Origin of the sequence: Streptomyces sp. NPDC096105 (assembly GCF_044763335.1) — a bacterium.
In the GTDB taxonomy this organism is placed as follows: Bacteria; Actinomycetota; Actinomycetes; order Streptomycetales; family Streptomycetaceae; genus Streptomyces.
The window spans coordinates 1-54925 of the sequence record NZ_JBIWGC010000025.1; the positions used below are offsets into that span (position 1 = coordinate 1).

Sequence of the window (54925 nt, forward strand, 5' to 3'; positions counted from 1 at the left end):
CTTGCTGAGCGAGACGTTGCCGCCCTTGGACAGGGAAACTCCCACTGCGTACTCCTTCTCGGCGGGTGAGGTCGAGGCCCGCGGCGCGGGCCCGGGTCAAGAATCTACAACACTGTAGAAGAACTGGGAGGAGGGTACGACCGCGTCCCAGGTCGGCGTGTCCTGATGAAGCTCCTGGTCAGTCCCGCGAGTTGCCGAAAAGCAGGCGATAGGCGATGAGCAGTACGAGGGCGCCCGCGATGGCCGAACCCCAGGTCGCGGCATCGAAGAATTCCCGCTGTACCGGTCGGTCGAGGAACTCCGCCGACAACCAGCCGCCCACGAAGGCGCCGGCCACGCCGATGAGCGTCGTGCCGATGCAGCCGCCCGGATCGCGTCCGGGCAGGACGGCCTTGGCGATCGCTCCGGCGAGAAGCCCCAGTACCAGCCATGCGATGACACCCATCTCTCCAGCACTCCTTCCAGTGGTCCCTCTTGTGTGCGGGCATGCCCTGAGGCAGCTTAACTTCTACAATTATGTAGAGGTCGTGGTGGTGGGCTGGAGGGATGCGCCGGGAGCATGAGGCACGTGGGGGCGTCTATACGATGTCCGCTCGGGAAACAGGCGGCGGCGGAAGGGAGGCGGGGTGTGACTGAGCAGCAGCGTCCCCGGCGGCGGGGGCAGGGCGAGCTGGAGGCGCTGGTCCTGGCGGCGCTGCGGGAGGCGGACGGCCCGGCGACGGCCGGCTGGGTGCAGGAGCGCCTGGGTGGCGGCCTCGCCTACACGACGGTCGTCACGATCCTGACCAGGCTGCTGGTCAAGGATGTGGTCACCCGGGAACGGGCGGGCCGGTCCTTCGTCTGGACTCCGGCCTCCAGCCATGCCGGTCTGGCCGCTCACAAGATGCGCCGGGTGCTGGACGCCGAGAGCGACCGGGAGGCGGTGCTGGCCAGCTTCGTCACCGGTCTCGGCCCGGATGACGAACGGCTGTTGCGTGAACTGCTGGGCCAGCCCCGGAGTGAAGGGGAAGACTGAGACCTCATGGGGGTGTTCGTCTTCCTGCCGCTGGTGCTGCCGCTGACGGCCTGGCCGATCGCACGCCTGGCCGAGCAGCATCTCCACCCGCGCACCGCGACCAGGTTGCTGACCGCGGTGGCGGCGACGATGGCGGTGTGCAGCACGGTGTGCCTGGGGCTGGTGATGGTGGTCGGCACCGCCCAGCTTCCCGGCAATCCGCTGCCCGACGGCTGGTCCGACCCGGAGGTGCGGGCGGCGGTCCCGTACGACGAGGTCGCCGGCAAGGCGGCGATCCCCGCCCTGTGCATGGTGCTCGTGGCGTGCGGGCGGACGCTGTGGCGGCACGGCCGGGTGCGCCGTCGTGCTCACCGGGCGCTGGCCGGGCTGCGGGAGACGGAGGCCGCGGTCCTGCCGGACGACGTGCCCTACGCCTACGCGCTGCCGGGCGGTCGGCGGGATCGCGTGGTGGTGACCACAGCCCTGCTGGACTGTCTCGAACCGGCCGAGCGCCGGGCGCTGTTCGCCCATGAACGGGCTCACTTGGCCGCCCGCCACCATCGTTTTCTGCTCGCCGTCCAGCTGGCCGCGCGGGCCAACCCCTTCCTGCGGCCGCTGCGCACGGCGGTGGCGTACACGGCGGAGCGGTGGGCGGACGAGGAGGCGGCTCGGGCGGTCGGCAGCCGCCGCACCGTGGCGTACGCGATCGGCAGGACGGCCCTGGTGTCCCGGGGCACTCCGGTGGCCACGCTGGCGGGCTTCGCCGCGGCCGGACCGGTGCCGCGCAGGGTGGCGGCCCTGCTCGGACCTGCTCCGGCGGTGCGCCGCTGGCCGTCGGTGTTCACCTCGGTGGGTCTGGCGGCGTGGGGCGCCGCCGTGGGGGCCGTCGTCTCCGCGATGTCGTCCGCGAACTCCGCCGTGACGATGGTCCTCATCCTCTACGCGGCCACCCCTCTCTGACCTGGGCCGGAGTGTCGGGCGATGCCGGTGGCGAAGTCCGTGAGGAACGCCACTCCGCCCGGTGCGAAGAACGCACTGATCCTCGCTGCCCGGTTTCGTCCCGCGAGCGCCCGCGGCGCCTTCCCGGCTGCCGCCCGCACACCGTCACTGCTGCTCACGCTGCCGTTCCGGCGGCGATGAGGCGGCCCCTCCTCTCCTTGTTTCTACATGCGTGTAGAGTTCACTCGTTCGGCGGCCATGGGGGTCGTAGGTCCGAGCGCAACGGACGGACACGATCGAGGCTGAGGAGTGAGCGCCAGTGAGCGGAACGGGAAGGCGGCGCGCGCCGGCCGGAACGGAAAGAGTCCGGCTGACGAGGCGGGGGAGGGTCCTGGCGTGGAGCGCGGGTGTGTGCTCGGTGCTCGTCCTCGGTGTCGCGGGTGCCGGCGCCTGGGTCTACAAGGGTCTGGACGACAACATCCAGGGTGCCGACGTCGACGACAAGCTCGGCGGCGACCGTCCGGTCAACCTCAGCCCCGGCTCGAAGAACATCCTGGTCGTCGGCTCCGACAGCCGCGACGGCGACAACGCGAAGTACGGCAAGGGCCTGACCACCATGCAGTCGGACACGCTGATGGTCGTGCACGTCCCCGCCGACCGGAAGTGGGCCACCGTCGTCTCGCTCCCCCGCGACTCGTGGGTGGGGATACCCGCCTGCGACAAGGGCGACGGCACCACGTCCGCCCCGCACCACGCCAAGATCAACGAGGCGTTCGCGATCGGCGGCGCCAGCGGCGAGGTCGCCGGGGCCGCCGCCTGCACCATCAAGACCGTCGAAGCCGGCACCGGCCTGCGCATCGACCACTTCGTGTCCGTCGACTTCCAGGGCTTCAAGGGCATGGTCAACGCCCTGGACGGCATAGAGGTCTGCCCGGAGCAGGCCATCCACGACGAGAAGGCCCACCTGGACCTGGAGGCGGGCTGCCAGACCGTCAGGGACGAGGCGGCGCTCGGCTACGTACGCGCCCGCTACAGCATCGGCGACGGCTCCGACACCGGGCGCATCGGCCGTCAGCAGGAATTCATGCAGGCACTGGTCGAGAAGGCGCAGTCCAAACTCACGAGCCCGAGCGCGCTGTACGGCTTCCTCGAGTCCGCCACCGAGTCCCTGACCACGGACGAGGACCTGGCCGGCATCAAGCCGCTGTACGGCCTCGCGTCCGAACTCAAGGGCATCCCCGCCGACCGCCTGACCTTCCTCACCGTGCCGAACTACCCGCGCGAGGCCGACGTGCCCACCGACAAGGCCAACGTCGTGTGGCAGTACCCCCAGGCCGCCGACCTGTTCACCGCCCTGGCCAAGGACCAGGAGGTCGACAAGAAGCGGCTCCGGGCGGATGCCAGGACCCCTGTGTACGCCTCCTCCGTGCGTGTCCAGGTCCTCAACGGCACCGGTGTTCCCGGTCGCGCCGCCGCTGTCGCCGAGAAGCTGCGCGAGGCCGGCTTCACGGTCGTCGGCACGGGCAACGCCCCGGCGACCACCCGCACCACCACAGTCGGTCATCCGCCGGGCCTGGACGAACGGGCCGAAGTGCTCGTCTCCCGGCTGCCCGGTGTGCGGGCCGGGCAGGACACGGGCGCTGCCGCCGGCACTGTGACCCTGGTCGTCGGAACCGACCTCGATCCCGAGAGCATCCGGTGAGGCGGCCGAGTCCGGGCCCGGGTCAGGCGTCCGCGGTGTTCCCCTCGGCGGCCGGCCGGGCGGTCTCGGTGGCGTCGAGGGCGCGGTCCCACAGGGCCATGAGAACTCCGTACGTGTCGGGAGGATGCCCGGACCCGGGTGCTCCGGGCAGCGGTTCTCCTGCAAGGGAGTAGAAGTCATCGGCGGGGGGCGGGGAGAGGTGCCTGCCCGCCCCCCGCTTGTGCGTCCTCTACCGCCTGCCGGGGCCTGTCGTCAGCCCTCGTCCTCCTCGTCGCCTTCGAAGAAGTCACCGACCTCGTCGACGACTTCGGCCGCGACCATGCCGCCGACAACGCCGACCGCCAGACCGGCGGCACCCGCGGCGACGACGGTCCCCATGCCGGGACCGGACCGGTGGTGGTCGTCGTGGTGATGGTCGCCGTGACCGTAGTGCCCGCCGTGCCCCCCGGCGTACGGGTCGCCGTGGCCGTAGGCGCCGTGTGAGGCCCTGTGCTCGACCAACTGGCGTACCCAGCCGTCGACGTCGGCGTTCCAGTCGCGGGAGTCGTGGTGGCCGACGGTGAACCTGGTCAGCGCGTCGTGGCCGCCGGAGAGGAAGCCGCCACGCTTGTCCGCCTCCAGCACGACCTCCATACCGCCCGGATGGGCGAGGAACGTCACCTCGATCTCGTTCACCTGGTGTGCGTACTGCGGCGAAGGAGTGATCTCGATCTCCTGGTAGAAGGGCAGTTGCTGCCCCGTGCCGCCGATGCGCCCGTACTCCAGGTCGGCCGACTTGAAACCGAAGCCGAGTTGGCCGAACGCTTCGAGGATCGCCTCCTGGGCGGGCAGCGGACCGACGGTCAGCGGATCGATGTCACCTTTGTCCTTGGCGCCCGCCACCGACAGTTCGGTGCGCACGCCGAGCACGATGCCCAGTGGCTGTCCGTACAGCTCGGTGATCGGGGTCTCCCACGGCAGCGTCAGGCTGAACGGCACGCTGCGCTGCTCGCCCTCGGCGAGCCGGAAGCCGCCGCCGACGGTGAACCGGTCGAAGGCGACGCCGCCCTCGCTCTCACCCTCCTCGTGCTCGACCTCGACGCGGGCGACGAGTTCCAGGGTGATGTGCTCGATGTCGAAGTCGGCGTTGCCGCCCTTGAGGTGGACCTGGCCGGTGAGCGTGCCACCGGGCCGGGCGGGGCCCGGGTCGAGGACCGTGTCGACGGTGGGGCCGCCGACGCCGAGTGAGCCGAGCAGTCGTTTGAACACCATGGTGGCGTCCACTCCTTAAACGTACGTGTGTTCCATGAGGGCGGCGCCGCCCGCCCGACGGCGCGCGGCATCGCGGCGGTGCGCGAGGGCCGGTTACCGGGCCGCGTCGAGGGCGGCCAGCGCCTGCGCCCAGCGGGCGTACTTCAGTTCCGCCAGGTCGGCCACGGTCTTGACCCCGAACGCCTCCTGCAGCAGTTCGCCGTCGCGGTCGGAGACCCCCTTCAGCGCGGCCACCGGAGCGGCCAGGATCTCGGGCAGACTCTTGTCCGCCCAGGTCTTGTCCAGCACCTTGTCCAGGTCGATCGAAGCCATCTGTGTCGTCTCCAAGAACGCGAGGCCCGGATTGCGCGAGCCTTCTACAGGCGAGTAGAAGCATAAGGTGATCGGAGGCGAGGGGGGACGCGGTCAGGGCGGGCGCGCCGGGAAAGACCGAAAACAGATTCTTGTGCCGGCCGGGCGCCGGTGTCCCGGAACGCGGCGCGTACTCCCGCCGGTGTACGCGTTCGCCTCGAAACGCTCTTGCGGTGAGGCTGTGAGCCGTTCTGTCCCCTGGCGCCGCCTTCGCATCCCCTGGCCGCCGTCCCCGCCGTTCGCGGATGTGGCGATCGCGGCGGTCGTCGCGGTGTTCACCGGTTCGGACGCGGCGGTCAACGATCCCGGCCACCGGCAGGCCGACGCGGTGACCTGGCTGCTGTTCGCGGTCTCGACCGGCGCGCTGCTGGTGCGCAGCCGGTGGCGGTTACCTGCCGGGCGGCGCCGTCCTCGACGGGTCGTACGCCCAAGGGGAGCCGCTGCCCGCGCTGTTCGGCATCGCGGCTCTGTTCTCCGTCGTCGGCGTGCTCGGCCTGGCGATCGGGACGTTCGTACGTCATACGGCCGGTGCGGTCGCCGCCGTGGTCTCCGTGCCGCTGCTGCCGTCCCTGTCCGGGCCGCTCCTCGGCGGCCTGCGGCGATGGGTCGCCGGAGCTGCTCCGACCGCTGCGCTGGAGAAGCTCACGCAGACGTCCGACGCGAGTCCGGAGGCGGTCGGCAGCCTGGGAGTCCGGCCGTCCCTGGCGCTGGTCACCGGGTGCACCGCCCTCGCCCTGGCCGGAGCGGCGCTGGTCCTGCGGAGGCGTGGTGTCTGACCGTCGGCGCTTCACCCTGACCGCGCGCCCGCCTCGGGCGCGACGCCCGGGTCCGGCCCCTGACCCCGGACGGCCGGGAACGGCGCGGCCGTCACGACTGCTGGCCGGTGCTGTACCCGTCCGCCGGCGAGGGCGACCACGAGACCCGGGCGCGGGAGCACGAAGTCCACAGGAAGCCGTCGCTGCGCCGCACCCGGGACCCTTCCGGGCCGTGGCCTCCTGCAGCGGCTTCGCGTGTCCGCTCCAGCACCCGCACGCGGTACGGGCGGGCATGGCCTGTCAGGGTCTCGACCGGCAGACGTCGTGGGCGACCCGGTCGCCCGGTGTGCGAGCCGGCAGGCGCACGCCCCTACTGCCTGGCCGGACGTCTGCGGGGCGCCCGCGTGCACCTGTCCAGCGGCGCCGGGGCCACGGGAGACGCGATGCCCCGGCGCCTGCTGCGAGGGAGGCGGCCGGTCACAGGGACCAGCCCAGGACCGGGCCGGCCTCCGCGCCGCCCCGCGCGCCCACGCTCTCGACGTCGCGTTCCGCGAGGTCCAGCAGTTGCCGGCCCAGGTCGCGCAGGGCGCGGCCCGCCGCCAGTTCGTCGCCGATCTCCGGGACGTCCGGGTCCGCCGGGTTCCGGTGGGCGGTGCCGTGACCGGTGAGGGTCGTCGTCCCGGTCTCGAGGGTGGCGCGTGCCTTCGTCGTTCCCTCCTCCTCGAAGAGGTGGAGGCGGGTCTTCCATTCCAGCGTGTGCGACATGACTGCCTCCTCAGCCGGGGTGGCCCGGGGTGTGCCGGCCGTTCCACGTCCACCGTCCGGCTCCGGCGGGCGCGGGGCACCGGGCCGACGGTCCCGGGAACGTGCCGTGGGACCGGGTACCCCCGAAATCCGCGGCACCCGCGGCACCGGTGCCGGTCACGGGCGGGCGCCCCGGTCCCCGGGCTCCGCGGGTGCGGGGACCGCCCCGGCCGAACGCGGCCGCGTGTCGTCGACCCGGTACGACAACTGGTCGACGACCGCGACCACCCCGTCGAGGCGGCTCGCCGCACGCACCGCCACGTCGCTGTCGCTGCGCCGCTCCACCTGGCCGGTCAGGGTCACCACCCCGTCCTCGACGGTCACGGCGAGGGCCCGGGGCGTCAGCCAGAGGGCCGTCCCCAGGACGTCCCTGCGCACCGCGCGCTCGATGCCGCCGTCGGTGCGCAGCACGGCCTGGAGCAGGTCGCCACGGGTGACGATGCCGACGAGCCGCCCTTCGTCGTCCACCACGGGCAGCCGTTCCACGCCGTGTCCGGTCATGATCCAGGACGCCTCCGTGACGGTGGCGTGCGCCCCCACGGTGACGGCGGGGGCCGACATCACCGCGCCCGCCGTACGGGGCCGGCGTCGGCCGAGCACCGTACGGAGCAGACGGCGGCCCGCCCTGCGCGGCCGGACCCGCCACGAGCGAGGGGCGTCGTCCGGCCCCGCCGTGCGGGAGCGGGGGCGCGAGAGGTCGGACGTGGAGATCACGCCGATCACCCGGTCCTCGTCGTCCGTCACCGGAAGGCCGCCGACGCGGTGCTCCGCGAGTGCGCGGACCACGTCCCCGAGCGGGGTGCCGCACGCGGCGGTGACCACGTCCGTGGTCATGACGGCGCCGACCTCGGTGGCCTTCATCGCTGAACCTCCTCACCGCGCGGGGTGTCGCCGGCGGGACGGACCCCCGCCGGGAGCGGTCGCTTCCAGCCTCCGGCGGCCGCCGTGCGGATTCCAGGGCCCCAGGGGGCAGGGAACAGGGCCGATCGGCCCAGTTGTCCGCGGTGTCGTCGTTGTGAACGGCCCGCCGGCCTGCCCCCGTCGGCCCCCGCGCCCCGACCCGCTCGGGGCCTGTCGGGCCCAGGCCCCGGGCCTGGCCGGACCCTCGCCGCGCCGCTCCGCCCGGCGAGGGCCCCGGCCCGCGGGCGGCCCTACCGGTGCCGCGTCCGACCACGCGACGGGAAGCGGCCCACCGGCGGGGCCCTGCCGCCCCCCGCCGGGCGCCCCCGGCCCTGCGCCCCGCAGATGGCCCACGCGGCCCTGTCGGGACCCCGGCCCCCCGGGGAAGCTGAGGAGGGCACCCACCCGCAGGCACACCCCAGGCACACCCCAGGCACACCCCCAGACATCCCGGAACCACCCGACGCGGAAGGACACCACGATGTCCGTCGACACGCACCAGGCCTCCGCCCCGCTCGGCGAGGACGAGCTGAGGACACTGGACGCGCACTGGCGCGCCGCGAACTACCTGGCCGTCGGCCAGATCTACCTCATGGCGAACCCCCTGCTCACCGAGCCGCTGCGCCCGGAGCACGTGAAGCCGCGGCTGCTCGGCCACTGGGGCACCTCGCCCGGTCTGAACCTCGTCCACACCCACCTGAACCGGGTGATCCGGGCCCGTGACCTGGACGCCCTGTGCGTGTGGGGGCCCGGGCACGGCGGGCCCGCGGTGCTGGCCGGGTCCTGGCTGGAGGGGTCGTACACCGAGACGTACCCGGACATCACCCGGGACGCGGCGGGGATGGCGCGGCTGTTCAAGCAGTTCTCGTTCCCCGGCGGCGTCCCCAGCCACGTCGCCCCCGAGACTCCCGGCTCCATCCACGAGGGCGGCGAGCTCGGCTACTCCCTGTCCCACGCCTACGGCGCCGCGCTGGACCACCCGGACCTGGTGGTGGCCTGCGTGATCGGCGACGGCGAGGCGGAGACCGGTCCGCTGGCCGCCTCCTGGCACTCCAACAAGTTCCTCGACCCCGTCCACGACGGCGCCGTCCTGCCGATCCTGCACCTGAACGGCTACAAGATCGCCAACCCCACCGTGCTCGCCCGCGTCCCCGACGACGAGCTGGACGCGCTGCTCCGCGGCTACGGCCACGACCCCCTCCGGGTGACCGGCGACGACCCGGCCGCCGTCCACCGGGCGATGGCCCGCGCCATGGACACCGCCCTCGACCGCATCGCCGCCCTCCAGCGCGCCGCGCGCGAGGACGGCGCGACCGGACGCCCCCGCTGGCCGATGATCGTCCTGCGCACCCCGAAGGGCTGGACCGGACCCGCCGAGGTCGACGGACAGCCCGTCGAGGACACCTGGCGCTCCCACCAGGTGCCGCTGCCCGGCGTCCGCGACGACCCCGGACACCTGCGGCAGCTGGAGGCGTGGCTGCGGTCGTACCGGCCGGAGGAGCTGTTCGACGAGGACGGCCGCCCCCGGGCCGACGTCCTGGCCTGCGTCCCCGACGGCGCCCGCCGCCTCGGCTCCACCCCGTACGCCAACGGCGGGCTGATGCTGCGCGAGCTGCCGCTGCCGCCGCTGGAGCGGCACGCCGTCCCCGTGGACAAGCCGGGGGTGACCATGCACGAGCCGACCCGTGTGCTCGGCGACCTCCTCGAGGACGTCATGAGGGCCACCGCGGACCGGCGCGACTTCCGGCTGGTCGGCCCCGACGAGACCGCCTCCAACCGCCTGCAGGCCGTGTACGCGGCCAGCGGCAAGGCGTGGCAGGCCGGCACGCTCGACGTGGACGAGGACCTCGACCGGCACGGCCGGGTGATGGAGATCCTCTCCGAGCACACCTGCCAGGGCTGGCTGGAGGGCTACCTCCTCACCGGCCGGCACGGCCTGTTCTCCTGCTACGAGGCGTTCGTGCACATCGTCGACTCGATGGTCAACCAGCACATCAAGTGGCTGCGCGTCACCCGCCGCCTGCCCTGGCGCGCCCCCATCGCCTCGCTGAACTACCTGCTGACCTCGCACGTGTGGCGCCAGGACCACAACGGCTTCTCCCACCAGGACCCCGGCTTCGTCGACCACATCCTCAACAAGAGCCAGGAGGCGGTACGGGTCTACCTGCCGCCGGACGCCAACACCCTGCTGTCGGTCGCCGACCACTGCCTGCGCAGCCGCGACTACGTCAACGTGGTCGTGGCCGGCAAGCAGCCCTGCTTCGACTGGCTGTCCATGGAGCAGGCGCGGACGCACTGCGCGCGCGGCGCCGGCATCTGGGACTGGGCGGGCACCGAGACCGGCGACCGGGAACCCGACGTGGTGCTGGCCTGCGCGGGCGACGTCCCCACCCAGGAGGTGATGGCGGCCGCGCAGCTGCTGCGCCGGCACCTGCCCGGGCTGGCCGTGCGGGTCGTCAACGTGGTCGACATCGCCCGTCTGCTGCCCCGCGAGGAGCACCCGCACGGCATGTCCGACTTCGAGTACGACGGCCTGTTCACCGCGGACAAACCGGTGATCTTCGCTTACCACGGCTACCCGTGGCTGGTCCACCGGCTCGCCTACCGCCGCACCGGGCACCAGCACCTGCACGTGCGCGGCTACAAGGAGATCGGCACCACGACCACGCCGTTCGACATGGTGGTCCGCAACGACCTGGACCGCTACCGGCTGGTCATGGACGTCATCGACCGGGTCCCCGGCCTGGCGGTGCGGGCCGCCGCGGTACGGCAGCGGATGGAGGACGTCCGCCTGCGCCACCACGCGTGGATCCGCGAGCACGGCACCGACCTGCCGGAGGTCGCCGACTGGACCTGGGACGGCTGACCGGGCCTCACGCTCCCCGGATCGGCGAACACCCGCACGGGGTGCTTTGCGGGTCCTTTACAGTTGGCGTAGAAGCAGCCATTCTGCTTCCACACATCCTCGTACTGTTCGAAAAGGAGCGACGGTCCCCCGATGGGTGATCCTCCCAGTAGTAACCGTGCCACCACCCGCAGTCCGCGTCGTGCGGCCCGACAGGGAGCGGGGGTGGCACGGTGACCGAGGTCCTGCTGCTCCTGCTCGCCCTGCTGCTGACGCTGGCCTGCGGGGTGTTCGTCGCGGCCGAGTTCTCCCTCACCACCGTCGAGCGCGCCGAACTCGAGCGCGCAGCCGACGCCGGTGAGCGCGGTGCGGCCGGGGCGCTGGCCGCCGTACGCCGTCTGACGGTCCAGCTGTCCGGCGCCCAGCTCGGCATCACCGTCACCTCCCTGGTGATCGGCATGCTCGCCGAGCCGTCCCTCGCCGCCCTGCTGCGCGACCCGCTGCGGTCGGCCGGCCTCGGCGGCGCCGCCCCGACCGTGGCCACGCTGCTCGGTGTGGCGCTGTCCACGGTCGTGCTGATGGTGATCGGCGAGCTGGTCCCGAAGAACTGGGCCATCTCGCGTCCCGCGGCGGTCGCCAAGGTCGTCGCAGGACCGCAGCGCGCCTTCACGGCCGCCTTCGGCCCGTTCATCAACCACCTCAACGGCACCGCGAACCGCTTCGTGCGCCGCTTCGGCCTGGAACCCGCGGAGGAGCTGGCGTCCGCCCGCACCGCCGAGGAGCTGGGCGCGCTCGCCCGGCACTCCGCCGCCGAGGGCGCCCTGGAAGCGGACTCCGCGGAGCTGTTCGTCCGCACCCTGCACCTGAGCGAGCTGACCGCCGAGAACGTGATGACCCCGCGCGTCGACGTCTGCGCCCTGGAGGTGCACGCCACCGCCGCCGACGCCGCCGTGCTCAGCCACGCCACCGGCCTGTCCCGCTTCCCGGTCTACCGGGACAGCCTCGACGAGGTCGTCGGCACCGTCCACATCCGGGACGTGCTGGCCCTGGAGCCGGAGCGGCGCGCCACCACGCCCGTCACCGAGCTGACCACGCCGCCGCTGCTGGTCCCCGACAGCCTCCCCGCCGACCGTCTGCTGGAGCGCATGCGCGCCCACCGCGCCATGGCCGTCGTCATCGACGAGTACGGCGGCACGGCGGGCGTCGCCACCGTGGAGGACATCGTCGAGGAGGTCGTCGGCGAGGTCCGCGACGAGCACGACCCCGTCGAGGTGCCCGAGCTGGCGCCCGCACCGCCCACGGCCGACGGCCGCGCGGTCTGGGAGGCCGACGGCGGTCTCCGTCTCGACCGGCTCACCGACCTGGGGCTCCCCGCCCCGGACGGCCCGTACGAGACGGTCGCCGGACTGATCGCCACCCGCCTGGCCCGCATCCCCGTCGCGGGCGACTTCGTGGAGGTCGACGGCTGGGGGCTCGACGTGCTGGCGGTCGAGCACCACCGCGCCGACCGCATACGCGTCACCGCCCCGGCCGTCCTGCCGGCCGCCGAGGTCATGGAGGAGGCCCGATGACCGTCCTGCAGCTCGCCATCGGTGTCCTCACCCTGCTGACCAACGCGTTCTTCGTCGGCGCGGAGTTCGCCCTGATCTCGGTGCGCCGCAGCCAGATCGAGCCGCGCGCCCTCGCGGGCGAGAAGCGCGCCCGGCTGACCCTGTGGGCGCTGGAACACCTGTCCGCGATGATGGCCACCGCCCAGCTCGGCATCACGGTGTCCTCGCTGGTGCTCGGCGCGGTCGCCGAACCGGCCATCGCGCACCTGCTGGAGCCGCCCTTCGAGGCGGTGAACGTCCCGGACGCCCTGGTCCACCCGATCGCGTTCGTCATCGCCCTGACCCTCGCCACGTATCTGCACATGCTGATCGGCGAGATGGTGCCGAAGAACATCGCGCTCGCCGCGCCGGTGCCCAGCGCGCTGCTGCTGGGCCCGCCGCTGGTGTGGCTCACCCGGGCGCTGCGGCCCTTCGTGTTCGGCATCAACGCCTTCGCCAACGTCCTGCTGCGGCTGCTGCGGGTCGAGCCGAAGGACGAGGTGGAGTCGGTGTTCACCGACGACCAGCTGGTCCGGATGGTCGTCGACTCCAGCGAGGCGGGACTGCTCACCCCGGCGGACGGGGAGCGGCTGCGGGACGCGCTGGAACTGGGCACCCGCCCGGTCGGTGAGATCCTCGTCCCGGCCCGGCGGATGCACACCGTCGACCACACGGTCACCCCGGCGCGCCTGGAGCGCGTGGCCGCCGAGGCGGGCCTGTCCCGTTTCCCGGTCACCGGCCCCGACGGCGCGCTCCTGGGCTACCTGCACATCAAGGACACCCTCGGCGTGACCGAACGGGACCGGCCGTTCCCGCCCACCGCGCTGCACAAGGTCACCCGGGTCCGCATCGACACCCCGCTCGACGACACGCTCACCGCGCTCCGCGCGGAGGGCAGCCATCTCGCCGCGGCCGTCGGCGAGAACGGCAAGGTCATCGGCTTCGTGACGATGGAGGACGTCCTGACGGAACTGGTCGGCCCGGCGGCCCCGGCCCCGGCCTGACCTCCCGCGCCGCCGGCACCGGCGACACCCCGCGGCCCCGGCCGGACACCTGTCCGGCCGGGGCCGCGGCCACGTGCGCCGGCGGTCACCCGTCCATGCGCCGGCGACGCTCGTTGTGCCAGGCGATCGCGCGGCGGATGTCGGGCTCGTCCAGACCCGTGCGGCACGCCAGTTCGGTCATGCCGAGGACCGGCGGACCGGACGTCAGGACCCGGCTGATCTTGCCCGCCCAGAGTTCCTCCTGGACGAAGGGCCGTCGCCGGTAGGCGGCGCGGATCAGCTCCAGGTGCGCCTCGCAGCACGCGGTGACGCGGCGCAGACCGTCGTGCAGCGGATCGTCGGGACGCACGGCCGAGGAGTCCGCCACATGACCCCGCACCGCCTCCTCCGGCGGGAACGTTCTCGCGCACAGATCACACAACTCCGGTGCGACGGGGGCGGATCGACGTGCGTGCTTCCTGCGTTTCCACATGGAGAGCTCCCGGTGGCCGACTGCGCTCAGCGTACTGCGCCGGGCCCGCTTCCACCCGGCGGCGGACGATGTCACCCCCGCCCCCGGCCTACGGCACACCCAGCTCGAAGAGGACGTACCCCGCGTACGACCCGGAGGCCACCGCCGCCGTGCCCAGCACCGCGGCCAGCACGGGCCCGCTCAGCCGGCGCATGGCCAGGGCGAGCGGCACGTACAGCGGGAACAGCGGGAGCAGGTAACGCGAGACGTTGCCGAAGTACTGCTGGGTGGCCATCACCATCAGGTACGACAGCACCGTGTACACCACCAGCACGGCCGGCGGGCGCAGCCGCACCAGCAGCACGGTCAGCACCGGCACCAGCAGCACCACCCCGACCCCGATGATGTCCTCCATCGGCATGGCGAACAGGTAGTCGAAGTGCCCGACCGGCACGGAGGTCAGCACGTCGAGGCTGTGCCGTCCGTAGTCGAAGGTGTGGCCCCAGGCGCCCTCCTGGAGCTTGGTGTAGCCGCCCCAGTCGCCCATCCGGTGCCCCACCCAGGCCAGGTAGCCGGCCGTGCCCAGCGGGGCGATCGCCGCGGCGGCCAGCGGGCGCCGCCAGTCCTCCCGTCGCCGGACCACCGCGAGCAGTCCCGCGACGGCGAGCGCGGCGGCCAGGGCGACCGCCGTGGGCCGGGTCAGCCCGGCGGCGAAGGCCAGCACCCCGGCGGCCGCCCAGCGGCGGGTCGTCACGGCCCAGCAGGCCCAGGCGGCCAGCGCCGTGTACAGCGACTCGGAGTACACCGCCCACTCCGCGCCGGACCCCGGCCACACCGCCCACAGACCCACGGCGACCAGCCCGGCCCGGCGCCCGCCCAGCCGCGCGGTCACGGCGTGGATGCCGAGCGCGGCGACGAACGAGCACACCACGGAGACGGTCATCCCGGCGCCGTACGGGCCGAGTCCGGTGACCTCCACGACCAGCCGCATCAGCGCCGGGTACAGCGGGAAGAACGCCGCGGAGTTGCCCTCCAGGGTGATCAGTCCGGTCGCGCCGGGGACGGGCTCCAGGGCGGGGTCGTAACCGTGCAGGGCGATCTGCTGGTACCACCAGCCGTCCCAGCTCCCCAGCACGTCCCACGGGCGCGCGCCGCCGCCGAACCTGACGTGCTTCTCCCGGAAGTCGCCGGCGGAGTCCAGCAGGACCAGGAACACGGTGAAGCCCGTCAGCTTGAGCACCCCGTACACGGCGAGAACGGGCCCGAGGCGGGAAGCGAGGCGGCGCAGCCGCTCACGGGAGGAGCCGGGCGCGGGCGGGGACGGGGCGGCTGCCGGCCCGGGCCGGCGGGTCGTCGTGCTGCTCATGAGGCGGGGATCCCTGTCGTACGGCGGGAGCGGCGGCCGGGGAGGACGCGGGCGCGCAGGAGGGGGAAGCGGAGCAGGGCGGCGGCGAGGTTCGCGGCGGCCAGCACCGGCAGCTCGGCCCGGGGACCGGCGGCGGGCAGGGCGTGGTGGAGGACGGCCAGCGCACCGCCGGTGAGGGCGAGACCGGCCAGGAGGGCCGCCGGCCCGCCGAGGTGATGGGCCGGCGGCCCCGCGCGTCCTCGCACGCCGAAGGTGAAGCGCCGGTCGGCGGCGGTGCTGAGGACGGTGCAGAGGAGCAGGGCGAGCGCGTTGCCCGCCTGGGCTCCCGCGGCCGGCCGCAGCAGGGCGTACAGGGCGAGGTGCAGCAGTGCGCCGACGGCTCCTACGGCGGCGAACCGGAGCAGCCGGGCGGGGCGGCCGGGCGGCGGGACCGCGGAGCCGGCGGCCGTGCCGGCGCCGCCCAGCGCGGCCAGTGGCAGTCGTCCGCGGGCCAGCGCCCGGCCCAGCCGGACCATGCCGCGCAGGTCCGCGAGCGCCGTGGGGAGGAGATCGACCCGGCTGTCGGGATCGTCCACCCAGTCCACCGGTACCTCGTGGATGCGCAGCCCGGCCCGCTCGGCGATCACGAGCAGCTCCGTGTCGAAGAACCACTCGCGGTCCTCCACCAGCGGCAGCAGCCGCTCGGCCACCTCCCGCCGGACCGCCTTGAAACCGCACTGCGCGTCGGTGAACCCGACGGAGAGCGCGCCGCGCAGCAGCCCGTTGTAGCAGCGGGAGATGATCTCCCGCTTCGGCCCGCGCACGACCCGGGAACCCCGGGCCAGCCGGGTGCCGATGGCGAGGTCGGAGTGGCCGGAGATCAGCGGCGCGACGAGCGGGAGCAGCGCCGCGAGGTCGGTGGACAGGTCCACGTCGAGATACGCCAGCACCGGGGCGGGGGAGCGGGACCAGGCGGTGTGCAGGGCGCGTCCGCGTCCCTTCTCCTCCAGCCGCACCCACTGGGCGCCGGGCAGTTCCCCGGCCAGGCGGGCGGCGATCCACGGGGTGCGGTCGGTGCTCGCGTTGTCGGCGACCGTGATCCGGAAGGGGTACGGGAAGGTCTCCGCGAGGTGCGCGTGCAGCCGGCGGACGCAGGGCTCGAGGTCGCGCTCCTCGTTGTGCACGGGCACGACCACCTCCAGGACGGGCCCGGGGCGGTGGTGCTCGGGGCCGAGGGGCGGTGCGGACCGCCGGACGGTTCTCATACGGGTCCCTTTCCGGCGTACGCCTGGGGTCGCGGTGATGAGGTGTCGGAGTGATATGGGCATGCCAAGCAAGCCCGTCGGGTGGTCCGTGGGCAGGTCGGGCGGGCCCGGGGCCCGCCCGGGGTCATCCGCTCGGCGGGGGAGAGGTCGGGGTGCCGCCGTGGCCGGGTTCCGTGGTGACCGGCCCGGTCGTCCCCGGCGGGGGACCGCCCGGTGCGCCGGGCTCGGACGCCCGGGTCGGCGGCGGTGACGTGCTCGGCTCCGTGGCGCCGGACGGGGCCCCGGTCGGCTCGCCGGACAGCGAGGGGGCCGTCGACCCGGTCGCCGGCAGGGGCAGGTCGGCCGGTGCGGGCCCGGAGCCGAGGCGGGGCAGCAGCGCCAGACCGACGCTCAGCCCGGCCACCGCGAGGGCGGAACCGCCCGCCCGCACCAGCATCCGCGTCCGGCGACGGGCCCGGATGCCCTCGTACAGGCGTGCCCGCTGCCGCGGTTCGAAGGGGGCGGGGGTCCGGCCCTCGCGCATCATGCGCGTCAGCTCGCGCTCGAAGTCGTCCATCGCTGCTCCCCTCACGTCACGGGCCGGGCGGAGTCGGACAGGATCTGCCGCAGCCGCGCCACGCCGCGCGACGCGTGGGAGCGGGCCGTGCCGACCGGGCAGCCGAGGGCCTGCGCCACCTGCCCCTCGGGCAGGTCCTCGTAGTAGCGCAGCACCACCGCCGCCCGCTGCCGGGGCGTCAGCAGGGCCAGCGCCGCTTCGAGGCGCGAGCGTTCGGCGACGGACGCGGACACGTCGCCCGGTCCGGGCCGGTCGGGCAGTTCACCCACGGGGCGCTCACCCCACCAGCGGCGGCGGGCCGACCGCGCGGCCAGCCGCACCATCACCTGGCGGACGTACGCCTCCGGCGCCTGCTCGGCGACCTTCGGCCAGGCGAACCACAACTTCACCAGGGCCTCCTGCGCCAGGTCCTCGGCGCGCTGGCGGTCGCCGCCGGTGAGCAGACGCGCGACATGCAGCAGCGCCGACCAGCGGGCGGCCACGAACTCGTCGAAGCCGTCGGCCCGAAACCGCTGCATCCCTTACCGCCCCGTGTCCGTACAACCCCTTGCACCTGGAAGAAGGCCCTGGGACCGGGGAAACGCTGCAGTACATCACTGTGACCCGCATCACGTCTTGTGAAAGGTGCGGTCGCGTGCGGCCGCAGCGGCGCCGCACACACGAAAAGGGCAGTGCCGAGAGGCACTGCCCTGCTGGTTCCCGAGCAGCCTGCCGAGAAGGCGGCCGACACGGCGACGGCCCCGGCGAACGCCGGGACCGTCGAGGTCAGTGGGCGCCGGGGCCGCCGCTGCCGAAACCTCCGCCGCCGCCCTCGTTCCAGCGGGGACGCCCCTCGCCGGTGCCGGTGCGGCTGCCCGCGTTGCCGTGGCCCTTCAGCTCGTGCGGGCTCAGTCGCTCCTCGGTCCGCGGCATCTCCTCCGGCTCCCGGTGCTCCCGCACCTCGCGGACCGGACCGCCCTCGGGCATCCGGGGCTGCTCCTCGGGCCGCGGCCGGCGCGAGTCGTTGTTACGGACCCGGCGGCTGCCGAACAGGAACATGCCGATCAGCAGGGCCAGGACCGCGATCCCGGCCACCACCAGACCGACGCCCAGAGCACCGCGTCCCGCCGCCAGGTCGGCTGTCTCCATCGCGTTCATCATGCCCTCGCGGGTACCCCGGGTCCCCGCCCCGAACCAGGCCGCCCCCGCCGGACCCGCCCGCGGGACGCCGCACAGCCCTGGGGATCGCCGGACCGACCGGGTTTGACGCCCCGCACGGGGGCAACCCGCGCGGTGTGACGACGACATCGCAGGAGGAGCTGTTCCGGTTCCTGGAGGACCGGTTCGCCTGCGCCCAGGCCTGCGCCGAGTGCGCCCGGGCCTGCGCGACCCGGGCCGGCCTCGTGGACCCCGACGGCGCCGAGAACCAGGAACTCGTACGACGCAAGGGCATCATGTGCGCGGAGGTCTGCGACGCGACCTGCCGTGTGCTGTCCGAGCAGAACCAGGCCGACGAGGCCACCATCCGCATGCAGGTTGAGTGGTGCCGCCAGGTGTGCCTGGAGAGCGCCCAGGTCTTCGACGGACACCCCGGAGCGGAACGGACCGCGGAGGCCTGCCGCGCCTGCGCGCGGGCCTGCACCGAATTCCTCGCCACCCTCGACTGACCCACCGTCCCGCCACGTCCCCGGCCGCCCCCGGCCCCGTGCGCACTCGGGCGGGTCGTCGCCCTGCCGGGTGAGACCGGGGGCCGGACGGACCACGACGGAGGCGGCGCGGTCCGGCCGGCTCGGCCGGGGCCGGACGCCCTCGCCGAGTCCCGCGAGGTGGCCGCCCTGCGCGAGCGGGTGCCCGGCGCCGGCCACCCGGACGTCCTGGTCAGCCGCCGCGAGGCCGCCGTCGCGCCGGGCCGGCTGGGCGACCGGGCGCACGCGCCCACCGAGTACCGGAGGGGGCCGTCGCCCTGGAGCGGGTGCTCGGCGCGGACCACCCCGACACCCTCGCCGCCCGCGAGGACGAGGCCCGCTGCCTGGAGCGTCCGGTCCGCCCGGGAGAGGCGGCGGAGCCGTACGGGCGGGTGGCGCCGCTTCGCGGGCAGGGTCCGGCCGGAGGCGCGCGGTCCCTTGCCCCGGCCGGGTCCGGCCGGTCGTCCCGGTCCCCCGGATCCCCTCTGGCCGCGGGCGATCGTCACGTGTTACGAAGAACCATGACCGCAGCGCGGGACGCCCGGACGTATGACGCCGTCGTCGTCGGCGCAGGCCACAACGGCCTCGTCGCCGCCGCCTACCTCGCCCGTGCCGGGCGCTCCGTCCTGGTGCTGGAGCGGCTGGACCACACCGGCGGCGCGGCGGTCTCCACCCGCCCCTTCGCGGGTGTCGACGCACGCCTGTCCCGGTACTCGTACCTGGTCAGCCTGCTGCCCCGGAAGATCCTCACCGATCTGGGGCTCGACGTCCGGCTCTCCACCCGCACCATCTCCTCGTACACCCCCGCCGAACGCGACGGCCGGCCCACCGGTCTGCTCGTCGGCGGCGGCGAGGAACGCACCCGCGAGGCGTTCGTCCGGCTCACCGGCTCCGACCGCGAGCACCGGGCGTGGCAGGATTTCTACGACCTGACCGGCCGGGTCGCCCGCCGGGTCTTCCCCACCCTCACCGAGCCGCTGCCCACCCGTGAGGAGCTGCGCCGCGCGGTGGACGACGAGGAGGCCTGGCGGATCCTCTTCGAGGAGCCCCTGGGCGTCGCCGTCGAGGAGCGCTTCGCCGACGACCTGGTGCGCGGCGTCGTCCTCACCGACGCGCTCATCGGCACCTTCGCCGACGCCCACGACTCCTCACTGAAGCAGAACCGCTGCTTCCTCTACCACGTCATCGGCGGCGGCACCGGCGCCTGGGACGTCCCGGTCGGCGGCATGGGCGCGCTCACCGACGCGCTCGCCGGCGCCGCCCGCGCGGCCGGCGCGGTCATCGCCACCGGCCACCAGGCCGTACGCGTCGAGACCGACGGCCGTACCGCCGAGGTCACCCACCGCACGGCCGACGGCGAGGGCGTCGTCACCGCCCGGCACGTCCTGGTCAACGCCTCTCCGAAGGAGCTGGCGCGGCTCACCGGCGACACGCCCCCGCCGCCCGCCGAGGGCGCCCAGCTCAAGGTGAACATGCTGCTCGAGCGGCTGCCCCGGCTCCGCGACAGCTCCGTCGACCCGCGTGAGGCGTTCGCCGGCACCTTCCACATCGCCGAGGGCTACCAGCAGCTGGCCACCGCGCACGCCCAGGCCGCCACGGGACGGCTGCCCGACGCGCCGCCCTCGGAGATCTACTGCCACTCGCTCACCGATCCGTCGATCCTCGGGCCCGACCTGGCGGCGCGGGGCTGTCAGACCCTCACCCTGTTCGGACTGCACACGCCGGCGCGGCTGTTCGAACGGGACAACGACGCGGTGCGCGAGGAACTGCTGAAGTCGACGCTGGCCCAGCTCGACGCCCACCTGGCCGAGCCGATCGCCGACTGCCTCGCCACGGACGCCGACGGCCGCCCGTGCGTCGAGGCCAGGTCGCCGCTCGACCTGGAACGCGACCTCGGGCTGCCCGGCGGCCACATCTTCCACCGCGACCTCTCCTGGCCCCACGCCCAGGACGGCACCGGCCGCTGGGGCGTGGAGACGGTCCACGCCAACGTGCTGCTCTGCGGCGCGGGCGCGGTGCGCGGCGGCGGGGTGAGCGGGGTGCCGGGGCACAACGCGGCGATGGCCGTGCTGGAGGCCGGCCAGGACTGACGGCCCGGCCGGCCGTGGTCCGGCCTCAGCCGTCCTCCCGGCTCCAGCCCTCCGCCCGCAGGCGCGCCGCGTCCGCGGGGCGGGCCTCGTCGAAGAGCCGGCGGCGGCCCCTCTCGACGCGCAGCCGGTCGACGTAGGCGCCGCGCCCGACGTACAGCCGGTCCGTCGTGTACCGCCAGCGCACGACGAGCCCGGGGGCGGCCGGCAGATCGGCGGTGAGGTCGTGCCAGACGCGGCCGGACCAGCCGGTGGCCGTGCCTGTCGGGTGCTGCTCGGGCGCGGCGCCGCGCCGCCGCGTCGTGAACGGCACCCGCTCCCACGTCGTCCCGCCGTCCGCCGAGGACTCGAGGACCAGGACGTCGGCCCGCGGTTCGGTGTCCCACCACAGCGCGCAGCTCAGCCGGGCCGCGCCGGAGGAGGTGTCCAGCGCCGGCAGCGCGAGGGTCGCCGTGGCCGCGCTCGCCATCCCCGAGAACCACGCCGCGCGCCCCCGGGCCGGCCGCACCGGCACCGCGCGGGCCAGCTGGTCGGCGACGGCCACCCGGGGCGCCGAACCGGACCGCCAGCTGCGCACCGGGTGCACGGAGTTGCCCAGGACGACGAGGAAGGAGTCGGTGGTCGGGTCGAGCACCAGCGCCGTGCCGGTGAACCCGGTGTGGCCGGCCGTGCGGGGCGTGGCCATCGCGCCCATGTACCAGTGCTGGTAGAGCTCGAAGCCCAGGCCGTGCTCGTCGCCCGGGAACGCGGTGTTGAAGTCGGTGAACATCAGCTCCACCGACTCCGGCCGCAGGATCCGCTCCCGGCCGCGGACACCGCCGTCGAGCAGCGTCCGCGCGAGGACCGCCAGGTCCCACGCGTCGGAGAACACACCGGCGTGGCCCGCTACCCCGCCCAGGCTGTACGCGTTCTCGTCGTGCACCTCGCCCCACACCAGCCCCCGGTCCAGCCCGGACCACGGCGTGCGGGCGTCCTCGGTGGCCGCGATCTTCGGCTTCCAGGACGCCGGAGGGTTGTAGCGGGTGCGCCGCATGCCGAGCGGCTCGGTGATCTCCTCGCGCAGCAGCACGTCCAGCGGGCGCCCGGTGACGTGCTCCAGCACGAACTGCAGCGAGATCAGGTTCAGGTCGGAGTACAGGTACGCGGTTCCCGGCGGGCTCGCCGGCGCCTCGTCGTAGACGCGCTGCACCTTCTCCTCGTACGTCGGCGCCGCGTACAGCGGGATCCACGCGCGGAACCCCGAGGTGTGCGTGAGCAGCTGCCGGATCGTCACGTCCTGTTTCCCGGCCCGCCCGAAGTCCGGCAGGTACGAGGCGACCGGCGCCTCCAGCGTCAGCCGGCCCCGCTCGATCTGCTGCACGGCGAGGACGGAGGTGAACAGCTTCGACACCGACGCCAGGTCGAAGACGGTGTCCTCGGCCATCGGTATCTGGTGCTCCGCCGGGAACTCGACGCCGGTGTCGGTCTCCTCGTCGTACGCCTGGTAGCGCACGGCCATGCCGATGGGCTGGTGCAGCGCGACCGTGTGCCCCCGCCCGGCGAGCAGAACGGCCCCCGCGTACCAGGGGTGTTCCGGGGAGGGCTGGAGGAACGCCTCGGCGTCGGCGACGAGTTGCCGCAGCGGACCGGGCAGCAGCCCGGCCCGCTGCGCCGACCCGTGCCGCAGCGCCGGGCGACCGCCCCCGCGGGACGCGGCCGCCGCGGCCGCCGGATCCGCGGGCAAGGAGGCGAACGCCAGCCCCCCGCCCAACGCCAGCGCTCCCACGCCCACGTGCCGCCGACTGATCCCTCTGCCGTCCGTCATCCGTCCACCCTCCCGGGTCCAGCCCCGAGCCGCCTGAAAGTAACTTCCGGACATCGCCGCGCGAGATGAAACTTTCGTGTCAGGGGTGCGGGTTGTCAATGGCTGTGGACAACGGGCGAGCGGGGCCGTACGAGGGCCGCCGCTCCACCCGCACTACTCTGGCCGGAGTGGTCCGTGGAGAGGAGTGGTGGATGTGGTGCGGCGGAACGAGACGCGGCGGGCCGCGCTGGTGGACGCGGCGATCGAGGTGCTGGCGCGGGACGGCGCGCGGGGACTGACCTTCCGGGCCGTGGACACCGAGGCCGCCGTGCCCCCCGGTACCGCGTCGAACTACTTCTCCTCGCGTGACGACCTGCTCACCCAGGCCGGAGCCCGGGTCTACGAGCGGCTCCAGCCGGACGAGGAGACCGTCGCGCGGCAGCGTGCCGCGGGCCGGGACCGGGAGACGTACGCCGAGATCATGCGCGAACTGGTGGGCCGTGTCGCCTCGTTCCGCACCGGCTACCTCGCCCTGCTCGAACTGCGGCTGGAGGCCATCCGCCGGCCCGGACTGCGCACCGTGCTCACCGAGCGCGTCCGGGCCGACGTCGAGGCGAACGTCCGCCACCACGAGGGCTCCGGCCTCCCCGGTGACGCCACGGCCGTCAAGCTGCTGTACCTCGCCCTGAACTGGCTGATCGTCGAACAGCTCACCCTGCCGGACGTGTTCGCCCCCGAGGAGCGGGAGCGGCTGGTGGCGGCCGCGGTCGAGCGGACCGTGACCGACGGGCGGTAGGCCGAGCCACCCCGGGCCGGGTCTCAGCCGCGCCGCTCCCGCAGGTCCACGATGCGCCGGATCTTGCCCACCGACCGCTCCAGCGACTCCGGATCGACGATCTCCGCCTCGACCGAGACGCCGATGCCGTCCTTCACCGCCTGCACGATGGACCGGGCCGCCGCCTCCCGGGCCGCCGCGTCCGCGTCCGGGCGGGCCTCCGCACGCACCGTCAACCGGTCCGTGCGGCCGCGCGTGGTCAGCCGCAACTGGAAGTGCGGCGCCACGCCCGGGGTGCGCAGCACGATCTCCTCGATCTGCGTGGGGAAGAGGTTCACCCCGCGCAGGATCACCATGTCGTCGCTGCGTCCGGTCACCCTCTCCATGCGCCGGAACACCCGTGCCGTGCCCGGCAGCAGCCGGGTCAGGTCCCGGGTCCGGTACCGGACGACCGGCATGGCCTCCTTGGTGAGCGAGGTGAACACCAGCTCGCCCCGCTCGCCCTCGGGCAGCACCTCGCCCGTGACCGGGTCGACGACCTCCGGGAAGAAGTGGTCCTCCCAGATGTGCAGCCCGTCCTTGGTCTCCACGCACTCCTGCGCGACACCCGGGCCGATCACCTCGGACAGGCCGTATATGTCGACCGCGTCGATCGCGCACCGCTCCTCGATCTCCCGGCGCATCTCCTCCGTCCACGGCTCGGCGCCGAAGACGCCCACGCGCAGGGAGGTGGAGCGCGGGTCGACGCCCTGCCGCTCGAACTCGTCGAGCAGGGTGAGCATGTAGGACGGGGTCACCATGATGACCGACGGCTCGAGGTCCTGGATCAGCGTGACCTGCCGTGACGTCATGCCGCCGGACGCGGGGATCACCGTGCAGCCGAGGCGTTCGGCGCCGAAGTGGGCGCCGAGGCCGCCCGTGAACAGGCCGTACCCGTACGCGATGTGGGCGGTGTCGCCGGGCCTGCCGCCCGCCGCGCGCAGCGACCGCGCGACCATGTCGGCCCACATGGACAGGTCGTTCTCCGTGTAGCCGACGACCGTGGGGCGCCCGGTGGTGCCGCTGGAGGCGTGCAGCCTGCGGATCCGCTCGCGCGGGACGGCGAACATGCCGTACGGGTAGTTCTCCCGCAGGTCCGCCTTGGTGGTGAAGGGGAAGCGGGACAGGTCGGACAGCGAACGGCAGTCGTCGGGGTGGACGCCCGCCTTGTCGAAGGACTCCCGGTGGAACGGCACGTTCTCGTACGCGTGCCGCAAGGAGTTCCGCAGCCGCTCCAGCTGGAGGGCCCGCAGACCGTCGAGGTCGAGCCGCTCCGCCGGGTCCAGCAGGTCCGCCGCCTGAGTCATCAGGACCTTCCCTCCACCCGTCCTCCTGCCGTCGACCGATCATTCGGTCGTGTGTCACGGGCCCCAGTAACGCAGCCGACCGCCCTCCGGTGCAAGAGCCCGGCCTGCACTTTTCCGACGGCGCGATCCGAGGACGCGACGACGACGCCCTGAGGGGCGCGGGGAACCGCGCGAGCGAGCCCCATCGCCCCGCACCCGCCCCGCGACCGTCATCCGCACCCCCTCCCGCACCCCCCTGGCGTGGCCTGTCCGCAGGACGGACCGATCGCTAGGCTGGCCGCGGACGACGGCAACCGGGAGGAGCACGGACGTGGCCGAGAGCACCACCCAGCAGCGCCCGCTCACGGGCTGGGACAAGCCCGAGCTGGACCTCAGCAACGCACAGTGGCAGTCCGGCAGCAGAGGTCTGGGCGACGTCCAGATCGCCTTCGTGGAGGGCTTCATCGCCATGCGCAACGGTGGCCGCCCGGAGAACCCCTCCCTGATCTTCACCCCCGCCGAGTGGGGCGCCTTCGTGTCGGGCGCGCGCGAGGGCGACTTCGACCTGACCTGACCCGATCGGCGGCGCGCCCCGCCCCACGGACGTGTGCCGCGCGCTTTTCCGGACACGTGATGCGCAGAGAGCCGCGCCGGACCGCACGGGGAACGGCGCGGACCCGATGCCGTATCCGGAGGCGAGACACATGAACGACCAGCCGGTGGTCGCGGCGGTGGACGGATCCCAGGACGGACTGCGCGCCCTGGAGTGGGCCCTGGACGCCGCCCGGCGGCGCGGGGCGACGCTGCGCGTCCTGCACGTCCGCGCGGACCTGCCCCGCACCCGGCCGGAGGCGCGGGACGCGGGGCCGCCCGGCGCGGACGAGGACCCGGTGCTCGCACAGGCGCGCGCCCGGGTGGACGGACTGGGCGGCACGCCGTCCGTCGAGTACGTGGTGACGGAGGGCGTGCCGGGCGCGCTGCTGCCCGAGGCAGGCGCGGAGGCCCGGCTGCTGGTGCTCGGCTCCCGGGGCCGCGGCGGCTTCGCCAGCCTGCTGCTCGGGTCGAACTCCCTGGCCGCAGCCCGTGACGCCGTGTGCCCGGTGGTCGTGGTGCCCCGGCCCGGCCGCGACGGCGAGGAGGACGCGCCGCCCCGCCCGGACGGCCCCGTGGTCGTCGGGGTGAACGCCGACGGCCCCGACGCGGCGACGCTCGGCTTCGCCTTCGCGGAGGCCGCCCTGCGCCGCACCGGGCTGCGGGTCGTCACCGCGTACCCGTGGCCGCTGCAGACGATGATGCTGCCCGGCGAGGTGCCGCCCGCGCAGGCCGACCAGGAGGCGATCGAGCACGAGACGCGCGTCCTCGCCGACGGCTTCCTCGCCCCGTACCGGGAACGGCACCCGGAGGTCGCCGCCGAGGTCGCCGTGGAGCCCGGCGACGCGGCCGGTCACCTGGTCGGCGGGTCCCGGGACGCCTCGCTGGTCGTGGTGGGCCGCCACCGCCGCCGCCTGTTCGCGCCCGCCCGCATGATGGGTTCGGTCACCCAGGCGGTCCTGCTGCACGCGCACAGTCCGGTGGCGGTCGTTCCGCCCGTTCCCGGGGAGGAGTGAGCCGGAAGACGCCGGGCCGGACGGCCGGGAGGCTTCCGCCCGGCCGTCCGAACCGGGTTCCGGCCACGTACCATGGCGGCATGTCGTTCCTCCGCCGCCGTAGTGCCACACCCGCCGGGCCCGATTTCGACGTACTGGCCATGGACCCGGGCGACTGGCCCGGCAACCTGGGCGCGGGCCTGCTGCCCGCCCCCGACGGAACCTGCCACGGCGTCTTCCTGCGCTACGACCTGTTCGGCGGCCGCGGTCCCGCGATGATCATCGGCAATCTGCCCGAGGGCTCCCCGGCCCGTGACGTCCCCGAGGGCGAAGTGCCCTTCGAGGTCGGACAGCTGCTGCTGGCGCTGGAGAACGACGAGGAGGTCACCGTCGTCTCCACGGAGGAGGTGCCGGTGATGCAGGGCGACAATCTGCTGATCGTGCGCCGCGTCAAGCTCTCCGAGAGCCGGATCTCCTGCGTGCAGTTCGACCGCAGCGACAACGTCCTGGTGACCATCGCCGCCTGGGACCGCCCGATCACCGACGACCTGTACGCCCTCCTCAAGCCGCTGCCGGCGGAGCTGTTCCAGCAGGGCTGACCTCACCCACGGACGACGACGGGCGCCCCCGGACCGCACCGGTCCGGGGGCGCCCGCCGCATGGCGCACGCTCCCGCGCTACGACGACGAGACCGTCACGTCCGCCGCCCGCACGAAACCGACCCGGTGGCCGAACTGGATCTCGTAGTACTGCTCCTCGCCGCGCACCACCCGGTGCGAGGCCGGGTCGAAGGTCACCGCGTAGTAGTACTCGCCCGGCACCTTGCCGCCGGTCACGTACTTCTGCCCCGCGAGCACCCTGTACGGCAGCGCCGACACCGCCTGCACCGGCACCCCCGCCGGGTAGGCCGCTGCCTCCGGGTACGCGCGCCCGTACACGGGCACGGAGTCCAGGCCCTCGCGCGGGGTGACCACCCTCGCCCTGGCCGGCACGGCGACCGGGTTCTCCGCCGGGTTGCGGAACCAGGCCTTCTGGCCGAGGTACCAGATCGCGGTCCAGTCGCCCCACCGGCCGGCCACCGCGTACTGCTGGCCCGTGGACACCCGCGAGGACAGGTCGTTCACCCCGGTGGTCGGCGCGGAGCCGAGGCCGATGTCCTTGATCAGCGGGGAGTCCACGTCGTGGTCGGAGTACAGCCGCACCGCGCTCGACCCGTGCGGGGCGCAGGGCTGCCCGGCGGTCCCGCAGCCGGTGAACACCGGCCGGTTGGCGGCGTAGTCGGGCCGGATGGTGACGGCCCCGGAGTCCTTCCTGCCCGTGGCCCTCAGCGGGCTGCCCAGCAGCTCGAAGTAGTGCCGCCAGTCCCAGTACGGGCCGGGGTCGGTGTGCATGCCCGGGATGGTGGCGGTGGTGGTGCCCGGGACCGTGTCGTGGCCGAGGATGTGCTGCCGGTCCAGCGGGATGCCGTGCTTGTCGGCCAGGTACCTCACCAGCCGGGCCGAGGACCGGTACATCGCCTCGGTGTACCAGGCGTCGGGGTCCGTGAGGAAACCTTCGTGCTCCAGGCCGATCGACGCCGCGTTGACGTACCAGTTGCCCGCGTGCCAGGCGACGTCCTCGGCCTTCACGTGCTGCGCGATGTGGCCGTCGGTGGAGCGCAGGCTGTACTGCCAGGACACGTAGGTCGGGTCCTGGACCATGTGGAGGACGCCCTCCCAGGCGCCCTCCGTGTCGTGCACGACGATGTACCGGATCCGCTGCGAGGCGGGCCGGTTCCCCAGGTCGTGGTTGCCGTAGTCGCCCTCGCCGAACTCCTCGTACGGCGCCGGGATCCACTCGCAGGACACCGTCCTCGGGCACTCCGTGCCGGCCGCGGAGCCCTGGCGCAGCCCGGCGCGGTCCAGCGCCGAGGTGTCGGGCGCCACGCCGGGGCGGGCGTCCAGGACGACTTGCTGCCCGGCGTCCGTGACCCGCTCCTCGCCCTCCCGGATCACCGCGAACACGTCGTTCGCGTACGCCGTCGCCGAGGCGCGGTCGTCGGCGCCGGAGAACAGCGCCACCGCCCCGTACCAGTCGGCCGGGTCGTCACTGGCCGGCGCGCCCAGCCGACGCTGCGCCTCGGCCAGCAGGGCGGCGCCGCCCGCCACGTTCGCCGCCGGGTCCTCGCGCAGCGTCCCGGCGCTCAGGCCGGTCAGCCGGGCCGCCCTCGGCAGGGTGGTCAGCCGGTCCGGCAGCTCCGCGGTGTCCAGGCCGAGCTCCGAGGGGCGCAGCGCGGGACGCGCGTCGTCACCGCGCGGGTCCTCGGAGCCGGTCGCGTGGTGCCCGGCGGAGGCGAGCGCGGCGCGGGCGTCGGTCAGGTGCATCGGCCCGTAACCGCCGGTGACGCTCGGGGCGCCCCCGTGCGCGTCCCAGCGGGACTGCAGATAGGAGACGCCCAGCAGGACGCTCTGCGGGACGTCGTACGCGGCAGCGGCGGAGGCGAACGCCTGTTGCAGCCGGGCGGTGGCCGGCGGGGCCGGGTCGGGCGCCGCGCCCAGCAGGGGCAGCGTCAACGCGGCCGCGGCCAGGGCGCCCACAGCGCCCCGGACGGCGCGTCGTGACGGCCCGGCCGCACGGCCGGGCTCGGTGGCGAGTTCTCGCACTGCAGCCTCCTGGGGACGGTCGGGTGACCCGTCAGTGGTACCGGCAGGCCGATGATCCGTCAATCATGCCCAGGAAGGCGCGAATTCCCTTGTCAATCGCGGTGTGCGCAGTTTCGTGGCGGTCCGCGGCGGGACCTGCGGCGCGTCAGCGGTCTACACCGGTGGCGCGCCCGGCGGCGTCTGCGCCGTGGCCGCACGTCGTCCCTTTCTGGACGGCTCGGGAGCGGCGGCCCGAGAGGGACCGCCCGACAGCGACGGCCCGACTGCCCGCGGCGGTCGTCGCCTGCGGGCAGTCGCACGGGCGTCGGCGGGGCGGTCGTGCCGCGCGGGTCAGCGGGTGCCGACCGCGGCGCGCACGGCCCGCCGGGCCAGCTGGCAGTCGTCGTGCAGCCGGCGCAGCAGCAGCCGCTGCTCCTCACCGGACGGCACGCCCCCCGGCCGGCCCCCCGCGGGCGCCGGCACCGACTCGTGCATCGAACGCTGCACGGCCGTCTCACAGGTGCGGATCTCCCGGGTCAGCACCAGCATCAGGTTCACCAGGAACGCGTCGCGCGAGGCGGGGCCCGCCGCCTGGGCGATCTGGCTGATCTGGCGCCGGGCCGCGGGCGCGTCCCCGAGCACGGACCACAGGGTCGCCAGGTCGTAGCCCGGCAGGTACCAGCCCGCGTGCTCCCAGTCCACCAGCACCGGACCGGCCGGTGAGATCAGGATGTTGGAGAGCAGCGCGTCGCCGTGGCAGAACTGTCCCATGCCCTGCCGCCCCGTCGCCAGGGCGATGCCGTGCAGCAGCTTCTGCAGGTCGCCGAGGTCCCGGTCGGTGAGCAGACCCAGCTCGTGGTACCGGTTGATGCGGGCCGCGTAGTCCAGCGGCGCGTCGAACGTCCCGGCGGGCGGCCGCCAGGAGTTGAGCCGGCAGATCGCGCCGAGTGCCGCCCTGATGTCCGCCCGGGGCGGCGCTTCCACCGGGTGCCGCTGGAGCGCCACCACCCGTCCGGGCAGACGCTCGACGACCAGCGTGCAGTTGTCCGGATCCGCTGCGATCAGCCGGGGCACCCGCACGGGCGGACGCTGCCGGACGAACGAGCGGTATGCCGCTATTTCGTGCCGGATGCGCTCGCTCCACGCGGGGGAGTGGTCCAGTAAGCACTTGGCGACCGCCGTGCTGCGGCCCGTGGTGCCGACCAGGAGGACCGACCGGCCGGTGCGGCGCAGCACCTGGACCGGCGCGAACTCCGGACAGATGCGGTGCACCGACGCGAGCGCCGTGCGCAGCTGCGCGCCCTGTGCGCCGGACAGGTCGAGCCTCCCGCTGAGCGGCTGGGTGCCCGGTCCCGCGAGGCGCCGTGCGTTGCCCGCGCCGAGCACCGGGTTCGCCGGCCGCGCGGGGGCGAGGTAGGGGCCGCTGTCCGACGGACGCGGACGCAGCGGCCGGGGCGGGGCGGACACGGAGGACGATGCTGCGTACATGGGTGATACAGATCCCTTCGTGTGCCTGCGACGTCAGCGCACCACCCAACCCGGCCGCCCGGCCGCACCCTGGGGGAATGCCCCTGCGGCGACGGGGTCGTGGTGGCGCGTTCCTACTCGACACCCGAGGGCCCCTGGCACACCATCTGGCGGACCCTGGCGAACCCTGGCGAATAGTCGCCCGGCATGGCCCACGGGGCTACTGTCAACTCAGCCGAGAACCTGGGGGCTTGACGTGAGCGGACGACCCAACACCCGGCTCGCGGACCTGTTCGGCCTGGCCGGCTGGTCCAAGGGCGAACTCGCGAGGCTGGTCAACCGGCGGGCGGCGGCCATGGGCCATCCGCAGCTGGCGACCGACACCTCCCGGGTGCGGCGGTGGATCGACATGGGAGAGATCCCGCGCGATCCGGTTCCGCGGGTGCTGGCGGCTCTGTTCACCGAGCGTCTCGGCCGTGTCGTGACCATCGAGGACCTCGGTCTGGTCCGGCACGGGCGTACGGGGAAACGGCCACGCGCCGGGAGTGCGGAACATCCCGACGGAATGCCGTGGGCGCCCGAGCGGACGGCCGAGGTCCTCACCGAATTCACGGGAATGGACCTCATGCTCAACCGACGCGGCCTGGTGGGTGCGGGCGCCGCCCTCACCGCGGGCTCCGCACTCAGCAGCGCCATGCACGACTGGCTGCACACCGATCCGGCCCTGACCGCAGACGCCCCCCGCCTGCACGATCCCCTGCACGCCGAACCCGCCGGGTTCGACCGCTACGAGGCCGCCCCCATCGGGTCGCAGGAGATCGAGGAACTGGAGCGCTCCGTGGAGGTGTTCCGGGCCTGGGACGCCGCCCGCGGCGGCGGGCTCCAGCGCAAGGCGGTCGTGGGGCAGCTCAACGAGGTGGGCGGCATGCTCGCCTACCGCCACCCGCCCCATCTGCAGCGGCGCCTGTGGGGTGTCGCCGCCAACCTCGCCGTCCTCGCCGGCTGGATGTCGCACGACGTCGGCATGGAACCGACGGCGCAGAAGTACTTCGTCATCGCCGCCCACGCGGCACGGGAGGGCGGCGACCGCCCGCGCGCCGGCGAGGCGCTGTCCCGCGCGGCACGCCAGATGGTGCACCTGGGCCGGCCCGGCGAGGCACTGGACCTGATGAAGCTCGCCCAGTCCGGCTCGGGCGACCAGATGCTGCCCCGCACCCGCGCCATGTTCCACACCATCGAGGCCTGGGCGCAGGCGTCCATGGGCAAGGGCCAGGCGATGCGCCGCACCCTGGGCCAGGCCGAGGACCTGTTCGTCTCCGACAAGGGGGACGTGCCGCCGCCGGACTGGATGCAGCTGTTCAACGAGGCGGACCTGTACGGCATGCAGGCCCTGGCGTACCGGACGCTGGCGGAGTTCGAACCGGGCGCGGCCGTCCACGCCCAGCACTACGCGGACAAGGCGCTGGCCCTGCGGGTGGACGCCCAGCAGCGGTCGAAGATCTTCGACTTCCTGTCGATGGCCTCCGCGTGCTTCATCGCCGACGATCCCGAGCAGGCCGACCGGTTCGCGCGGCTCGCCCTGGTGTCGATGGGCCAGAACTCCTCGCGCCGCACCTGGGACCGGCTGCGCCAGATGTACCGGCTGACCGCCGAGTACGCCTCGTACCCGAGGATCCAGGAGCTGCGGGAGGAGATCGAGGTGGCGCTGCCCCACCAGTGGGGGAAGGGCGGCAGCGCCAAGGCCTGAGGTCACGCGCCGCCAGGCGACTCCGCCCTCGTCATGAGGCCACCCGCGCCACCAGCACACAGGCGTGCTCGGCACGCTCCCCTTCACCGACCTCCCGTACGACCTCCCGGACGCAGTCCTGGGCGGAACGGCCCCCGGCGAACCGGGGCGCCAGGGAGAGGAGGCGGTGGACGGCGGCCGTCCCGGTACGCCCGGGCACCAGGCCGTCGGTGTACAGCAGGAGCAGGTCGCCGACCTCGAGGGTCTCCTCGGCCTGCCCGTGTCCGGTGCCCGGGGCGGCGCCCAGCAGCGCCCCCCGCGGTGCGTCGAGCGCCCGCCCCGCCCGGCCGCGGTAGAGCAGCGGGGCGGGGCTGCCGGCCCGCGCCCACACCGCGGTGCGGGTGTCGTGCCGGTAGCGCAGGCAGACGGCGCCGGCCAGGGTCGGCTGGGCGGTGGTGTCGAGCAGCCGGTCGAGGCAGTCCAGCAGGGGGCCGGGTGCGGTGCCGGCCAGGGCCATGCCCCGGACGGCCCCGAGCAGCAGGGCCACGCCGGACGCGGCGCCCACGCCGTGTCCGGTCAGCTCGCCGACGCCGAGCAGGGTCGCGTCGTCGGACAGTTCGAGGGCGTCGTACCAGTCGCCGCCGACCGATGCGCGCCCGGAGGGGGGCAGACGGGCGGCGGCCACGTCCAGGGCCCGCGGGCCGCGCCGCGGGAAGCGCAGGGACCCGTGCCACGTCGGCAGCACGGCCTCCCGCAGCTCGACCGCGAGCCGGTGCTCGCTCCGCGCGGCGGCGTGCCGGTGCCGGTGCAGCGAGTCACGGGTCTCGCTCACCGCCCTCCGGCAGCGGCGCAGTTCGCTGACGTCGCGCAGGACCGCCCACATGGAGACGGTGCTGCCGTCGGCGCCGAGCACCGGTTCGCCCATCATGTGCACGGTCCGTATGCCGTCGTCCGCGTGCACGACGCGGAACTCCCCGTCGATGGGCCGGCCGTCGACCAGGCAGCCGGTGACCATCTCGGTCAGCCGCGGCCGGTCCTCGTCGAACACGAGGGAGGGCAGTTCGTCGAGGGTGAGCGGGGGAGCGGCCGGGTCGCGGCCGAGGATCCGGTACAGCTCGCCGGACCAGCTCACCTCGTCCGTGAGGAGGTGCCATTCCGCGCTGCCCACCCGGCTGAGCAGGGAGGCGCGGGGCGGGTCCGGCGGCGCGGGTGACTCCTCGGCCGGGACGCCCGGCGCGGGCGGCGGGTCGTCCCGCAGCTGCGCCAGGTGCTCGTCCAGGTCGTCGAGCTGGTGCATCGCCAGGTCGTACAGCGCGCGACGCCAGCGCTCCCGGGGGTCCCCCGCGTCGGCCGGGGTGTCGCGGCGCACCGCGTCCACCTCGCCCTTGAGCCGCCGGGTCTGCGAGATGAGCGCGTCGACCGGGCCGCCTCCCGGCGACCGGGCGGCGGGGCGGTCCGCGGGGAGAGAGGACGGCATGACGCACTCCGATGCGGGACGGTACGGCCTTCGGGCGGAGAGGGACCGTCACGACTGTCGCACAGCCCACGACGGCCTGTGAGGGATTCGGCGACACACGACGAGGTGGTGTCACCGGCATATGTCACTGTCCCGCGGAGTTACCGCGAAGTAGCCATCCGGGACCCGCTCGACACCCCAAGTCCCATGATACGCATGTGACATGACGGTGCGTCAGACACTCGGACCGGCTCACTCACGGGTTCGGCAGCCGGGTGTCTGTTCGAGGGGGGGGTGCGGTGGCCGATCCGCACACCGCCCGCCCGTCAGTAGCGCAGCACCGCCGCCATGCCCTGCGCGTCGGCCAGGCTGCCGTCCGGCACGAAACGCACCTCGGCGCCCGTCTCCAGGCACTGTTCGACGATCTCGTCCACGATGTCCTCGCGGGCGTCGAGGTCGCCGTCCTCGGCGACGATCAGATGCTCGCCGTCGTCGCGGACCGTGATCCGGTAGTTCTCCTCGACGGCCAGCAGCCGGATCCGCCCTTCGCGGGCGCTCTGCCACAACTCGTCGACACCGGCCGCGAACTCCTTGCGGCCGCGGGCGGACTCCAGCTCGCGCGCCACCTCCTCGGCGCGCTTGCGGTCCTGCTCCTCGAGCACCGGCCGCACCGCCCGCCACACCATCTCCGGTGTGCCGTGCGCCAGTCCGCCGCGCGGCACCTGCACGGCGTCCTTGCCGGCGCCGCCGAACTCGCACAGCAGTGACAGCGCCGCCGGCTCGCCGGTGACGTACAGCGGCCTCGGGTGGGCGCGCACCAGGGAGGTCAGCGCGGTGGCCGTCTCCTTCAGGAAGCGGCGGGTGTCCTCGTCCCGGTAGTTGCTGGGCTGGTCGCCGACCCTCTCCTCCCGCTCCGGGTCGAAGTTCGGCTCCTCGCGCACCAGCGGGAAGCCGCCGGCCCGCTCCTCCGTCACCCGGTCCGGGCCGCCGCTCCACAGCGTGGCACGGTCGGCGGCGACGGACAGCACCCAGAACGGGCGCTCCGCCGTCTGCGCGGAGACCAGGTTGCGGGTCAGGAAGGTGTCCGAGAGCACCACGCGCTCCGGGACGCTGCGCGCCAGCGACCACACCTGGTGCTCGCCCGAGGCGGCGAAGATCACCAGGCCGTCCTCGGCGTGCGCGAGATCGACCTCGGCCAGGGCCCGGTCCAGCTGGGCGGCCACGTCGGCGCGCCGGTCCCGGGAGACCGCGGGGTCGGACTCCAGCTTCTTCTTCGCCTCGGCCACCATGCCGCGCAGCCGCAGCGCGTCCTCGGTGTTCAACGGATTGCGGCGGTTGGTCGGCGTCAGCACCGACACCGCGGGGTAGGGGCGCGGCCGGCGAAGCCCGGCGAGGGCGGAGGGGCTCAGATCGTGCTCCATGACAGCACCATAGGGCGGAATCCGAGGCAGGGCATTCGGTGCGAAGCGACCGTCGGGCGGACTCGGGCCGCCGCGGTCGGGGGTGCACGCTGGAGGGGGAGGCGACCGCCGATGGCGCGCTCGGTCGTGGAGCGGGACGGGGGCGGGGGGACCGTCACCGTCCGGCTGTCGTGGCGGGAGGCGCTGCTCGCGCGCCGCCGCGCGGTACGGGTGCCGCTGCCCCGGGTGGCGGCGACCGGGGTGGAGCCCGACTGGTGGCGCGCGTTGCGCGGCACACCGGTCGTCGGCCGCTGCCGGCCGGGACGGTTCTGCGTGGGGGAGCGGGAGCACGTCCTGGGCCGCGACTTCGTCGCCGTGCGGGCGGGCGTCCCGGTGGTCGTCCTGGACCTCCGGCCCCCGTCGCCGTGCGTACGGATCGCGGTGTCCGTGCCGGACGCGGGGCGGGTCGCCGGGACACTGCGGCCCGGCGGGGACGCGGACGAGGAGCGGGGCCCCGAGGAGGCCTCCGGGTGAAGGGGGCGAGGGGGCCCGGTCCGCGTCAGATCCGGTTCTCGTCCTCCGCGCCGCAGGAGCTGCCGCTCGGCGGGAGCGTGCCGTGCAGCAGGAAGTCGTCGACCTTGCGGTGGACGCACTCGGACGAACCGTAGCCGGTGTGGCCCTCGCCGCGGTTGTCCAGCACCACGGCCGACGGGCCCAGCCGCTTCGCCGTCTGCTCCGTCCAGTGGTACGGGGTGGCCGGGTCGCCCCGGGTGCCCACCAGCAGCATCTTCGGGGTGTCGAGGTCCTTGACCTGCTCGCGGATGTAGTCGGTCCCCTTGGGCCGGCCGTGGCACAGCACCACCTGCGCCAGCCGGTACGGCCCGAACACCGGAGACGCCTCCTCGTACGTCTCACGCAGGCGCGTGAGCTCCCCGGCGAGGTGTTCCGCGTCCGGACGGTCGGGGTCGTCGGCGCAGTTCACCGCCATCAGCGCCGCCGGCAGGTTGTCCAGCGGCACGTCCTCCGCGTCGGCGAGCGGCTCGTCCGGGCGCGCGGGGGAGGGGGCCGTCCCGCCGGACGCGAGGGACTCCACGCCGCTCGTGTCGCCGTCCTCCACCAGCTCGGCGAGCGCCCGCTGCAGCAGCGGCCACATCTCCTTGGCGTAGAGGCCCTGAGCGATGGCGCCGGCCAGGTCCTGGCCGGTGAACTCGTAGCCGAAGGCGGACGGCACCGGGGTGTCGTCGAGGGAGCGGACCAGCTCCACGACCTGTGCGCGGGCGGCGCGCGCGTCCTGTCCGAACGGGCAGGCGAGTTCCTCGGTGCACCAGGTGAGGAAGTTGTCCAGCGCCGTCTGCTGCCCGCGGGCGCTGGCGAGCCCCTGCTCGGCCAGCGGCTCGGTCAGCGTGTCCACACCGTCCAGCGCCATCCGGCCGACCTTGTCGGGGAACCGGGCCGCGTAGACCGCGCCGAGGCGGGTCCCGTAGGAGAACCCGAGGTAGTTGAGCTTCTCGTCGCCGAGCGCCTGACGCATCACGTCCAGGTCGCGGGCCACGTCCACGGTGCCCATGTGGGCGAGGACCGGCCCGGAGTTCTTTTCGCACTCGGCCGCCACCTCGCGCAACTGCCGCAGCGCGTCCCGCGGATCGCCCGTCTCCTCGCCGTCGGTCGCCTCCAGCGCGCGGCTGGTGGCGTCGGTCCCGCAGCTCACCGGGGAGGAACGGCCCACGCCCCGCGGGTCGAACGACACCACGTCGTAGTCGTCGGTCAGACCGAGGAAGTCCTTGCGGCCCTGGGCGAGCCCCTGCACCCCGGAGCCGCCCGGACCGCCGAAGTTCAGCAGCACCGAGCCGCGGGGGTCGTCGGAGGACGCGCGGTAGCGGGCGAGCGCCAGCTCGAGGGTGCCCTTGCCGGGGTCGGCGTAGTCGAGCGGCACGGTGACCGTCCCGCACTGGAGGTCCTCCGGCACCTCCGTGCCCTCGCAGGCCGCCCACGCGATCGTCTGGTCGTGGAAGCGGCCGAGGTCCGGCTCGTCGCGGCCGGTGGCCGTCAGGCCGGTCGCCAGCAGGACCAGCCCGACCGCTCCGGCCGCCGCGCCACGCCGGAAGGAGGGCGGCAGCGCGTTCGCGCGGTCACCGCCCCGGAGCCGCTCGGACAGCTCGCCCAGCATCGAAGCCTCCCAAGGCGCCCCGACCGGCGCCCTCGCCCACCATAAGCGGGTCCCGCCGCACCCGCCCGTCGGACGCGCGGCGCCGGCGGCGGTCCCGCGTCCGTGTGTTCGGGCACCGGGGGTTCGACGGACTTTGCCGGGGGTTCGAACGCCGGGACCCCCTGGGGGGTGAACCGGATGCGGCATACGGAGGAGCCATAACCCGGATGCCACGCCCGCGTTCTATCCGGTGGCGGGCGAACGCTCGCGACCAAGTCTGGAAGGGCAGGGAACCTATGCGAAGGGTTACCCGAAACGGTGTGATCGCCGTCGCCGCCGTGTCCGGCGCGATGGCCATGGCGATGCCGGCGTACGCCGATTCCGGGGCGGGGGGCGTCGCGGCCGGATCGCCCGGAGCGGTGTCCGGGAACTCCGTGCAGCTCCCGGTGCACGTCCCGGCGAACGTGTGCGGGAACACGGTGAACGTGGTGGGCCTCCTCAACCCGGCCGCGGGCAACGCCTGTGTCAACGAGGACGTCCGGCAGGAGGACGCGTCCCGCGGCTCCGCGAAGGGCGCGTCCGGTGCGTCGGGCACCTCCGGTGCGTCCGCCGAGAGCGACGCGCAGGGCTCGCCGGGCCTGCTGTCGGGCAACGGCGTGCAGCTGCCGGCGCACGTCCCGGTCAACGTGAGCGGCAACAGCGTGAACGTGGTCGGCATCGGCAACCCGGCCACGGACAACAGCTCCGTCAACACCCCCGGCGAGCGTCCGGCGGAGCCCGTCCCTGATCGGATCGTGCCGGCCCGCACCCTTCCCGCCCCCGTGCCGCGGCAGGCGGCCCCCGCGGAGCAGGTCGCGCTCGCCGAGACGGGCGCGGACCGGACGGTCCCGGTGCTCGCGACCGGCGCCGCGCTGTTCCTGGGCGGGATCGCCCTCTACCGCCGCGCCCGGCTCCGCACGGGCGGCTGACCGCCCGGCGGAAACGCTCCGCCGCCCCGGGTCCGCCGTGCCGGACGGCCCCGGGGCGGCTTTCGTCAGTCGCTTCGCCGGTGGAACCGCCGGTGCAACGCCGCGATGTCCCCGGTCAGTTCAGGCACCGGCCCCTCCACGGCCACACCCGGGGCGACCGCGGAGACCGGCAGGGTCCGCACGGGCGGCTCGGGCACGCCCAGCTCCGCCAGCCAGGCCGCCAGCTGCTCGGACGAGGCGACGTACACGATGCGTCCCAGGCCCACCCAGGCGTGGGCGGCGGCGCACATCGGGCAGTGCTCCCCGGAGGTGTAGACGGTGGCGGCCGCTCGCTCCCCGGGCGTCATGTGCGCCGCCGCCCAGCGCGCCAGCTCGAACTCCGGGTGCCGGGTGCGGTCACCGGACGCCACCCGGTTGTGGTCCTCGGCGAGCACCGTGCCGTCCCCGGACACCAGCACCGAGCCGAACGGCTCGTCGCCCGCCTCCAGCGCCTCGGCGGCCAGTTCCACGCAACGCCGCAGATACGGCAGTTCGTCGTCCCGCACAGCCATGGTCCCGTCTCCTCCGGCGGCTCGGTCGTGAGCCACCCTAATCCCGTTGCTCCCGTGACCGGCGGCTGATGCACTCCTGGCATGCATGCCTCCACCACACCGGCCCTGCTCGCCCTCTACGACCGCGAGATGCGACAGGGAGCCCGTCCCGAAGGCCCCGACGACCACGTCGAACGCGTCGGCCGGGTGGTGCGCCGCACCGCCCCCGCGCACGGCTGGAACGGCGTCGTCTGGTCCGGGCTCGCCTCGCCCGGCGAGGCGGACGCGGCGATCGCGGAGCAGATCGCGCACTACACGGCTCACGGCCTCGCCTTCGAGTGGAAGCTGTACGCCCACGACACCCCGGCGGACCTCGGCCGGCGGCTCACCGCGGCCGGGTTCACCCCGGAGCCGGACGAGACGCTGATGGCGGCGGAGACCGGCGGGCTGTCCCTGAACGTGGACGTGCCCGACGGCATCCGGGTCGTACCGGTCACCGACCGGACCGGTGTCGACCGGGTGGCCGAGGTGCACGAACGGGCCTTCGGTGACGACGCGTCCCGCCTGCGCCGCCGGCTCCTCGACGCGCTGACCGCCACCCCGGACGCGGTCGTCGCCGTCCTCGCCCTGGCCGGCGAGGAACCGGTGAGCGCGGCCCGCCTGGAACTGACCCCCGGCACGACGTTCGCCGGGCTGTGGGGCGGCGGCACCGTACCGGAGTGGCGGGGCCGCGGCGTCTACCGCGCCCTGGTCGCCCACCGCGCCCGCGTCGCCGCCGCCCGCGGCCGCCGCCACCTCCACGTCGACGCCTCGCCGCAGAGCCGCCCCATCCTGCGGCGCCTGGGCTTCACGGCCCTGACGGTCACGACGCCGTACGTGTACGAGCCCGCCCCCGGGCCGGGGCACGGGCGGGGAGGACACGGCCCGGGTCCGGCTCCGCACCGACGCGACCGCCGGTAGGGGCCGCTCGACGCGGGGCCGGATCAAGGGGCCGTGGCGGCCGGCTCCGGGCCGACAGGAGCGGGACCGCGCGGATGCCGGCGGAGCCGGCCGCACGGCCGTGCATCGCCGCACATGCGGGAGCGGTGGCCGTCCCACCGGGCGTGCAGACCACGGCCCGCGGGACGGCCACCGCTCGCACGGAGGCGCCGCGCCTCAGCGGCCGGCCTTCGTGCGGTCCAGGGCGGCCACGCCCACCGCCGCGAGGCCGATCTGGATCAGCCACTCCACCCAGTCCACACCCTTGGTGTCCGCCACCCCGAACGCCGCCGCGAGGGCCGAGCCGATGAGGGCGGCGACGATGCCGACGAGGATCGTCCACAGCACTCCGATGCGCTGGCGGCCCGGGACGACCAGTCGGCCCAGGACGCCGATGACGACGCCGATGACGAGGGCGCTGATGATGCCGTCGATCTCCATGTCTCCCCTTTCCGTGTCCTCCGCTGAGGTGCGTCTGCCCGCTGCCCGCGGCGGCAGTCGTCGAAGGCGCCGGGCGACGCGGCACACGCGCGGAGAAGGGGCCGGTCCGCGGGGCGCGCGGACCGGCCGGGGGTGAGGGAGTCCTCGTGGGCTCTACGACGACCGCGACGACTTGGAAGCGGCCCTGGCCGCGGTGGCGGCGCAGGCGGTGCCCAGGATCACGGTGAGGGCGCCGATGATGAGGTTGTTCCAGATCACTCCGGCGTCGGGGTCGGTGCCCACCACCCATGGCGAGATGATCATCCAGATGCCCAGCGCGCACATGGCTCCGCTGAGGCCGTACATGCGCGAGGGGGCCGCGGTGAATCCGAGGGCGAGCAGGCCGATCGCGATGCCGACGATCAGGTTGTGCGCCACGAGCGACGGCTGGCTCGTCGTGTAGTGGAGGACCCACGGGGACACCGCGCAGTAGAGGCCGAGCAGGAACACCGGCCCGTCCACGAAGGCCACGTCACGGCTGCCGAGGACACGCTCGTACCGTGCGCGCATCTCGGGTGCGTCCGGATGGCTGGAGAGATCACCGCGCTGGTGTGAGACGTTGGCCATGGTCCTCTCCTTTGACTAGCAGGCCTGACCGCGTCTGGGTGCGGTATGCGGGAAGCGCCGCGTATATCCCATTGTGCGCTTATTTCCCCTTTATGTGTAGTCGGACGCCGCCCCCTCACCGTGCCTGGTCACCGACGCGGGAGCAGATGGGAACGCCGCTCCGCTCTTCAGGACGGTGTGGTCCGCGAGCGTCCGCGCGCGTGGACCGGAGCCGGCCTCGCGGGACAGCGGCGGGATCCCGTGGCCGCCGAGGAACCGGATGTCCTTGCCGGGGCGGACCGGGCCGCCGGACGGCGTGCCGGGCCGCCGGGTGATCATGACGCCCCGGCCGGCGACGCGAGGGCGGGGCGCCGCATGCCGCGGCCACGCGTCCGAGGGGCGCGTGGGCGTGTACGCGCCACTCTGACTGGTCTGGACCCTTGACTGGTACAGACCAAAGCGCTTGAGTGTGCTCCACACCCCCCACCACGGCCGCGCCCACGCCGTGACCGGCCCCGCCGGCGCGTGCGGGCGAGGTCTCGCCCCGGCATGTCCTCGTCCCGGGAGCGGCCGTGTTCCGCGAAGGAGTTGATCCCTTGTCGAGACGTCGTATCGCCGCCGTGACCGCTGCCCTCGTCCTCGCCGGCAGCGCGCCCCTGCTGCTCCCCGCCGCGACCACGACCGCCTCGGCCGCCACCGCGGCCGCGTGTTCCAGCTACCCCGCCTGGGTCGCCGGACAGTGGTACGAGGCGGGCGCGATCGTCCGCTACACCGACGGCAAGGCGTACGTGGCCGAACACGCCAACCCGGGCTACGACCCCACCATCAGCACCTGGTACTGGGAGCCGTACGCCTGTGACAACGGGCCCGGGACGCCCGTCGGGAACTTCGTCGTGACCGAGGCGCAGTTCAACCGGATGTTCCCGAACCGGAACCCCTTCTACACGTACAGCGGCCTCACCGCCGCGCTCAGCGCCTACCCCGGCTTCGCCAACACCGGCAGCGACACGGTGAAGAAGCAGGAGGCCGCCGCGTTCCTCGCCAACGTCAGTCACGAGACCGGCGGCCTGGTGCACGTCGTGGAGCAGAACCAGGCCAACTACCCGCACTACTGCGACTGGAGCCAGCCGTACGGCTGCCCGGCCGGCCAGGCCGCCTACTACGGGCGTGGCCCCATCCAGCTGAGCTGGAACTTCAACTACAAGGCGGCGGGCGACGCGCTGGGCATCGATCTGCTCAACAACCCCTGGCTGGTGCAGAACGACGCGGCCGTCGCCTGGAAGACCGCCCTCTGGTACTGGAACACCCAGAGGGGGCCGGGCAGCATGACCCCGCACGCGGCCATGGTCAACGGGGCCGGATTCGGCCAGACGATCCGCAGCATCAACGGCTCCCTGGAGTGCGACGGGAGGAACCCGGCGCAGGTGCAGAGCCGGGTGACGAAGTACCAGCAGTTCACCGGGATCCTCGGGACGACTCCCGGCGGCAACCTGTACTGCTGACGCCGGCGGCCGGGCGTGATGTCATGCACCTGACCGTTCTCCGGGGCGCGGCGCGCCCCGGAGAACGGTCCGCCCCCTCCGGACGAAGGGAACCGCATGCGCACCCCCCACGCCCTGCTCGCCACCGCCGTCACGACCGCCGCGCTCGCCGCGGCGGTCGCGGCGCCCGCGCCCGCGGCGGTCGCCGACACCGTGCCGCCGCCCGGCACGTACTACGTCCAGAGCGCCGTCACCGGCCTCAACGCCGCCGACGCCTCCGGGACGGTCGAACAGCATCGGCCGCGCGGGAACGAGGACCGCCAGCAGTGGTCCCTGCGCCCCGACGGCGCCGGACACCTGCTGGAGAGCACCGACAGCCCCGGCGTCTGTCTCGGACGGGCCGGCGACCGGGCCCGCACCGTGTCCTGCGGAGCCGCCGAGGCGCGCTGGCAGCTCACCCCGCTCGGCGCCGACCGGTACGCGCTCGCCGCACCCGGCACCGGCGGGCGGCTCACCGTCGCCCCGAAACCCGCCGGAGCCACTCACCCCGCGCCGCTGTCGGTCGGGGGCGGTGACGGCGACCTCGCGTCCTGGTACCTCACCCCGGTCGACACGCCCGGCGGCCCCGTGCCGCCGCGGGAGCGGCGCACCCTGGACCAGGTCACGTTCCTCACCGCGCACAACGCCTACGCGAACGGCGTCGACGGTGGTTTCGCCCCGCCCCTCATCGACCTCTTCCCCAACCAGAACCGTGGCGTCCAACAGCAACTCGCCGACGGCGTGCGCGGGTTCATGCTGGACATCCACCAGACGCCGGACGGCGCCATCCTCTGCCACAACAGCTGCACCCTGGTGCGCAGACCCGTCGTCCTGTGGGTGGACCTCCAGCGGATCACCGACTTCCTGCGCGCCCACCCCGAGGAGTTCGTCACCGTCTTCCTCGAGGATTACGTCGAGCCGGGCGTCCTGCGCGCCGAACTGGACCGGGTGCGGGGTCTGTCGGACGTGCTCTACCGCCCCGACCGCACCGGGGTGCGCGAGCACGGCTGGCCCACGATGGGCGAACTGGCCGCCGCCGGACACCGGTTGCTGATCTTCACCGACCACAGCAAGGAGGCGGACCGGTCGGCCGGGCTGACGCGGGACAGCTTCGGTGTGATGTACCAGCGGGAGTGGACCGTCGAGAACCACTGGTCCATGGGGCCGGGCGTGGGCGCCTCCGACTGGTCCTGCCACAGCCGCTGGTACGACGCGAACACCACGATCCCGCTGACCCGCACCGAGCCCGGCTTCCGGCCCCTCTTCGTCATGAACCACTTCCGGGACGCCGCCGTCGCCTCCACGGCCGCCACCGACAACGCCAAGCTCGCCGACCGCGCCCGCCGGTTCTGCCAGCCGGCCGCCCGCAAGAAGCCCACCTACCTCGCCGTCGACCGCTACGACCTGGGGAACCCCGCGGCCGCCGTCGCCGCGCTGAACACCTACGCCTACCCGTGAGGCGTCACGTCGGCCCGCCCCGGACCGGACGCCGGGGCGGGACTGGCGCATACGGCAGTTTTACGTATAACCTCTCCGGTCAACCCCTGCGAGAGGTGACGATGAGACGCATCGCCCTGGTCACCCTCGTCGTCCACGACTACGACGAGGCGATCCGCTTCTACACCGAGGCCCTCGGCTTCCGGCTCGTCGAGGACGCGCCCCGGCCGGACGGCGGCCGCTGGGTCGTCGTCGAGCCCGGCGCCGGGCACACCGGCGCCGCGCTGCTGCTGGCCCGCGCCGCGGGGGAGGAGCAGCGGGCCCGGGTGGGCGACCAGACCGGCGGACGCGTGGGCTTCTTCCTGCACACCGACGACTTCGCCCGCGACCACGCCCGCATGACCGCCGCCGGGGTGACCTTCCTGGAGGAGCCGCGCCACGAGCCGTACGGCTCGGTCGCCGTCTTCCAGGACCTGTACGGCAACCGCTGGGACCTGCTCCGGCCCGCCGTCTGATCCACCATGCCGAACCACACGCCGAGGAACCGCCAGCCATGTCATCTACGCGCATAGACGCCGACACGATCCGCCGCCTCCCCAAGGCGGTCCTGCACGACCACCTCGACGGCGGCCTGCGCCCGGCCACGGTCGTGGAGCTGGCCGAGACCGTCGGCCACCCGCTGCCCACCACCGACCCGGACGAGCTCGCCGCCTGGTACGTGGAGGCCGCGAACTCCGGCGACCTGGTCCGCTACATCGCCACCTTCGAGCACACCCTGGCCGTGATGCAGACCCGCGAGGGCCTGCTGCGCACCGCCGAGGAGTACGTCCTCGACCTCGCCGCCGACGGGGTCGTCTACGGCGAGGTGCGCTACGCCCCCGAGCTGAACACCCGGGGCGGGCTGACCATGCGCGAGGTCGTGGAGACCGTCCAGGAGGGTCTGGCCGCCGGCATGGCCAAGGCGGCCGCCGCCGGCACGCCCGTCCGGGTCGGCACGCTGCTGTGCGGCATGCGGATGTTCGACCGGGTCCGCGAGGCCGCCGACCTGGCCGTCGCCTTCCGGGACGCCGGGGTCGTCGGCTTCGACATCGCCGGCGCCGAGGACGGCTTCCCGCCCGCCGACCACCTCGCCGCCTTCGAGCACCTGCGCCGCGAGAGCGTGCCGTTCACCATCCACGCCGGCGAGGCCCACGGACTGCCCAGCATCCACCAGGCCCTCCAGGTGTGCGGCGCCCAGCGCATCGGGCACGGCGTGCGCCTCACCGAGGACATCCCGGACCTCGAGGGCGGCAAGCTCGGCCGGCTCGCCTCCTGGGTCCGCGACCGCCGCATCGCCCTGGAGATGTGCCCCACCTCCAACCTCCAGACCGGCGCCGCGACCTCGATCGCCGAGCATCCGATCACCCCGCTGAAGGACCTCGGCTTCCGCGTCACCGTCAACACCGACAACCGCCTGGTCTCCGGCACCACCATGACCCGGGAGATGACCCTGCTGGTCGAGCAGGCCGGCTGGACGGCCGAGGACCTGCGCACGGTCACCCTGAACGCGGTCAAGAGCGCGTTCCTGCCGTACGACGAGCGCGCCGCGCTGATCCGGGACGTCGTCCTGCCGGGTTACGAAGCGGCGCTCTGAAACAGCCCGCGGACGTAGGCGGCCTGTCCGACGTGCTGGAGATCGTCGGACAGGACGCTGACCAGCCGCACGCCCAGGGTGACCGGCGGGTCCCAGTTCTCGTCGACGACGCGTCGCAGGTCCTTGGCGGTGAGCGTCCGCAGGGCGCCCAGGGTCTGCTCGTGCACGGCGTCGTGATAGCCGGTCAGCAGGTCGGCCGACTCGACGCGGACCTCGGCGACCTGCGCCGGGGTGTGCCCGAACCCGGTCGCGCCGCGCGGCAGGCCGAGCCCGAACCGCTTCTCCCAGCCGTCGGCCGGCCACACCTGCTCCAGCCCGAAGGCGTCCGCCACGTGGTCGTCCTGGATCCGGGTGAGGTGCCACACCAGCCACGCGATGCTGTTGGCGTCCGGCGCGGGCCGGGCGGCGAGCTCGTCGGGGCCGAGACCCTCGACGGCGGCGTGGACCTCTTCCCGGACGCGGCCGAAGCCGTCGATGAGGATGTCCTTGGCATGCATGGCTCCAGACTCGCTCACCTTCCGGCGTCACGCGCCCCGGTGTCCAGCAGCTCCATCAGCGCCCGCGCCGCCGGGCTGGTCGCGCGCGGCGACGGCACCAGCGCCACCGTCTCGTACGCCGCCTCGCCGGTGTCCTTGAGCGGCAGGGCGGTGAGGGACGGGCGCTTGTGCCGGAAGTGCCGCGGCACCACCGCCACGCCCAGGTTCTCGTCGACCAGGTCGAGCAGGCTGTGCACGTCGTTCACCTCCAGCGCCACCGTGCGCCGCACGTCCGCGACCGCGAAGGCCGCGTCGGTGGCGCGGCGCGGGCCCCAGTCGGGGTGGAAGTCGACGAACACCTCGCCGGCCAGCTCCTGCGGGGTGACCGGCGCCCCGGCGCGGGCGAGCCGGTGACCGGGGTGGCACAGCACGGTCATCGGCTCGCCGGTCAGCGGCACGGCGCGCAGCTGGTCCGGGTCCGCGTCGGTGCGGTAGGCGAAGGCGAGGTCCAGCCGCCCGGCCGCGACCTCCTCGGCGAGCGCGGCCGAGCCCCACTGCCGCAGCCGTATCTCCACGTCCGGGTGGCGCCGTCGGAACGCGGCGAGCAGCCCGGCCACGTTCACCCCGGCGATGCACTGCTCCGTCCCCACCGCGAGGGTGCCGCGCAGCACGCCCTGCACCGCGGCCACCGCCTCGTGCGCGGCCCGCACCTGTGCCAGGATGCGTTCGGCCTCCGCGAGCAGCGCCCGCCCCGCCTCGGTGAGCGTCACCCTGCGGGTGGTCCGCACGAACAGCGGTGTCTGCAGCTCGCGCTCCAGCGCCCGGACGGACGCCGACAGGCCCGACTGGGAGACCATCAGCCGTTCCGCCGCACGGGTGAAGTGCCGGTCCTCGGCGACGGCCACGAAGTGCTGGAGATGGCGCAGTTCCATGATTGAGAAGCGTAGCCGCACAATTCCATCGGATTCTTCTGTTGGACCGCTCCCCGCAGGTCACGACAGAGTGGACGGGCGGTTCGACGAACCGCCGAGACGAACGCAAGACGAACGCCAAGACGTGGGACAACCCCTCTGGAGTCGCGTTGTACACCGCACACCCCGACCGTTACGCGGACATGCCCTACCGGCGCGCCGGACGCAGCGGCCTGAAGCTGCCCGCGCTCTCGCTCGGCCTCTGGCACAACTTCGGTCCCGACCGCCCGGCCGAGACCCAGCGGGCCATCCTGCGCCGCGCCTTCGACCTGGGCGTCACGCACTTCGACCTCGCCAACAACTACGGCCCGCCGCCCGGCGCCGCCGAGTCCGTCCTTGGTGAGGCGCTGAAGGCCGACTTCGCGCGGTACCGCGACGAGCTGGTGATCTCCACCAAGGCCGGCTACCTGATGTGGCCCGGCCCGTACGGCGAATGGGGTTCGCGCAAGTACCTGCTGTCCTCGCTGGACCAGAGCCTGAGCCGGATGGGCCTGGACCACGTCGACATCTTCTACTCGCACCGCTTCGACCCGGACACCCCGCTCGAGGAGACGATGGGCGCCCTGCACTCGGCGGTGCAGCAGGGCAAGGCGCTGTACGTCGGCGTCTCCAACTACAACGCCGAGCAGACCCGGGAGGCCGCCCGCATCCTCGGCGAGCTGGGCACCCCGCTGCTGATCAACCAGCCGCGCTACTCGATGCTGGACCGCCGCCCGGAGGACGAGGGCCTGATGGACGCCCTGGACGAGCTCCAGGTCGGCTCCATCGCCTACTCCCCGCTGGAGCAGGGCCTGCTGACCTCCCGCTACCTGGACGGCATCCCCGAGGACTCCCGGGCCGCGAGCGACAGCCCCTTCCTGAACACCGACGCCCTCACCGAGGAGCTGGTGGGCCGGCTCCGCGCGCTGGCCGACATCGCGTCCGCCCGCGGCCAGAGCCTCGCGCAGATGGCCCTGTCCTGGGTGCTGCGCGGCGGCCGCCTCACCTCCGCGCTGGTCGGCGCGAGCAGCCCGCAGCAGCTGGAGGACAGCGTCGCCGCCACCCGCGACCTCGACTTCTCCGACGAGGAGCTGACGCGCATCGACGCGATCGTCAGGCAGTGACCGCACGTCACCGGCCGCCGTCCCCCTCGCGGGGCCGGCGGCCGGGCCACGGCCGTCCCGGCCCGTGCGTCCCGCCCCGCGGGCCCGGCCGCACACCGGTCACCTCGGGCGATGTGCGCACCCGCGTCGTTTCGGCCAGGAAACGCCTTGCATATGCCAGGAGACTGGCCGGAAACATATGGTGACAGTGTTTCAGCGGTGAACATACTCGACACGAGAGCGCTTCACACCGCGCGACGGCGCCCTCACGCACAGCACGCGAGCCACGGAGCGGGCAGCCGGCCCGGAACCGGCGGGCGAGCACGCAGCGGGGGAGGGAACGTGCACGACGAATTCCTGTGCCACGTCACGGCGTACGGGGTCTGTGACGGCCGGCGTATCGGGGTGCCCCTGGGCACCTACCGGGCGCCGACCCTCGCCCTCGCCCTGTGGTGGCTGCGTGACCGTGCCCTGTGGATCGCCGAGCGCCTCGACCCGCAGCCCGAGGCCGAGCACTTACCCTCGGGCGCGCTCGTCCCCGTCCCCGACGGCGTGCCCGATGTCCCCACCGTGCTGCGCACCTGGTGCGGTGACGTCGAGCGGCAGGAACAGGTGGCCGAGACGCTCGCCGCCGGACGCATGGTGCGGGTCGCCACCGGCGACGACACCACGGAGTACGAACTCCTCGCCGAATCGGTGGACGCCCTGCGGATGCAGCGCGCCGCCCGCGTCCTCGGCGTCCCGGTCGCCTGAGACCGGACCGTCCCTCAGCGCTTCCGCCGCCCGGTTCCCCGCACCGCCCACGCCCCCGCGAAGCCCGCGACCAGGCCCCACAGCAGGGCCAGCCCCGACGCGCCCCACAGCCGCGGCTCCAGCAGCACCTGCCCGGACAGGCCTTCGCCGAGGTCGCCGATGCCGAGCACCGACAGGCCGATCCTCGCGGAGACGCGGGCCGTCGAGCCGATCGTGAGCACCGCGAGGGCCAGCGCCACCGCCAGCCGCACGGCGTGCTGCCAGGGCGGCACCCCCGCGGGCGAGGCGGCCGCCATGAAGCAGGCCGCGCCCGCCACCAGGACCGCGGCGGCCACCAGCAGCCACCACCAGCGGCCGCCGTCGTGCTCCACGAGCGAGCCCAGGTTCAGCTCGGAGACGTCCGGGGTGCGCAGCACCTCGTCCAGCACCCGCGGCATGGGCAGCCCGAACGGCCCCTCCACCCTGCCCTCCCAGGTCGCCCCCAGCCCGATGGTCAGCGCCGGCCAGGCCACGTTGGGCAGCCCCAGCAGGATCACCGCGAACGTCTCGGCCGGACGCCCCCGGGTGGCGGCCACCACCAGCGCGACGACGAGCGCGACGGCCACGGAGGCGAGCAGCAGCCCCACCACCGCGCGTGCCGCGGGCCGCGCCCCCGCCCGGAACCGCGCCGGCCCGGGCGGCAGCGGCGCACCGCGTGACATCAGCAGCGCCACCATCAGCACGCCCGCCAGCCACACCAGGCCGGTCAGCACGGTCGGCAGCACGTCCGCGGCGAAGCCCGCCACCGGCCGCACCCCGAACAGTTCGCCCAGGTCGCCGAGCAGGTCGTCCCCGAGGGGGACCTCGAAGGTGCGCCGGGCGGCCAGCGCCAGACCGAGGACCGCCGGCAGCCACAGCACGGCGACCCGCGCCGCCCACCCCGCCGGCCCGGGCGCGCCCACCGCCGTGCGGCGGCGCAGCGGACGCAGGAAGCACCAGCCGAGCACCAGCGCCCCGGTCAGGGTGACGGACAGCGGGATCACCGTCAGGCCGCCCTCCGCGTCGGCCAGACCGCCGGCGTCCCCGGAGAGCCGTACCGTGCCGCCCACGGCGAGCACCAGGACGGCGGCGAGCACCGGACCGAAGGCGCCCTCCGGGAGGCCGGCCGCTCCGGCCGCCCAGAGCCCCAGCGCCGCCACCACGCCCATCGCGGCCAGTGAGCCGGCCACCGTGACCAGGGCGGGCACCCAGCCGTGGAACGGGGACCGCGGAGGAGGGGAGTGTGCGCTCACGTGTGCACGCTAAGCAGCGCCTGCCCCGGCCGCCCGCCGGGAGGTCCGTCCGCGCGGGTCCGCCGCCCCCGGTGGACCCGCGTGTGCGCCGCCCCGGCGTTCCGTGGCCGCCGCCCAGCGCCACCGCGGGCAGGGCGGTCAGGCTCCGTACGTACGGCTGTCGGCCCGTGCACGGCGCCCCCTGCGCGCCGGTCAGGCATACCGGTTTCCCCGGCGGGGAAATCGAACACCGATCAGCAGGACTGCCCCGGCCGACTCGGGGTACCAGGACCGGTGCGCATCGTCCGGCCGACCCGGCGTCGCAGAGGGAAACGCATGACCTATCGCTTGGACGGGGTAGTGATACCGACTGGTTTCGACGTGCCCGTGGAACCGCTGCGGCGGGCGGCACACTTCACCGGCGAGCAGGGCTGCATCGCCGAGGCGCGGCACTTCGCCGCGCAGTTCCTCGAGCAGCTGAGGACCGAGTGGTGCGCCACGGTCGACGCCAAGGCGGAGGGCGCCGTGCTCCTGGTGGTGAGCGAACTGGTCACCAACGCCGACCGGCACAGCGACGGGCCGTACATCCTGGAGCTGGAGGGCACGGACACCACGCTCACGGTGGCCGTCTACGACAGCAACGGCGCCCTGCCCCGCGTCTTCCCGCGCGACCCGCAGCGGATCGGACGGCACGGACTGGAGATCGTGCGCGCGCTGGCGCGGGACGTCGGCGTGGAGCGCGTACCGGTCGGCAAACGCGTTCGCGCGGTGATCGACCTCACCGGCGGCTGAACGCCACGGCCCCTTTCTCCCTCGCTCTTCGCGACAGCGCCCCTGGGCCGGTTCAGGACCGTCAGGGGCGCCTTCGGCGTGCCGCGGGGGCGTCAGGCGCAGCCCAGCTCACCGAGCATGCCGGTCCGCAGCCGGGTGATGATCCGCTTGATCAGACGCGACACGTGCATCTGCGAGCAGCCCAGCCGCTCGCCGATCTCCGCCTGCGTGGCCTCCTCGACGAACCGCATGTGAAGGATCTCGCGGTCGCGGTCGCTCAGCTCGGCCATCAGCGGGGCCAGCGCGTGGAAGTCCTCCACCAGGGCCAGCCGCTCCTCCTCGACGCCGATGAAGTCGGCGAGGACGGCCTCGCCGTTCTCCGGGCCGTCCCCGGTGAGCGCGGCGTCCAGCGAGGAGGAGTGGTAGCCGTTCGCGGCGATCTGCCCCTCGACGACCTGCTGCTCGGTGATGTTCATCAGGGTCGCCAGCTCGGCCACGGTGGGCTCGCGGTCCAGCCGGCTCGACAGCTCCTCGCGGGCCTTCGCCAGCTCCACGCGCAGCTCCTGCAGCCGGCGCGGCACGTGCACGGCCCAGGTGGTGTCACGGAAGAAGCGCTTGATCTCGCCCACGATGTACGGCAGCGCGAAGGAGGTGAACTCGACCTCGCGGGACAGCTCGAACCGGTCGATGGCCTTGATCAGGCCGATCATGCCGGTCTGCACGATGTCGTCCATGTCGTCGCCGCGGCCGCGGAACCGCCCGGCCGCGAAGCGCACGAGGGACATGTTCATCTCGATGAGCGTGTTGCGCGCGTACTGGTACTCGTGGGTGCCTTCCTCCAGCTCCTCCAGACGCCGGAAGAACTGCCGGGAGAGCGCGCGTGCGTCGCGGGGCGCGACGGCGCGCGGGTCACCGGGGCCGCGAAGGTCCTCGCCCTCGGTACCGGCGCTGGTGTGCCCGTCCACGGTCCGCTCCTGCGACCGGATCACGGCGGTCCTCATTGCCCACTCCCCACGAACGTCATGGCTGCCACGAGACCGGGACTTCCGGGTACCCCGGGCCCGCGGACCTATGCCCGTCGGTTTTCTCCGCGACCGGAAGGCACCGGGCCGCTCGGGGAGACGCGGTGCGCACCGGCCGTCACGCCTGTCGTCCGATGGTACGGCGGCCGGTGCGGCACGGCACCACCGGGGTGGAGGAATGCCCTCCGCTTTTCGGTCCCCGTTCGGCGGGACGGCACCGTGCCGGACGCGCTTCACTCAGGGCGGAATCCCGCTCCCTTGCCCCCGGGAGCGGGATTCCTAGGCTGAGGACGTGACCGATCACGCGCCGAACGATGCCCGCGTCCTTCCCCCGCGACCCGGCCCGGCCGCCTCCGGCCCGCCGGGCGCCCCGCCCGCCGCGCCCAGGGAGCCGCTGTGGCGGCACCTCGTCGGCGACGTGCTGCGCGCCGAGCGGCAGGCCCAGGAGCGGACCCTCAAGGACGTCGCCGAGGCGGCCCGGATCTCCATGCCGTACCTGTCGGAGGTGGAGCGCGGCCGCAAGGAAGCCTCCTCGGAGGTCCTCGCGGCCGCCGCCGGGGCGCTCGGCCTGGGCCTCGGCGACCTGCTCGCCCGTACGCACGCGGAACTGGTCCGGGCCACGGCACGCCGGTCCGCCGTCCGCACCCGCTCCGTGCGGAACGGCTCCGCGCGCGACGGGCTCTGCCTGGCCGCCTGAGCGGGGTGCCGCACGGCCCGGCGGCCGCTCAGACGAGGGCCGGCCGCCGGGTCAGCACCTCGTCGGCCAGGCCGTACGCCACGGCCTCCCGCGCGGTGAACACCTTGTCGCGGTCCATGTCCGCCCGCAGGGTCGCCACGTCGTGGTGCGTGTGCCGGGCCAGCACCTCCTCGACCTGCGCGCGGATCCGCGTCATCTCCTTCGCGCGCAGCGCCAGGTCGGACGCCGTCCCCCGCATCCCGCCGGCGGCCGGCTGGCCGAGCAGCACCCGCGCGTGCTCCAGCACGAACCGCCGCCCCGGGTCCCCGCCGGCCAGCAGCACGGCCGCCGTGGACGCCGCCTGCCCCACGCAGAACGTGGAGACCGGGGCCCGTACGAACGTCATGGTGTCGTAGATCGCCATGAGCGAGGTGTACGAGCCGCCGGGGGAGTTGAGGTAGACCGCGATCTCGCTCTCCGGGGCCTCCGACTCCAGGTGCAGCAGCTGCGCGACGACCACGTTGGCGACGCCGTCGTCGATCTCCGAGCCCAGGAAGACGATCCGCTCGGCCAGCAGCCTGCTGAACACGTCGTAGGACCGCTCGCCGCGCGCGGTGCGCTCGACGACGTTCGGAATCGTGTACGTCCCCATCACCGCAGTCCCATCCTGGGTCGTGAGGCCGCCGGGCGGACGTCGTCCAGCGAGTCCAGCACCCGGTCGACCATTCCGTACGCACGGGCCTGTTCGGCCGTGAACCAGCGGTCCCGGTCGCCGTCCCGGGAGAGGGTCTCCGGGGTCTGGCCGGTGTGCTCGGCGGTGATCCGCTCGATGGTCCGCTTGGTGAACTCCAGGTTCTCCGCCTGGATCTCGATGTCGGCGGCGGTCCCGCCGAGGCCGCCCGAGGGCTGGTGCATCATGATGCGCGCGTTCGGCAGGGCGTAGCGCTTGCCGGGCGCGCCGACGCAGAGCAGGAACTGCCCCATGCTGGCCGCGAAGCCCATGGCCAGGGTGGAGACGTCGTTGGGGATCAGCCGCATCGTGTCGTAGACGGCCAGTCCCGCGTGGACCGAACCGCCGGGGCTGTTGATGTACAGGCTGATGTCGGTGCGCGGGTCCTCGGCGGACAGGAGCAGCAACTGCGCGCAGACCCGGTTCGCGGACACCTCGTCGACCTGCGTGCCGAGCAGCACGATCCGCTGGGCGAGCAGCTGGGCGGCGAGGTGGTCGTCGAAGCGGCTCGGCGGGGTGTCGCCGTCCTCCGCCCGGGGAGGGGCCGGCCGCGGGCCGGCGGTGAGGGGTGACATGGACGCTCCCGTGATGGCTCGTCGGAACACGGCCGGACGGCCGCGTGCGTCCACTGTCGGCCCGCCGCGCCCGCCGCCGGGGGAATCTCTGCCCGCGGCAGATCCGCCCAGGGCGGAGCGGATCCGGGCGGCCCGTGACGGCCGATGCGCGCACCGATGAGTTTCGCCGGCGCGGACGGTCTGCACCGGTGACCGCGTATCCACGCGGGGACCGCACCCGGGAGGTACTCATGGACACCGGCGGATTCACCACCTGCCTCTGGTTCGACGGCCAGGCCGAGGAGGCAGCGCGGTTCTACGTCTCCGTCTTCGGCGACTCCGGGCTCGGCGAGGTCGTCCGGAACACCGGCGCCACCCCCGGCGGTGAGGACGGTTCCGTCCTCACCGTGGAGTTCACGGCCAACGGGCAGAAGTTCGTCGCCCTGAACGGCGGGCCGGAGTTCCGCTTCACCGAGGCGATCTCCTTCCAGCTCGACTGCGACGACCAGGCGGAGATCGACCGCTACTGGGAGAAGCTGGTCGAGGGCGGCGGCGAGCACGGCCCGTGCGGCTGGCTCAAGGACCGCTTCGGCGTCTCCTGGCAGGTCAACGCCAAGCGGCTGACGGAGATGATCGGCGACCCGGACCGGGAGAAGGCCGACCGGGCGTTCCGGGCCATGATGACGATGGGCAAGCTGGACCTCGCGGAGCTGGAGAAGGCGTACGCGGGCGAGGCGTGAGGACGGCCGGGGGCCGGGCACGCTCCCGGCACCCGGCCCCTCCGCCCACCCCGTCGCGTCCCCGGGGCACCTCCCCGTGGTGCCTCTTCGTCGCCGTCAGGGACACCTCCGCCACCGCTGACCGCATCCGCGACCACGGCGGCGAACCGCTCATGGAGCCCGTGCGGGCGGCCGGCCACGGCACGACGCGTCCCGCCCGCGACCCCGGCGGGGCGCTGCGCCTCGGGCCCGTGGACTCGCCGTTCGGGCGGTTCGCGGCGGTCGGCGGCCGGCGGGGCGCGGACTTCTCGGCCGTCGGCCTCACCGCCACGACGGGGGAGATGCCGAGGACCACCGCCCTCGACGGAGCGGAACCGGGTCACCCGCCCGGCCATGGCATGATCGGGCGCATGGGTGAACGTGTGGTGGCCGCGTGCGACGGGGCCTCGAAGGGAAACCCCGGGCCCGCCGGCTGGGCCTGGGTGGTCGCCGACGACTCCGGGACTCCGGACCGCTGGGAGGCCGGCGCCCTCGGCACCGCCACCAACAACGTCGCCGAACTCACCGCCCTGGAGCGGCTGCTGGCGGCCACCGACCCCACCGTGCCGCTCGAGGTGCGGATGGACTCGCAGTACGCCATGAAGGCCGTCACCACCTGGCTGCCCGGCTGGAAGCGCAACGGCTGGCGCACCGCGGCCGGCAAGCCGGTCGCCAACCAGGAGCTCGTGGTCCGCATCGACGGGCTGCTGCAGGACCGCCCGGTGGAGTTCCGCTACGTCCCCGCCCACCAGGTCGACGGCGACCGGCTCAACGACTTCGCCGACCGCGCCGCCAGCCAGGCGGCCTCCGCCCAGCAGGACGCCGGCAGCGCGCAGGGCTCCCCCGAGCCGCCGCCGTCCGCCCCGCGCCCGGCGGGCGGCACGGCCCGCCGCGCCTCCGGCGGCGCCAGGACGTCCCGGCGCCCCGGCGGATCCTCGGCGCGCACCATCAAGGCCAAGTTCCCCGGGCGCTGCCCGTGCGGACGGTCGTACGCGGCCGGCGA

54 protein-coding genes (1 of these 54 cut by a window edge) are annotated in these 54925 nt (G+C 74.1%); 27 read left to right on the top strand and 27 right to left on the bottom strand.

Features of this window, described 5'->3' with window-relative positions; genetic code table 11:
• Window positions 1-178: 178 nt before the first annotated feature.
• On the bottom strand, window positions 179-445 hold the full coding sequence (locus tag ACIQ8B_RS28425) for a GlsB/YeaQ/YmgE family stress response membrane protein (protein WP_403550705.1): 267 nt from the start codon (window positions 443-445) through the stop codon (window positions 179-181).
• Window positions 446-628: 183 nt separating this feature from the next.
• On the opposite strand from ACIQ8B_RS28425, the gene ACIQ8B_RS28430 reads away from it, so the two are divergent.
• The 3 genes from ACIQ8B_RS28430 (at window position 629) to ACIQ8B_RS28440 (ending at window position 3635) form a co-directional block, all read left to right on the top strand.
• Window positions 629-1015, top strand: a complete 387-nt coding sequence (locus ACIQ8B_RS28430) for a BlaI/MecI/CopY family transcriptional regulator (RefSeq protein ID WP_403550707.1) — start codon at window positions 629-631, stop codon at window positions 1013-1015.
• Between the two features lie 6 nt (window positions 1016-1021).
• Window positions 1022-1954 (top strand): M56 family metallopeptidase, encoded by a 933-nt coding sequence (locus tag ACIQ8B_RS28435; RefSeq protein ID WP_403550709.1) that lies wholly within the window; start codon window positions 1022-1024, stop codon window positions 1952-1954.
• 388 nt (window positions 1955-2342) lie between these two features.
• Window positions 2343-3635 carry an LCP family protein gene (locus ACIQ8B_RS28440; protein ID WP_403550711.1) on the top strand — a complete coding sequence of 431 codons (1293 nt, stop codon included), beginning with the start codon at window positions 2343-2345 and terminating at the stop codon, window positions 3633-3635.
• A 252-nt stretch (window positions 3636-3887) separates the two neighbouring features.
• Here ACIQ8B_RS28440 and ACIQ8B_RS28445 read toward each other — a convergent pair whose 3' ends face one another.
• Both ACIQ8B_RS28445 and ACIQ8B_RS28450 read right to left on the bottom strand, forming a co-directional pair.
• Window positions 3888-4886 (bottom strand): sporulation protein, encoded by a 999-nt coding sequence (locus ACIQ8B_RS28445; protein WP_403550713.1) that lies wholly within the window; start codon window positions 4884-4886, stop codon window positions 3888-3890.
• Window positions 4887-4979: 93 nt separating this feature from the next.
• A complete protein-coding gene (locus tag ACIQ8B_RS28450; protein WP_106415545.1) occupies window positions 4980-5198 on the bottom strand; it encodes a hypothetical protein in 219 nt (72 codons plus the stop codon).
• A gap of 524 nt (window positions 5199-5722) precedes the next feature.
• Between ACIQ8B_RS28450 and ACIQ8B_RS28455 the strand changes: the two genes are divergently transcribed.
• Window positions 5723-6013: a hypothetical protein gene (locus ACIQ8B_RS28455; RefSeq protein WP_290004929.1), complete on the top strand. Its 291-nt coding sequence runs from the start codon at window positions 5723-5725 to the stop codon at window positions 6011-6013.
• 456 nt (window positions 6014-6469) lie between these two features.
• Here the strand turns inward: ACIQ8B_RS28455 and ACIQ8B_RS28460 are convergent, their stop codons facing one another.
• Both ACIQ8B_RS28460 and ACIQ8B_RS28465 read right to left on the bottom strand, forming a co-directional pair.
• Window positions 6470-6757, bottom strand: a complete 288-nt coding sequence (locus ACIQ8B_RS28460; RefSeq protein WP_106415547.1) for a dsRBD fold-containing protein — start codon at window positions 6755-6757, stop codon at window positions 6470-6472.
• A 156-nt stretch (window positions 6758-6913) separates the two neighbouring features.
• Window positions 6914-7657, bottom strand: coding sequence for a CBS domain-containing protein (locus tag ACIQ8B_RS28465; RefSeq protein WP_403550716.1), 744 nt, complete (start codon window positions 7655-7657; stop codon window positions 6914-6916).
• 520 nt (window positions 7658-8177) lie between these two features.
• Here ACIQ8B_RS28465 and ACIQ8B_RS28470 point away from each other — a divergent pair.
• The 3 genes from ACIQ8B_RS28470 to ACIQ8B_RS28480 all read left to right on the top strand — a co-directional run bounded on the left by ACIQ8B_RS28470 (window position 8178) and on the right by ACIQ8B_RS28480 (window position 13134).
• On the top strand, window positions 8178-10562 hold the full coding sequence (locus tag ACIQ8B_RS28470; protein WP_403550718.1) for a phosphoketolase: 2385 nt from the start codon (window positions 8178-8180) through the stop codon (window positions 10560-10562).
• Window positions 10563-10774: 212 nt separating this feature from the next.
• Window positions 10775-12112, top strand: a complete 1338-nt coding sequence (locus tag ACIQ8B_RS28475; RefSeq protein WP_106415551.1) for a hemolysin family protein — start codon at window positions 10775-10777, stop codon at window positions 12110-12112.
• Window positions 12109-13134, top strand: coding sequence for a hemolysin family protein (locus ACIQ8B_RS28480; RefSeq protein ID WP_290004922.1), 1026 nt, complete (start codon window positions 12109-12111; stop codon window positions 13132-13134). The genes ACIQ8B_RS28475 and ACIQ8B_RS28480 overlap by 4 nt, the downstream gene beginning before the upstream one ends.
• A gap of 85 nt (window positions 13135-13219) precedes the next feature.
• On the opposite strand, the gene ACIQ8B_RS28485 is transcribed toward ACIQ8B_RS28480, so the two are convergent.
• The 6 genes from ACIQ8B_RS28485 to ACIQ8B_RS28510 all read right to left on the bottom strand — a co-directional run bounded on the left by ACIQ8B_RS28485 (window position 13220) and on the right by ACIQ8B_RS28510 (window position 17879).
• A complete protein-coding gene (locus ACIQ8B_RS28485; RefSeq protein WP_342210918.1) occupies window positions 13220-13513 on the bottom strand; it encodes a hypothetical protein in 294 nt (97 codons plus the stop codon).
• Between the two features lie 181 nt (window positions 13514-13694).
• On the bottom strand, window positions 13695-14951 hold the full coding sequence (locus tag ACIQ8B_RS28490; protein WP_290004919.1) for a hypothetical protein: 1257 nt from the start codon (window positions 14949-14951) through the stop codon (window positions 13695-13697).
• Entirely contained in the window at window positions 14948-16195 is a 1248-nt protein-coding gene (locus tag ACIQ8B_RS28495; protein ID WP_403550721.1) for a dolichyl-phosphate beta-glucosyltransferase, read from the bottom strand. Before ACIQ8B_RS28495 ends, ACIQ8B_RS28490 begins: the two co-directional genes overlap by 4 nt.
• A 124-nt stretch (window positions 16196-16319) precedes the next feature.
• The gene (locus ACIQ8B_RS28500; protein WP_290004916.1) at window positions 16320-16751 is read right to left on the bottom strand and encodes a cellulase; all 432 of its coding nucleotides are present in this window, start codon (window positions 16749-16751) and stop codon (window positions 16320-16322) included.
• An 11-nt stretch (window positions 16752-16762) separates the two neighbouring features.
• Complete coding sequence (locus tag ACIQ8B_RS28505) at window positions 16763-17269, bottom strand: SigE family RNA polymerase sigma factor (protein ID WP_403550723.1); 507 nt, start codon at window positions 17267-17269, stop codon at window positions 16763-16765.
• Between the two features lie 247 nt (window positions 17270-17516).
• On the bottom strand, window positions 17517-17879 hold the full coding sequence (locus ACIQ8B_RS28510) for a DUF6479 family protein (RefSeq protein ID WP_290004914.1): 363 nt from the start codon (window positions 17877-17879) through the stop codon (window positions 17517-17519).
• Between the two features lie 146 nt (window positions 17880-18025).
• On the opposite strand from ACIQ8B_RS28510, the gene ACIQ8B_RS28515 reads away from it, so the two are divergent.
• Window positions 18026-18397 (top strand): ferredoxin, encoded by a 372-nt coding sequence (locus ACIQ8B_RS28515; RefSeq protein ID WP_106415559.1) that lies wholly within the window; start codon window positions 18026-18028, stop codon window positions 18395-18397.
• 539 nt (window positions 18398-18936) lie between these two features.
• Complete coding sequence (locus ACIQ8B_RS28520; RefSeq protein ID WP_403550726.1) at window positions 18937-20505, top strand: phytoene desaturase family protein; 1569 nt, start codon at window positions 18937-18939, stop codon at window positions 20503-20505.
• A gap of 25 nt (window positions 20506-20530) precedes the next feature.
• On the opposite strand, the gene ACIQ8B_RS28525 is transcribed toward ACIQ8B_RS28520, so the two are convergent.
• Entirely contained in the window at window positions 20531-22306 is a 1776-nt protein-coding gene (locus ACIQ8B_RS28525) for a serine hydrolase (RefSeq protein WP_403550728.1), read from the bottom strand.
• A 193-nt stretch (window positions 22307-22499) separates the two neighbouring features.
• Between ACIQ8B_RS28525 and ACIQ8B_RS28530 the strand changes: the two genes are divergently transcribed.
• Window positions 22500-23081, top strand: a complete 582-nt coding sequence (locus ACIQ8B_RS28530) for a TetR/AcrR family transcriptional regulator (RefSeq protein ID WP_403550730.1) — start codon at window positions 22500-22502, stop codon at window positions 23079-23081.
• 23 nt (window positions 23082-23104) lie between these two features.
• On the opposite strand, the gene paaK is transcribed toward ACIQ8B_RS28530, so the two are convergent.
• The gene (paaK, locus tag ACIQ8B_RS28535; protein WP_290004911.1) at window positions 23105-24406 is read right to left on the bottom strand and encodes a phenylacetate--CoA ligase PaaK; all 1302 of its coding nucleotides are present in this window, start codon (window positions 24404-24406) and stop codon (window positions 23105-23107) included.
• A 310-nt stretch (window positions 24407-24716) separates the two neighbouring features.
• Between paaK and ACIQ8B_RS28540 the strand changes: the two genes are divergently transcribed.
• The 3 genes from ACIQ8B_RS28540 (at window position 24717) to ACIQ8B_RS28550 (ending at window position 26570) form a co-directional block, all read left to right on the top strand.
• Entirely contained in the window at window positions 24717-24959 is a 243-nt protein-coding gene (locus tag ACIQ8B_RS28540) for a DUF397 domain-containing protein (RefSeq protein ID WP_403550732.1), read from the top strand.
• 130 nt (window positions 24960-25089) lie between these two features.
• Window positions 25090-25992 carry a universal stress protein gene (locus tag ACIQ8B_RS28545; protein ID WP_403550734.1) on the top strand — a complete coding sequence of 301 codons (903 nt, stop codon included), beginning with the start codon at window positions 25090-25092 and terminating at the stop codon, window positions 25990-25992.
• An 80-nt stretch (window positions 25993-26072) separates the two neighbouring features.
• Window positions 26073-26570, top strand: a complete 498-nt coding sequence (locus tag ACIQ8B_RS28550) for a hypothetical protein (RefSeq protein WP_106415564.1) — start codon at window positions 26073-26075, stop codon at window positions 26568-26570.
• Window positions 26571-26648: 78 nt separating this feature from the next.
• Here the strand turns inward: ACIQ8B_RS28550 and ACIQ8B_RS28555 are convergent, their stop codons facing one another.
• Both ACIQ8B_RS28555 and ACIQ8B_RS28560 read right to left on the bottom strand, forming a co-directional pair.
• Complete coding sequence (locus ACIQ8B_RS28555; protein ID WP_403550736.1) at window positions 26649-28613, bottom strand: N-acetylmuramoyl-L-alanine amidase; 1965 nt, start codon at window positions 28611-28613, stop codon at window positions 26649-26651.
• 330 nt (window positions 28614-28943) lie between these two features.
• Window positions 28944-30080, bottom strand: coding sequence for an aminoglycoside phosphotransferase family protein (locus ACIQ8B_RS28560; protein WP_403550738.1), 1137 nt, complete (start codon window positions 30078-30080; stop codon window positions 28944-28946).
• Between the two features lie 235 nt (window positions 30081-30315).
• Between ACIQ8B_RS28560 and ACIQ8B_RS28565 the strand changes: the two genes are divergently transcribed.
• Window positions 30316-31806, top strand: coding sequence for a hypothetical protein (locus ACIQ8B_RS28565; RefSeq protein ID WP_403550740.1), 1491 nt, complete (start codon window positions 30316-30318; stop codon window positions 31804-31806).
• Between the two features lie 31 nt (window positions 31807-31837).
• On the opposite strand, the gene ACIQ8B_RS28570 is transcribed toward ACIQ8B_RS28565, so the two are convergent.
• Window positions 31838-33262 carry a PP2C family protein-serine/threonine phosphatase gene (locus ACIQ8B_RS28570; RefSeq protein WP_403550742.1) on the bottom strand — a complete coding sequence of 475 codons (1425 nt, stop codon included), beginning with the start codon at window positions 33260-33262 and terminating at the stop codon, window positions 31838-31840.
• Window positions 33263-33567: 305 nt separating this feature from the next.
• On the bottom strand, window positions 33568-34662 hold the full coding sequence (locus ACIQ8B_RS28575) for a chemotaxis protein (protein WP_403550744.1): 1095 nt from the start codon (window positions 34660-34662) through the stop codon (window positions 33568-33570).
• Between the two features lie 111 nt (window positions 34663-34773).
• Here ACIQ8B_RS28575 and ACIQ8B_RS28580 point away from each other — a divergent pair, with 111 nt between their 5' ends.
• Window positions 34774-35175 carry a hypothetical protein gene (locus ACIQ8B_RS28580; protein ID WP_403550746.1) on the top strand — a complete coding sequence of 134 codons (402 nt, stop codon included), beginning with the start codon at window positions 34774-34776 and terminating at the stop codon, window positions 35173-35175.
• A 25-nt stretch (window positions 35176-35200) separates the two neighbouring features.
• On the opposite strand, the gene ACIQ8B_RS28585 is transcribed toward ACIQ8B_RS28580, so the two are convergent.
• Window positions 35201-36808, bottom strand: coding sequence for an alpha/beta hydrolase (locus ACIQ8B_RS28585; protein ID WP_403550748.1), 1608 nt, complete (start codon window positions 36806-36808; stop codon window positions 35201-35203).
• 299 nt (window positions 36809-37107) lie between these two features.
• Between ACIQ8B_RS28585 and ACIQ8B_RS28590 the strand changes: the two genes are divergently transcribed.
• Window positions 37108-37755, top strand: a complete 648-nt coding sequence (locus ACIQ8B_RS28590) for a chaplin (RefSeq protein WP_403550750.1) — start codon at window positions 37108-37110, stop codon at window positions 37753-37755.
• A 65-nt stretch (window positions 37756-37820) separates the two neighbouring features.
• On the opposite strand, the gene ACIQ8B_RS28595 is transcribed toward ACIQ8B_RS28590, so the two are convergent.
• Window positions 37821-38306 carry a nucleoside deaminase gene (locus ACIQ8B_RS28595; RefSeq protein ID WP_403550752.1) on the bottom strand — a complete coding sequence of 162 codons (486 nt, stop codon included), beginning with the start codon at window positions 38304-38306 and terminating at the stop codon, window positions 37821-37823.
• Window positions 38307-38387: 81 nt separating this feature from the next.
• Between ACIQ8B_RS28595 and ACIQ8B_RS28600 the strand changes: the two genes are divergently transcribed.
• Window positions 38388-39245, top strand: a complete 858-nt coding sequence (locus tag ACIQ8B_RS28600) for a GNAT family N-acetyltransferase (protein WP_403550754.1) — start codon at window positions 38388-38390, stop codon at window positions 39243-39245.
• Window positions 39246-39440: 195 nt separating this feature from the next.
• Here ACIQ8B_RS28600 and ACIQ8B_RS28605 read toward each other — a convergent pair whose 3' ends face one another.
• Together ACIQ8B_RS28605 and ACIQ8B_RS28610 are read right to left on the bottom strand one after the other, a co-directional pair.
• Window positions 39441-39704: a GlsB/YeaQ/YmgE family stress response membrane protein gene (locus ACIQ8B_RS28605; protein ID WP_290004888.1), complete on the bottom strand. Its 264-nt coding sequence runs from the start codon at window positions 39702-39704 to the stop codon at window positions 39441-39443.
• Window positions 39705-39857: 153 nt separating this feature from the next.
• Window positions 39858-40310, bottom strand: a complete 453-nt coding sequence (locus tag ACIQ8B_RS28610; RefSeq protein ID WP_403550756.1) for an SPW repeat protein — start codon at window positions 40308-40310, stop codon at window positions 39858-39860.
• Window positions 40311-40885: 575 nt separating this feature from the next.
• Here ACIQ8B_RS28610 and ACIQ8B_RS28615 point away from each other — a divergent pair.
• The 4 genes from ACIQ8B_RS28615 to ACIQ8B_RS28630 all read left to right on the top strand — a co-directional run bounded on the left by ACIQ8B_RS28615 (window position 40886) and on the right by ACIQ8B_RS28630 (window position 44879).
• Window positions 40886-41791: a glycoside hydrolase family 19 protein gene (locus ACIQ8B_RS28615; protein WP_403550758.1), complete on the top strand. Its 906-nt coding sequence runs from the start codon at window positions 40886-40888 to the stop codon at window positions 41789-41791.
• Between the two features lie 96 nt (window positions 41792-41887).
• The gene (locus ACIQ8B_RS28620) at window positions 41888-43267 is read left to right on the top strand and encodes a phospholipase (protein ID WP_403550760.1); all 1380 of its coding nucleotides are present in this window, start codon (window positions 41888-41890) and stop codon (window positions 43265-43267) included.
• Window positions 43268-43368: 101 nt separating this feature from the next.
• Window positions 43369-43761: a VOC family protein gene (locus ACIQ8B_RS28625; RefSeq protein WP_106415577.1), complete on the top strand. Its 393-nt coding sequence runs from the start codon at window positions 43369-43371 to the stop codon at window positions 43759-43761.
• A gap of 38 nt (window positions 43762-43799) precedes the next feature.
• Window positions 43800-44879: an adenosine deaminase gene (locus ACIQ8B_RS28630; RefSeq protein WP_290004878.1), complete on the top strand. Its 1080-nt coding sequence runs from the start codon at window positions 43800-43802 to the stop codon at window positions 44877-44879.
• Here ACIQ8B_RS28630 and ACIQ8B_RS28635 read toward each other — a convergent pair.
• Window positions 44861-45376 carry a DUF664 domain-containing protein gene (locus tag ACIQ8B_RS28635; protein ID WP_403550763.1) on the bottom strand — a complete coding sequence of 172 codons (516 nt, stop codon included), beginning with the start codon at window positions 45374-45376 and terminating at the stop codon, window positions 44861-44863. The two genes, ACIQ8B_RS28630 and ACIQ8B_RS28635, sit on opposite strands and share 19 nt — an antisense overlap.
• A 14-nt stretch (window positions 45377-45390) precedes the next feature.
• Window positions 45391-46287: a LysR substrate-binding domain-containing protein gene (locus ACIQ8B_RS28640; RefSeq protein WP_290004876.1), complete on the bottom strand. Its 897-nt coding sequence runs from the start codon at window positions 46285-46287 to the stop codon at window positions 45391-45393.
• 149 nt (window positions 46288-46436) lie between these two features.
• Here ACIQ8B_RS28640 and mgrA point away from each other — a divergent pair, with 149 nt between their 5' ends.
• Window positions 46437-47429, top strand: a complete 993-nt coding sequence (gene mgrA / locus ACIQ8B_RS28645; protein WP_290004874.1) for an L-glyceraldehyde 3-phosphate reductase — start codon at window positions 46437-46439, stop codon at window positions 47427-47429.
• A gap of 321 nt (window positions 47430-47750) precedes the next feature.
• Window positions 47751-48161: a hypothetical protein gene (locus ACIQ8B_RS28650; RefSeq protein ID WP_106415582.1), complete on the top strand. Its 411-nt coding sequence runs from the start codon at window positions 47751-47753 to the stop codon at window positions 48159-48161.
• Between the two features lie 14 nt (window positions 48162-48175).
• Here the strand turns inward: ACIQ8B_RS28650 and ACIQ8B_RS28655 are convergent, their stop codons facing one another.
• On the bottom strand, window positions 48176-49432 hold the full coding sequence (locus tag ACIQ8B_RS28655; protein WP_403550766.1) for a streptophobe family protein: 1257 nt from the start codon (window positions 49430-49432) through the stop codon (window positions 48176-48178).
• Window positions 49433-49747: 315 nt separating this feature from the next.
• On the opposite strand from ACIQ8B_RS28655, the gene ACIQ8B_RS28660 reads away from it, so the two are divergent.
• Entirely contained in the window at window positions 49748-50203 is a 456-nt protein-coding gene (locus ACIQ8B_RS28660; protein ID WP_106415583.1) for an ATP-binding protein, read from the top strand.
• A gap of 92 nt (window positions 50204-50295) precedes the next feature.
• Here the strand turns inward: ACIQ8B_RS28660 and ACIQ8B_RS28665 are convergent, their stop codons facing one another.
• Window positions 50296-51183: a SigB/SigF/SigG family RNA polymerase sigma factor gene (locus ACIQ8B_RS28665; RefSeq protein ID WP_403550768.1), complete on the bottom strand. Its 888-nt coding sequence runs from the start codon at window positions 51181-51183 to the stop codon at window positions 50296-50298.
• 313 nt (window positions 51184-51496) lie between these two features.
• Between ACIQ8B_RS28665 and ACIQ8B_RS28670 the strand changes: the two genes are divergently transcribed.
• A complete protein-coding gene (locus tag ACIQ8B_RS28670; RefSeq protein WP_403550770.1) occupies window positions 51497-51901 on the top strand; it encodes a helix-turn-helix domain-containing protein in 405 nt (134 codons plus the stop codon).
• 28 nt (window positions 51902-51929) lie between these two features.
• On the opposite strand, the gene ACIQ8B_RS28675 is transcribed toward ACIQ8B_RS28670, so the two are convergent.
• Entirely contained in the window at window positions 51930-52532 is a 603-nt protein-coding gene (locus ACIQ8B_RS28675; RefSeq protein WP_403550772.1) for a ClpP family protease, read from the bottom strand.
• Window positions 52532-53185: an ATP-dependent Clp protease proteolytic subunit gene (locus tag ACIQ8B_RS28680; RefSeq protein WP_403550774.1), complete on the bottom strand. Its 654-nt coding sequence runs from the start codon at window positions 53183-53185 to the stop codon at window positions 52532-52534. The genes ACIQ8B_RS28675 and ACIQ8B_RS28680 overlap by 1 nt, the downstream gene beginning before the upstream one ends.
• Before the next feature lie 230 nt (window positions 53186-53415).
• Here ACIQ8B_RS28680 and ACIQ8B_RS28685 point away from each other — a divergent pair, with 230 nt between their 5' ends.
• Window positions 53416-53904 (top strand): VOC family protein, encoded by a 489-nt coding sequence (locus ACIQ8B_RS28685; protein ID WP_403550776.1) that lies wholly within the window; start codon window positions 53416-53418, stop codon window positions 53902-53904.
• Between the two features lie 377 nt (window positions 53905-54281).
• Window positions 54282-54925, top strand: the 5' portion of a protein-coding gene (locus ACIQ8B_RS28690; RefSeq protein ID WP_106416544.1) for a ribonuclease H. It continues 64 nt past the right edge of the window; the window shows 644 of its 708 coding nt (coding positions 1-644); its start codon is at window positions 54282-54284; its stop codon lies beyond the right edge, outside the window.

What these genes read in the sequence shown, in the direction of transcription:
- ACIQ8B_RS28550 (WP_106415564.1), top strand. Translation starts at nt 26,073, where the DNA reads ATGTCGTTCCTCCGCCGCCGTAGTGCCACACCCGCCGGGCCCGATTTC.
- ACIQ8B_RS28575 (WP_403550744.1), bottom strand. Translation starts at nt 34,662, where the DNA reads ATGGAGCACGATCTGAGCCCCTCCGCCCTCGCCGGGCTTCGCCGGCCG.
- ACIQ8B_RS28500 (WP_290004916.1), bottom strand. Translation starts at nt 16,751, where the DNA reads ATGGACGACTTCGAGCGCGAGCTGACGCGCATGATGCGCGAGGGCCGG.
- ACIQ8B_RS28545 (WP_403550734.1), top strand. Translation starts at nt 25,090, where the DNA reads ATGAACGACCAGCCGGTGGTCGCGGCGGTGGACGGATCCCAGGACGGA.
- ACIQ8B_RS28505 (WP_403550723.1), bottom strand. Translation starts at nt 17,269, where the DNA reads ATGCAGCGGTTTCGGGCCGACGGCTTCGACGAGTTCGTGGCCGCCCGC.
- ACIQ8B_RS28630 (WP_290004878.1), top strand. Translation starts at nt 43,800, where the DNA reads ATGTCATCTACGCGCATAGACGCCGACACGATCCGCCGCCTCCCCAAG.
- ACIQ8B_RS28445 (WP_403550713.1), bottom strand. Translation starts at nt 4,886, where the DNA reads ATGGTGTTCAAACGACTGCTCGGCTCACTCGGCGTCGGCGGCCCCACC.
- ACIQ8B_RS28675 (WP_403550772.1), bottom strand. Translation starts at nt 52,532, where the DNA reads ATGGGGACGTACACGATTCCGAACGTCGTCGAGCGCACCGCGCGCGGC.
- ACIQ8B_RS28510 (WP_290004914.1), bottom strand. Translation starts at nt 17,879, where the DNA reads ATGGAGACAGCCGACCTGGCGGCGGGACGCGGTGCTCTGGGCGTCGGT.
- ACIQ8B_RS28435 (WP_403550709.1), top strand. Translation starts at nt 1,022, where the DNA reads ATGGGGGTGTTCGTCTTCCTGCCGCTGGTGCTGCCGCTGACGGCCTGG.
- paaK (WP_290004911.1), bottom strand. Translation starts at nt 24,406, where the DNA reads ATGACTCAGGCGGCGGACCTGCTGGACCCGGCGGAGCGGCTCGACCTC.
- ACIQ8B_RS28600 (WP_403550754.1), top strand. Translation starts at nt 38,388, where the DNA reads ATGCATGCCTCCACCACACCGGCCCTGCTCGCCCTCTACGACCGCGAG.
- ACIQ8B_RS28610 (WP_403550756.1), bottom strand. Translation starts at nt 40,310, where the DNA reads ATGGCCAACGTCTCACACCAGCGCGGTGATCTCTCCAGCCATCCGGAC.
- ACIQ8B_RS28480 (WP_290004922.1), top strand. Translation starts at nt 12,109, where the DNA reads ATGACCGTCCTGCAGCTCGCCATCGGTGTCCTCACCCTGCTGACCAAC.
- ACIQ8B_RS28665 (WP_403550768.1), bottom strand. Translation starts at nt 51,183, where the DNA reads ATGAGGACCGCCGTGATCCGGTCGCAGGAGCGGACCGTGGACGGGCAC.
- ACIQ8B_RS28585 (WP_403550748.1), bottom strand. Translation starts at nt 36,808, where the DNA reads ATGCTGGGCGAGCTGTCCGAGCGGCTCCGGGGCGGTGACCGCGCGAAC.
- ACIQ8B_RS28685 (WP_403550776.1), top strand. Translation starts at nt 53,416, where the DNA reads ATGGACACCGGCGGATTCACCACCTGCCTCTGGTTCGACGGCCAGGCC.
- ACIQ8B_RS28605 (WP_290004888.1), bottom strand. Translation starts at nt 39,704, where the DNA reads ATGGAGATCGACGGCATCATCAGCGCCCTCGTCATCGGCGTCGTCATC.
- ACIQ8B_RS28520 (WP_403550726.1), top strand. Translation starts at nt 18,937, where the DNA reads ATGACCGCAGCGCGGGACGCCCGGACGTATGACGCCGTCGTCGTCGGC.
- ACIQ8B_RS28450 (WP_106415545.1), bottom strand. Translation starts at nt 5,198, where the DNA reads ATGGCTTCGATCGACCTGGACAAGGTGCTGGACAAGACCTGGGCGGAC.
- ACIQ8B_RS28635 (WP_403550763.1), bottom strand. Translation starts at nt 45,376, where the DNA reads ATGCATGCCAAGGACATCCTCATCGACGGCTTCGGCCGCGTCCGGGAA.
- ACIQ8B_RS28560 (WP_403550738.1), bottom strand. Translation starts at nt 30,080, where the DNA reads ATGTACGCAGCATCGTCCTCCGTGTCCGCCCCGCCCCGGCCGCTGCGT.
- ACIQ8B_RS28595 (WP_403550752.1), bottom strand. Translation starts at nt 38,306, where the DNA reads ATGGCTGTGCGGGACGACGAACTGCCGTATCTGCGGCGTTGCGTGGAA.
- ACIQ8B_RS28580 (WP_403550746.1), top strand. Translation starts at nt 34,774, where the DNA reads ATGGCGCGCTCGGTCGTGGAGCGGGACGGGGGCGGGGGGACCGTCACC.
- ACIQ8B_RS28460 (WP_106415547.1), bottom strand. Translation starts at nt 6,757, where the DNA reads ATGTCGCACACGCTGGAATGGAAGACCCGCCTCCACCTCTTCGAGGAG.
- ACIQ8B_RS28640 (WP_290004876.1), bottom strand. Translation starts at nt 46,287, where the DNA reads ATGGAACTGCGCCATCTCCAGCACTTCGTGGCCGTCGCCGAGGACCGG.
- ACIQ8B_RS28620 (WP_403550760.1), top strand. Translation starts at nt 41,888, where the DNA reads ATGCGCACCCCCCACGCCCTGCTCGCCACCGCCGTCACGACCGCCGCG.
- ACIQ8B_RS28680 (WP_403550774.1), bottom strand. Translation starts at nt 53,185, where the DNA reads ATGTCACCCCTCACCGCCGGCCCGCGGCCGGCCCCTCCCCGGGCGGAG.
- ACIQ8B_RS28490 (WP_290004919.1), bottom strand. Translation starts at nt 14,951, where the DNA reads ATGAGCAGCACGACGACCCGCCGGCCCGGGCCGGCAGCCGCCCCGTCC.
- ACIQ8B_RS28625 (WP_106415577.1), top strand. Translation starts at nt 43,369, where the DNA reads ATGAGACGCATCGCCCTGGTCACCCTCGTCGTCCACGACTACGACGAG.
- ACIQ8B_RS28425 (WP_403550705.1), bottom strand. Translation starts at nt 445, where the DNA reads ATGGGTGTCATCGCATGGCTGGTACTGGGGCTTCTCGCCGGAGCGATC.
- ACIQ8B_RS28525 (WP_403550728.1), bottom strand. Translation starts at nt 22,306, where the DNA reads ATGACGGACGGCAGAGGGATCAGTCGGCGGCACGTGGGCGTGGGAGCG.
- ACIQ8B_RS28660 (WP_106415583.1), top strand. Translation starts at nt 49,748, where the DNA reads ATGACCTATCGCTTGGACGGGGTAGTGATACCGACTGGTTTCGACGTG.
- ACIQ8B_RS28495 (WP_403550721.1), bottom strand. Translation starts at nt 16,195, where the DNA reads ATGAGAACCGTCCGGCGGTCCGCACCGCCCCTCGGCCCCGAGCACCAC.
- ACIQ8B_RS28470 (WP_403550718.1), top strand. Translation starts at nt 8,178, where the DNA reads ATGTCCGTCGACACGCACCAGGCCTCCGCCCCGCTCGGCGAGGACGAG.
- ACIQ8B_RS28465 (WP_403550716.1), bottom strand. Translation starts at nt 7,657, where the DNA reads ATGAAGGCCACCGAGGTCGGCGCCGTCATGACCACGGACGTGGTCACC.
- ACIQ8B_RS28570 (WP_403550742.1), bottom strand. Translation starts at nt 33,262, where the DNA reads ATGCCGTCCTCTCTCCCCGCGGACCGCCCCGCCGCCCGGTCGCCGGGA.